Here is a 57,267-nt window from a genome sequence, read left to right as displayed (position 1 = left end):
CATTTTTTACTTTTGGAGGATTACCCAAGTCCGGCTGAAGGGAACGGTCTTGAAAACCGTCAGGCGGGTAAAACCGTGCAAGGGTTCGAATCCCTTATCCTCCTTAACTGTCTCTTTTGTTGCGAGCAAAAGAATCACAGTCCTTTAATTACTGTAAAGTAATTACTTATCGCGGGATGGAGCAGTCTGGTAGCTCGTCGGGCTCATAACCCGAAGGTCGTAGGTTCAAATCCTGCTCCCGCAATTGCTTTGTTTAACGGCAAAGCAGCAATACAAAGCTTCTGGTTTGGTAGTTCAGTTGGTTAGAATGCCTGCCTGTCACGCAGGAGGTCGCGGGTTCGAGTCCCGTCCAGACCGTTGTTTTTGGCTCGGTAGCTCAGTTGGTAGAGCAATGGATTGAAGCTCCATGTGTCGGCAGTTCGATTCTGTCCCGCGCCATAGGAATGCGGGTGTAGTTTAGTGGTAAAACTACAGCCTTCCAAGCTGTTGTCGCGAGTTCGATTCTCGTCACCCGCTTTGCATTTTTTATTTGGGGCCTATAGCTCAGCTGGTTAGAGCGCACGCCTGATAAGCGTGAGGTCGATGGTTCGAGTCCATTTAGGCCCATTACATTTTTAAACTGGTCCGTTGGTCAAGCGGTTAAGACACCGCCCTTTCACGGCGGTAACACGGGTTCGAATCCCGTACGGATCATGCAAACACTCTTGAGAGTGTTTTTTTATTGCCCAAAAATGATCTTTTTATCATTTTTTCAAGCATGAGCAGTCAAAATTTGTTATAATCAGTCCGTTGCAAGTTCCCGAAAGGATTCGCAGCTGCGAAGATGCCTTGTAACCGAAACATATATTAGGGGGAATACAAAAATGACAGAGAAACACTTATTTACATCAGAGTCCGTTTCAGAAGGACACCCAGACAAAGTAGCCGACCAAATCAGTGATGCCATCTTAGATGCGTTGCTTGCCGAAGACCCAATGGCACGGGTCGCTTGCGAAACGTCAGTTACTACGGGATTGGTTTTAGTCTTTGGAGAAATTTCTACTTCTGCTTATGTAGATATTCAAAAAGTCGTCCGAGAAACCATCAAAGAAATCGGCTATACACGAGCAAAATTCGGCTTTGACGGCGATACGGTTGCTGTTTTGGTAGCGATCGATGAGCAATCACCAGATATCGCTCAAGGCGTTGACGATGCTTTAGAAAGTCGTGGAGAAACGGATAAAGAAGATATCGGTGCCGGCGACCAAGGCTTGATGTTTGGTTTTGCCGTTGATGAAACACCTGAATTGATGCCTTTACCGATCGCGTTGAGCCATCGGCTGGTACGTCGCTTAGCAGAGTTGCGGAAAAACAACGAACTAAGCTACTTGCGTCCAGATGCAAAATCACAAGTAACCGTTGAATATGATGATAACGATCAACCACAAAGAGTGGACACCGTCGTTATTAGTACCCAGCATGATGATGCGGCTGATAATGAAATGATCCACCGTGATGTCATCGAAAAAGTGATCAAAGAAGTGATCCCTGCCGATCTTTTAGACGAGCAGACAAAATATTATATCAATCCTACTGGTCGTTTTGTGATCGGCGGTCCTCAAGGGGATGCCGGTTTGACTGGCAGAAAAATCATCGTTGATACTTATGGCGGCTATGCACGTCATGGCGGCGGTGCGTTTTCTGGAAAAGATGCAACCAAAGTTGACCGTTCAGCCAGCTATGCGGCTCGCTACATTGCCAAAAACATCGTAGCAGCAAAGCTAGCCAAAAAAGTGGAAGTACAATTAGCCTATGCGATCGGTGTGGCACAGCCCGTTTCGATCAGCATCAACACTTTTGGTACAGGAACCGTCAGCAACGAGCGCTTGATCCAAGCGGTACGGGAAAACTTTGATTTGCGACCAGCAGGAATTATTGAAATGTTAGATTTGCGCCGTCCGATTTATCGTCAGACTGCCGCTTACGGACATTTCGGTCGTACAGATATCGATTTGCCATGGGAACGCACCGACAAGGTGGCGGCACTTTTGGCAAGTGTGAAGGATTAAAAGAGGCGACCTCTATTGATGACTATCAATAGAGGTTCTTTTTTTTGGAGTAAAAGGAGGAGTTATATGCGAACCAATGTAAAATTAGTCACCATTGCGGTCTTTGTCGCAACGTTTATGACCGCAATCGAAGGAACGATCATTACGACAGCGATGCCTACCATCGTCAGTTCATTGAAAGGGATCGAGATCATGAACTGGGTCTTCTCGATCTATCTTTTGACCAGTGCGATGTTGACCCCGATCTACGGCAAGTTTGCCGATAATATCGGCCGCAAACCAGTCTTTTTATTTGGGACGTTGCTGTTTATTATCGGGTCGGCGTTTTGTGGGATGGCCAACACGATGTTGACGTTGATCATTGCCAGAGCGTTGCAAGGATTAGGCGCAGGTGCCATGATGCCCGTTGCCCTAACGATCATTGCGGACCTGTATCCCGTTGAAAAGCGGGCGAAAGTCTTAGGGCTCAATAGTACGGCTTGGGGGATCGCCAGTGTCGTTGGTCCCTTAGCCGGTGGCTTGATCGTAGATACGATCGGGTGGCATTGGATCTTTTTTATCAACGTACCCATTGGATTAGGGCTGATTGCCTTGATTTGGTTTTATTTTCATGAAGAAAAAAAGGCCTTTGCTGCAGTCAACATTGATTATGCAGGCAGTCTCTTGTTGATGTTGACGCTAGTAGGGCTCCTGCTAGGCTTCCAGTTGCTGGGAGATTATGGTGTGAGTCTGCCCGTCCTCAGTCTGTTCGTTTTTTCTGTCCTTATGTTCATCGGCTTCGTTCGGGTGGAGAAAAAAGCAGCAGATCCGATTATTGATCTGAAGCTGTTTCATTCAAAATTATTTGTGGTGGTCAATATCGTAGCAGCTTTGGCTAGCGGCTTCTTGATGGGGATCGATGTTTATATCCCAATGTGGATGCAAGGGGTCTTAGGCATGAGTGCGGGGATTGGCGGGCTTGTGTTGGCACCGTTATCGATTTTATGGATGATTGGTTCCTTCTTAGCCAGCCGTTGGTTGACACAGCACAGTGTCAGCTGGGTCTTGACGGTTAGCTTGTTGATCACGGCTACCGGTGCTTTGTGGCTGTTTTTGACACCGGCACAGACCTCATTCTGGTTGTTCTTGGTCATTTCTTCTATTACTGGCGTCGGGTTAGGGGCAACGATGGTGGTTTGTACGGTTACTGCCCAAACCAGTGTTGGCCCCACACAAGTCGGCGTGGCGACTTCTTTCAATACCCTGTTGCGAACGATCGGGCAAACCATCATGGTAGCGGTCTTCGGTATCGTTTTAAACACCAGTAATAGCGTAGGCTTAGCACAGGCACAAGTCAATGATAGCAGTGTCATGAATCAGCTAGTAGATCCAGCCGCTGCGCGCCAGCTGCCAACCGCATTACTAGGGCAATTACGGGCGATTCTTTATAGCGGTCTACACTGGGTTTTTGGGATCGGTGTTTTACTTATTGTGCTAGCGATTGGTTTGACCCGCACGATTTCGCGAGAATCTGGTACAATATAAAAAAAGGATCGCAGGTGATTGTATGGCTTTTTTACAAGCAAATATCTATTCAAATGTTCTTGAAATGGAGGTAATGATCGATGTGATCTTGCCTCAAAGTACCAAGAAAAAAATCGGCACGCAAAGCCAATCGACGGGCACAGATCTCCCGGTGCTTTATTTATTGCATGGGATGAACGGAAATCATAGTGTCTGGCAGCGACGGACGTCGATCGAGCGGTATGCCGCAGAGTATCAACTAGCGGTCATCATGCCGTCTACTGATCTGGGTTGGTATACCGATACGACCTATGAGATGAAGTATTGGACTTTTATCGCCGAAGAATTACCACAGATTTGTCATGAGCTGTTTCCTCAGCTGACGCAAAAACGAGAAAAAACTTTTGCGGCTGGGCTTTCGATGGGGGGCTATGGGGCAGTAAAACTCGGGCTGAGAAAGCCTGACCAGTTTGCGGCGGTAGCGTCTTTGTCTGGGGCATTAGCGCTGGCTGAAAGCATGGATTCCTTGCTGCAGCTGCGAAGCCAAGCTTATTGGGAAGGAATTTTTGGACCATTAGAGCAATTCAAAGGGTCAGAAAATGATTTGATCCATCTGATTGAGACCATCGATCCAAGCACAGCGCCGCGCTTTTTTATTAGCTGCGGAACCGAGGATCAGCTGTATCCGGCAAGTGAATATGCGGTGGATAAGCTGCAAAAACGCAAACTAGCCGTAACGTTTGAATCGGGAACTGGGGATCATGATTGGAATTTTTGGGATCAATGGATCCAACGAGTCCTGCAATGGCTTTTTAGTGAATAAAAAAACCATCAGTCGATCGACACCTTAACGTGCCGAGGACTGATGGTTTTTTCGTTCGATACAAAATAAGATCGGCGGTTGGTTGCGCTGATTGATAAATTGGTAGGAAAGGACATTGAATGCCTCTTGCGGCAGCTGCTGACAAAAGGAGTGTACTTCTTTCAGCTCTGCTTCGCCGCCAGCGTGTCCATAATAGCAGACGAGGATGATTCTACCTTTCGGGGCTAAACGTGTCAGTAAAGCTTCTAAAGCCGTTTTCGTTGTATCAGGCAGCGTGATGATCGCTTTGTCCCCTTTCGGCAAGTAGCCTAAATTGAAAATGGCGGCGTGAACCGGACCACTCACAACCTCTGCCAACGTCTCATGGCCTTGATGGATCAGCTGGACTTGCGCCAACAGCTCTTTTTCAGCCAACCGCTTTTTTGTAGCTTGCAGAGCTTGTTCTTGAATATCAAACGCAAACACCTGACCAGTCGGGCCAACTAAGGAAGCCAGTAATTCTGTGTCGAAGCCGTTGCCCATCGTGGCATCAACGGCGGTTTGTCCCGGCTGCAGAACTTCTTTTAAAAGGGTGTGGCTATAGCGCATGGCGGTCGGCAGCATTGACAGGCTCCTTTCGCACGTTGAATTTTCCTTGATAGGAGTTGCGGCGCAGCATTTCTTGATCGATCTCATTCAAGACTTCCCATTTTTTCAAACTCCACATTGGACCTACCAGAGAATCCCATGGTGCATCGCCTGTCAAGCGATGAATGATGATCTCTGGGGGGATCATTTCTAACTGATCGCAGATCAATGACACATAGGTATCGCGCCGCATCAATTGCAAACGTCCTTCATGATAATCCCGCAGCATCCGAGTATTGCGCATCAAATGCAGCAGGTGCAGTTTGATGCCTTGGATATCAGAATCTTGAATGGTGCGGCGGACATTTTCTTGCATCATCTCGATCGTCTCGCCTGGCAGGCCATTGATCAAATGGGTACAGACACGAATATTGTGTTTGCGCAGGCTGGCGACGCCGTCTAAGTAAGTTTGATAATCATGGGCGCGGTTGATGGCATTGCTCGTGGTTTCAAACGTCGTTTGCAGTCCTAATTCGACCCATAAATAAAAGCGTTGATTGAGCTCTGCTAGATAGTCAACGACATCTGCTGGTAAGCAGTCTGGTCGGGTCCCGATGGAGATTCCAACAACACCAGGTAGTGTCAACACTTGCTCGAAGCGCTCGCGGATCACTGCCACCGGTGCGTGGGTGTTCGTAAAGTTTTGAAAATAGACAATGTATTTGTCCACTTGCGGCCACTTTTTGTGCATCATGGCGATCTCTTTTTCAAACTGCTCTGGCAGTGGGGCTTCAGGAGCTACGATCATATCGCCAGAACCGGACACACTGCAAAATGTACAGCCGCCTTTGGCAACGGTGCCGTCACGATTGGGGCAGTCGAAGCCCGCATCGATGGGGACTTTAAAGATTTTTTCGCCAAATTCTTGCCGCAAAGCAAAGTTCCACGAATGGTATCGTTTGTTTTTATCTTCTGCATAAGGAAATGGATTCATTTTTTTACCTTCTTTTATAATTGTTTACGCGTGAAGCGCCAGACAAAGCGTTTTTGCAAGTAGTACGGATAGGTCAACAGCAGCCAAGACAGGCCGACACAAAAACCGCCTAACACATCACTGGGAAAATGCACACCAACATAAATACGGCTGATGCCGATGCAGCCAATCAAAAGGCCCAGCAAAAGGCGGATGCCCCATTGCCAAAAAGGCTGCTTGAAGAAAACTGGGACCAAGAAGAGCAAGGTTCCATAAAAAATCATACTGCCCGTCGAGTGTCCACTGGGGAAACTGAAACTTGATTCCGTGACTAAGTGTTCAAGAGTTGGGCGCTCCCGTAAAAAGACCAGTTTGATCAATGGATTAAAGAGCCCAGCAATCCCGATGGTACCAATACTGAGCCATAGAGCTTCAGCATAATACTTGTTGATCACTAAGACAGCTAAAACAGCGAGAAAGAGCAAGATGATCGTGGTAGGATTCGCAAATTTTGTGACCCATAGAAAAAACGGTGTCCAAAACGGGTAGCCGCTGCGGATGATGCGAGTCAAGGTTTCGTCAAAGGAGACCAACCAAGTAGGGTAAAATTTCACGACATAGCCGAGAAAAACGAACAGCAGTAAAAAGCAACTGCCCGCAAATTGAAAATAAAGTTTTTTATGCATGGATAAGCCTCGTTTCTAGAGAATTTCTGTCAATTATTGTCATTAAGTCAAAGAGACATCTAGAAGGTATTATAGCATTTATCACAAGTCGGAAAAAGCAGGGAACGAGCAAGGGGTTACTCGTCTGAGCAAGCGATACGTTTATCGGGAGCAGGCCAATTGCTTCATTGCAATAAATGTTCGTTTGATTACAAAGAGTTTACAGTTTCTGAAATCGGCTCAAATACCTTTTATAAATTCTTAAGAAATTGTATACTAAACCTACGTTCACTATAAGGAAAAAACGGAGGAATAACGGACATGAACACGAGTCAATCAAGAAAAGTACATCGTCAAGCAGACCAATCGGGCGATAAGTATCGAGTGATCAAAAAAAGTGCAGTTGTTTTAGGAACAACACTGACTGCTTGCTCTGTTGTAGCTCCATTGGTGTCATCGGTTCAAGCAGAAGCCGTAGAGACCTCGATCGCCCAAGTTTCTACTAGCAATTTTGCCGCGCCGAATACTTCCGCGTTTATTGCTGAAATCGCTACGTACGCCCAACCTGTGGCAAACGCCAACGATCTATATGCTTCTGTGATGATCGCGCAAGCCATTTTAGAAAGTGGTTGGGGCCGAAGCAGCTTATCAAAAGCACCGAATTACAATCTTTTCGGAATCAAAGGCAGCTATAACGGTCAAACCGTTTATATGAGTACCTTAGAATATTTGAACAACCAATGGTTGACTATGAATGAACCCTTTAAGCGTTACCCATCTTACACGCAATCATTTGAAGATAACGCACGTACTTTACGCTCAACTTCTTTACAAAGCGGTGTCGCGTATTATTCTGGCGCTTGGAAAAGCAATACGACTTCATATCTTGATGCAACCGCATGGCTAGCAGGCCGTTATGCGACTGCACCAAACTATGCCTCTTCACTGAATGCCGTGATCCAGCAATTTGGGTTAACGAAATATGACACGCCAGCTTCTGGCAATGCCGGTGGAGGCGCCACAGCCAGTGCTTCAACGAGTACGACGACCACGACATCAGCTGTCAGCACGAGCGGTAGTCAAACCTATACAGTCGCTTCGGGGGACTCAGTCTGGTCGATCGCCAACAAACATGGCATCTCCATGGATCAGCTGCGCAGTTTGAACAATATCAAAAACGATTTTGTTTATCCAGGACAAACCTTGAAAGTCAACGGCAGCGCCCAAAGTACTTCGGCAACTTCAACGGTATCGATCGTCAATCGCAATGCTTCAGCAACTACATCAGGCAATACCTACACCGTAGTTTCTGGCGATTCCGTTTGGTCGATCGCCAATAAGCATGGCATTTCGATGGATCAATTTCGCAGTTTGAACAACATCAAAAATGATTTTGTCTATCCAGGGCAAAAAGTTGTCGTTAGCGGTGGTTCGTCTACGAATACCAGCAGTACTACGACCGTCAGCACAGCATCAACGGCTAGCCAAAGCAGTGGCGGCACCTACACGGTGGCAGCTGGCGATTCAGTCTGGTCGATCGCTAACAAGCATGGCATCTCGATGGATCAGTTCCGCAGCTTGAACAATATTAAAAACGACTATGTTTATCCAGGTCAAAAGGTGGTTGTCAGCGGTAGTTCTACCCGTACAAGTACAACGACGAGCACGACCGTCAGCAGCCAAACCAGCAGCAGTGCTGCAGGCAACACCTATACGGTGGCTTCTGGTGATTCAGTCTGGTCAGTTGCCAATAAACACGGGATTTCGATGGACCAATTCCGCAGCTGGAACAACATCAAAAATGATTTTATCTATCCAGGACAAAAGGTGGTCGTCAAGCAAGGCGGCACGGCAGCTACTACCAGCACTTCAGCGACAAATGGTACGTACAAGGTCGCATCGGGGGATTCTGTTTGGGGGATCGCAGATAAGTTCGGCATCACGACGGATCAATTTATCCAATGGAACAATATTCAAAATAACTTTATTTATCCAGGACAAACAGTTAGGGTAAAATAGATTGCTATTCCTAATGATTTTTGTTAGGATAAGTGCAAAGAAACTTTCACGTTTGAGAAGGAATAGTAGAAGTACGGTGGGACTTTTAGAGAGTGCATGGTTGGTGGAAATGCACAGCACACCTTTCGAACTCGTCTTCGAGTGATATCTGACTGAACCTGATTTGGCTAGGCAGATACGGCGATGGCCGTTAAAACATCGAGGTCTGCTTTTTTGAGGAGCAGATAAACTTAGGTGGTACCACGTTGATAACGTCCTATAAAAATCATAGCGATTTTTATAGGACTTTTTTTAAGTTTTGCTGGTTGATTTGACGAGCAAAACACCAATTTTTTAGGAGGAGTCCATCGTGAATTACAATCACAAAGAAATCGAAAAAAAATGGCAAAAATATTGGGCAAAGAAAAATGAATTCAACACCCATGATGAGCCGGACAAACCAAAATTTTATGCGCTAGATATGTTCCCATATCCATCTGGACAAGGATTACATGTCGGACATCCAGAAGGCTATACAGCTACGGATATCTTGAGCCGCTTCAAACGCAGCCAAGGGTACAATGTACTGCACCCAATGGGCTGGGATGCCTTTGGTCTGCCTGCCGAACAATATGCACTAGACACTGGAAATGATCCAGCGGAATTCACGAAGAAAAATATTGAGACCTTCCGCCGTCAAATCAATGCGCTAGGATTCAGCTATGACTGGAATCGTGAAATCAATACGACAGATCCCGAGTACTACAAGTGGACGCAATGGATCTTTACCAAGCTTTATGAAAAAGGGTTAGCTTATGAAGCCGAAGTTCCAGTAAACTGGGTACCAGAGCTTGGGACCGTGATCGCCAATGAAGAAGTCATTGACGGAAAAAGCGAACGGGGCGGCTACGATGTGATCCGCAAACCGATGCGCCAATGGATGCTGAAAATCACAGCGTATGCTGATCGTTTGTTGGACGATTTAGAAGAAGTTGATTGGCCAGAAAGCATCAAAGAAATGCAACGCAATTGGATCGGACGTTCGGTCGGAGCCAACGTTACGTTTAAAGTGGCAGGGATGGAAAAAGACTTTACCGTCTTTACGACTCGCCCAGATACCTTGTTTGGTGCGACCTACGCCGTATTGGCACCAGAACATGAGCTAGTGGCCCAAATCACTACACCAGAACAAAAAGCAGCCATTGATGCCTATGTAGAAGAAGCGTCGAAAAAATCTGATTTGAACCGAACAGATTTGGCCAAAGAAAAAACTGGTGTCTTCACAGGTGCCTATGCCATCAATCCCGTGAATGGTAAAGAGATCCCGATTTGGATCGCCGATTATGTTTTGGCTTCTTATGGAACAGGTGCGATCATGGCGGTTCCTGCCCATGACGAACGTGACCACGAATTTGCCAAAACATTTGGCTTAGAGATCATTCCTGTATTGGCAGGGGGCAACGTAGAAGAATCTGCCTATACCGAAGATGGACTGCATATCAATTCAGACTTTTTGGATGGGCTAGACAAAGAGACAGCCATCGAAAAAATGGTCGCATGGTTGGAAGAAAACCACGTTGGGAAAAAAGAAGTCAGCTATCGTCTTCGCGATTGGTTGTTCTCTCGCCAACGGTATTGGGGAGAGCCAATCCCAATCATCCATTGGGAAGATGGGACGACTACGACGCTTCCTGAAGATCAGCTGCCGTTGCGTTTGCCAAAAACCGACAATATCAAACCAAGCGGTACTGGTGAATCGCCATTAGCCAATGTCACGGATTGGGTCAATGTCACCGACCCTGAAACTGGGAAAAAAGGACGTCGTGAAACCAATACGATGCCGCAATGGGCTGGAAGCTCATGGTATTTCTTGCGCTTTATTGATCCTCATAATAAGTCTGTTTTGGCAGACTACGACAAATTGAAACGCTGGATGCCAGTCGATATTTATATCGGTGGCGCAGAGCACGCTGTCTTGCACTTGCTTTATGCTCGCTTCTGGCATAAATTCTTGTATGATATCGGTGTCGTGCCAACGAAAGAACCATTTGAAAAATTGTTCAACCAAGGGATGATCCTTGGGGAAAACAATGAAAAAATGTCAAAATCCCGCGGCAACGTCGTCAATCCAGATGATGTCATCAATCAATACGGTGCGGATACTTTGCGTCTATATGAAATGTTTATGGGACCATTGGATGCATCGATCGCTTGGAATGAGAATGGCCTTGAAGGCAGTCGTAAATTCTTGGATCGCGTATGGCGCTTGATCGTCGATGAAAATGGCAAAATGCGTGACCGCATCACGACATTCAACGATGGCAAATTGTCGAAAGTTTACCATCAAACCGTTAAGAAAGTGACGGAAGATTTTGAGCAGCTGCACTTCAATACGGCGATTTCCCAATTGATGGTCTTTGTCAATGAAGCGTACAAAGCCGATGCCTTGCCTTACGAATATGTCGAAGGATTTGTGCAGCTATTGGCTCCGATCGCACCGCATATCGGGGAAGAGCTATGGTCGATCCTCGGGAATGACCATGGGATCTCTTATGTGCCATGGCCAACCTATGACGAAAGTGCCCTAGTGGAAGACGAGATCGAAGTCGTCTTTCAAGTCAACGGCAAAGTTCGCGCCAAAGCAATGGTGCCAGCGGATGCCGAAAAAGCAGTGCTTGAACAATTGGCGCAAGAAAACGAACTTGTCCAAGAACAGCTCCAAGGAAAAACGATCCGTAAAGTGATCGTCGTACCGAACAAATTGGTCAATATCGTTGCAAACTAAACGCTAAAAAATAGCTGCCTAGCAGATCGAGGGTCTGTTAGGCAGCTTTTTGGTGACGACAAAGAAAAAAAGTGTTACTGAGTGGTTCTCAGCAACACTTTTTTGTTATTTTTTGCGAATGATCCCATAGAACAAAGCGGCTGTTGCGACCAATGGAATCAAGATCACTAGTAGAAAGCCGTTTGGATATGTAGCGCGAGTGAAAATTTCTGATGAAGCATCACTTCCGCCAAATAGATGATTGGAAATCATGAACTGAGCCATCATAGCAACGATTGCGACAAAACCAATTGCAGTACCAGTACCGACGAAAATTTTTTTCTTTGCGTTGTTCATTACATTTGCCCCTTTTATAGTCTCTATGTATCATTATACAAAATTTGGATGCGTGTTCAATCTGATTTTGTCAAATAATTGATTCGTAATACACTTGAAATGTTTCTGACATATTTAAGCACCAGAAAAGTAAAAATTCCCCTGTAGACCGATCATATTATTCGCTGATCCTCACGGACTCTCGTATAATAAAGTAAGAGAAAAGAAAGAGGGGACTTACATGGAGTATCAATCATTTGAAGGCCAGTCGGCTTTTTTTGAAGATTATGCACGGATTGCCAAACCTGGCTATGAGGAAGAGGCAGTCACTGCCGATGTCTTGGAACAGTTGAATCAACAATTAACAGAAGAAGAGCTGTTTTACCGTTTAGCAGCCGAAGATGCCAAAGAAGGGCAAGTCTTTTTGTTTCCTTTCAGCAAACGAATGTTTACCGAAGACCTTGACGCCGCCATTTCAACAGAATTCCGTTATGATGGCGCACCCTATGTCTATGAGACTTACGAAGACGAACAACCTTAGTCACGCAGAAAAAAAACTTTCAGATGATCTGTTAAATCATCTGAAAGTTTTTTTGTTGAGGCAACTTGTTGCTATTGGTGTTTGGCTTGCTGCTGCGCTAAGGTCAAGTCACCGATGTAAGGGACTTTTTTTCCAGCGACTTTCAAGTATTGTTCGGCGCCTTTGCCCGCAATAATCACGATATCCTTACTGTCTGCTTCAGCAATCGCCGATTTGACGGCTTGAGCCCGATCCATCTCATGAATGATGGCAACTTCAGGATTGGTGATCGCAGCTGCAATTTCTTTTGCGATCGCATCTGCTTCTTCAAAATCAGGATCATCGCTGGTCAGGTAGACTTTGTCCGCATATTCTCCTAGCGCTCGTCCCATATCTGCTCGGCGAGATTGTGCTTTGCCGCCAGCACTGCCAGTGACAAAAAGCAGGCGGCCTTCTGGGCGCAATTGGCGGGCAAGTTCACTTAATGATTGGAAGCTAAGGTAATTGTGGGCATAGTCAACGATCATGACTGCGCCATTTTCTTTTTCTAAAACGATCATTCGTCCAGGGATGATCACTGTCGGCAGGACTTTCTGAGCGTCCTCACGAGAGGCACCCGCTAAGCAGGCAGCTAAAATCGCAGCTGCAGCGTTCTCATGGTTGAAAGAACCTAAGATCCCCAGTTGATATTCCCCAGAGACTTGCAAGACATCAGAAGCAGCTGACAGCGCAAAGCCTTTTAGATCTGTCCCTTCTTGGACGACATAATCGGCGTCTGAACGTCCGTAGGTGATATAAGGAACTTGATGGACTTCACAAGTTTCTCGCAGCAAGTGGTAGTGATCGCTTTGGCGATTCAAAATCATCTGTTTGCTGTTGCGGATCAGTTCCCGTTTGCAGTAAAGGTAATCGTCATAAGTTGGATGTTCCACTGGTCCAATGTGATCAGGCGAAATATTCAAGAACGCGCCAATATCAAAGGTAATACCGGCGACCCGTTTGGTTTTATAGGCTTGGGAAGAAACCTCCATCACAAGATGGGTCATGCCGTTTGCGACAGCCTCGGCCATCATCTTATAAAGATCCAGTGTTTCGGGGGTCGTCAACACTGCTTCATTAAAGGTTTTTCCATCGACTGAGTTTTCCTCAGATGAAAAGAATGCTACTTTTTGACCCGTCGATTCTGCTAAAATCGCCCGAGCAAAATAGGCGCAGCTGGTTTTGCCTTTTGTTCCCGTGATGCCGATGGTCACCAGCTGTTCTTGAGGATGGCCATAAAACGCTTGAGCGATCACTGCCATCGTTTCTCGAATGTCGGTGACGATGATTCCATAAGTTGCAAAGTTGTCATAGGGCGTTTCTGAAATGTAGCACTGAATCCCTTGGTCAATGGCGGCAGCCAGGTAGCTTTCTTTAAAAGAAGCCCCTTTACAGAAAAAAAGCGTCGCCGCATCGGCTGTTCGCGAGTCGTAGCTTAATGAGGTAAAGGCAAGATCAGTCATTTCTTGCGGCACGGTATAAACCCAATCAGTGGGGGTGATGATTTCTTTCAATAGGTTTTCCTGCAATAAGAGCTTGCGGATCTGTGGCACGGTAATGAGTTCCTTTTGCATCGTTGTTCTCCTTCATTCCTCTAAAGATTTCTCTTATTATAGCATAACTCCTAAAAACCGCCGTTTGGGAGGGAAAAGTTTTCTTTTTTTTCTCCTTATTTTGAAGAAACTTTAAGATGTTGCAAAAATAGATTGCGACCAACCCTTTTTCGAATTAAAATGGAAGGGATATGTTTGTAGAAAGTTGGAGATAATGGCGATGGATAAACACATGCGTTCAGTGTCAAAAGAATTAACTACACAAGAAAAAATGGCTCAAGGATCTGCTTGGATGACGATGGGAAATATCGGCTCACGTTTGCTTGGCGCTATTTACATTTTACCCTGGTATTATTGGATGGGCGCAAATGCGGATAAAGCAAATGCGTTGTTTGGAATGGGCTATAATGTTTACGCCTTATTTTTAATGATCTCCACTGCGGGGATCCCTTCAGCAATTGCCAAACAGATTTCTTTTTACAATTCTCGCCAAGAATACCGCACGAGTCAGAAGCTCTTTTTACGAGCGTTTCAATTGATGGCAGGCTTTGGCGTGGTGACCGCTGGAATCATGTATTTGGCAGCCCCGTGGTTGGCAACGGCTTCAGGCGGAGGCGCAGAATTGATTCCTGCGATGCGCTCATTGAGTATTGCTTTATTGGTTTTTCCTTGTATGAGTGTCATGCGAGGGTATTTCCAAGGAAACCAAGACATGAAACCTTTTGCGATCTCGCAAGTCGTTGAACAAATCGCTCGTGTCTGTTATATGCTTTTAGCGACCTTCATCATTATGCGGGTCATCGAAGGCGAATACACGGCAGCCGTGACGCAATCGACCTTTGCCGCCTTTATCGGTGTCTTAGCCAGCATTTTGGTATTAGGCTATTACTTCCAAAAGCAGCGGGTGCGGATGGATGTTTTAGTCGATATGAGCAAAGAAGAAACGGTGCTGCAAACCAAAGAATTGGTTTTAGCGACCATCAAAGAAGCGATCCCTTTTATTATCGTAGGCTCAGGGATCACGATTTTAAAATTGGTGGATCAGTACACCTTTGTTCGAATGATGAGCAGTTTTACCGAATTTTCAAATGATCAGCTCTTAGAACTAATGGCGATTTTCGGCAGCAACCCTGATAAGCTGACGATGGTGGTTATCGGATTAGCTACTTCCATGGCTTCAACGGGACTACCTTTGATCAGTGAAGCAGTCGCCAAAAAAGACAAAAAGAACTTAGCCAAATTGATCAGCAACAACTTGCAATTGTATTCCTTTGTAATGTTTCCAGCGACTTTTGGGATGATCGTACTGTCTTATCCTCTATACACCTTGTTTTATCGTCCAGATGCGTTAGGGGCGAGCGTCTTAGTCGCTGCCTGTCTTTCTGGTCTGGTCTTGGGCTTGTTTATGCTTAGTTCGAGTATGCTGCAAGGGATGTACCACAACAAAGAAGCGGTTGTTTTCTTCTTTGTAGGGTTACTGGTGAAAGTGATCTTGCAGTATCCAGCGATTCGTTTGTTCCAAGTCTACGGTCCATTGGTTTCTACCACGATTGCCTTAGGGATCGTCTGCTGGCTGAATATTCGCAAAATGATTCGCAAAGGCCATTTCAATGTAAACTTAACGTTGCGACGGACATTATTGATTGGCGCGATGACGATCATTATGGTGATCGCAGCGTTGATCGCTCGCCAACTCTTTGGGCTTGTCTTGAGCTCTGAAAGAAAAGTCCAAGCCTTTATCTTGAGCTTGCTAGTAGCAGGAGTCGGCGGCAGTGTATACATCTACATTGCGCTGAAATTGCGTTTAGCTGAAAAATTACTCGGCTCATCAATGGTTCGTTTACGCCAGAAATTACACATCAAATAAAACTAGAAGCAGCCGCTGAGCCTCCTTTGTGAGACCTTGGCGGCTGTTTTATATGAAAGGAAGCAACCGATGCGTTTAGACAAATTTTTAGCGGATATGGGCTATGGCTCCCGCAAAGAAGTGAAACAGTTGATCAAAAAAGGTCTCGTGACCGTCAATGGACAAGTCATCAAAAGTGACAAAGCACAAGTACAAGAAACACAAGATACCGTTTGTTTTGAGGGGGAACCCATCGCCTATCAAAGCCAGTTTTATTATTTGCTGAATAAACCCGCCGGCGTGATTTCGGCAACCGTCGATTCCTATGAAGAGACGGTCTTAGATTTGTTTTCTGAAGAAGCATTTCGCGAAGATCTGTTTCCAGTAGGACGGTTGGATAAAGACACCGAAGGCTTTTTGCTGATTACGAACGATGGCGGATTGGCGCATCAATTATTGTCGCCTAAAAAGCATGTGGAAAAAGAATATTATGCCCAAGTTGAGGGAATCATGACAGCGGAGGATCAAAAAATCTTTGCCAAAGGCATCAAATTAGACGGCGAGTGGACTTTGCCGGCTGAGCTGCAGATCCTCAACGTCGATGAAGACGAAATGCGCAGCGAGATCAAACTGATCCTCCATGAAGGCAAGTTTCATCAAGTCAAACGGATGGTCCATGCAGTAGGAAAAGAAGTCGTTTATTTGAAACGGATTCGCATGGGAGGCCTGTCCTTGCCAGATGATTTGGCATTAGGCGAGTATCGGGAATTAACGTCTGAGGAATTGGCGAAGCTGCAAGAGCGAGGATAAGGCGGTTGGCGAGCTAAAGAAATTCTTATAAAAGTTGTTATTCGGCTGCAATATTTGTAAAAAAAGCCCGTTTTATAGGTAATTTACATGAAAATTTGCAACAATAGACTTTAAACTGTTGGAAAAACCCTCTTTTTTTTCATGAATAAGCATGTTAAAGTAGCCAAGCTACTAAAAAAAGAAGGAGTTGCCTCATTGAAGAAAAAGATTTTTTTATTGCTCGCCCTTACGTTGCCGCTTTTCCAGCCAGCTGTCAGTTATGCTGCTGAAACGAAGAGCACCGAGGAACTGACAGTTTTGACTGCAGAACTTGCAACGTATGAAGAGGAAGTCACCACTAGCCAACAGAAAGTCACAGCGCTGGAAAGTCAATTAGCGGATTATCAGGAAGAATTAACCCAATTAGCACAAGAAAGCCAGGAAGTTCAAACGCAGATCGCTGCTCTGAATGACCAAAAAGCCCAGCATCAAGAAAGCCAAGCGCCAAGCAGCCTGGTAGTCGACGGACCACAAGCCACGATCCAACAACTACGCAAGTTTAGTGAACAACAAGCGGCTTTACGGGAAGTGAACCAACAATTGGCGGAAAAAGAAGCCCAACAGCAACGAATCACTTCGTACCAAACCTTGACGCAAGCCCAATTAGTACATAGTAAAGAACAACTAGCAACAGCAAAAGAAGAATTGCAGAGCCAACAAGAGCAGCTGCAGCAAACGCAAGCGCAAGTACAAGACTTGCAAGAAAAAGTGGACAAAGAAGCAAAAGCCGCTGAAGAAGCAAAACAAAAAGCCAAAGAAGCAGCAGAGAAAGCAGCAGCCAGTGAATTTTCACTGCCAATCACGGGCGCCGTGTCGATCTCCAGCGGGTTTGGCACTCGAGCTGACCCAACTGGTTTTTCTGGGACGCAGCATGACGGGATCGACTTCACAGGTCAAGCGGGGGAGAAGATCGTCGCCGCTCGGGATGGTCAGGTAGAAGATGCTGGTTATGGTCCAAGTACGGGGAATTACGTGATTTTGGCTCATGATAACGGCTTTTACTCGTATTATTTTCACTTAACAGCTGTCAGTGTCTCGAAGGGGGCAACCGTTGCAGTCGGCGACCAAGTAGGTACGATGGGGACGACTGGAAACTCGACAGGCGTCCATCTGCACTTTGGATTGAGTAAGACGTTGTGGTCGGATTTCGTTGATCCAGCAGCTTACTTACCGCTATAAGCCAAAGCACCGAGTAGAAACATTGAAAAAAACATCTGAAACCAAAAAGCATGACTGACAAGAGGGGTTCCTCAAGTCGTCATGCTTTTTTTGTTTACCACAAGCCCGGTTGAGCGATGATCACTAACTGTTCTTTGGTAAAGGGATGCTCCAGATGCAATTCATAGCCATGCAGTAGCAAACGCGGCGCTGGTTTGTTTTGATAAAGCGGGTCACCGACGACTGGATGACCGATACTGGCAAGGTGGACGCGAATTTGGTGGGTCCTCCCCGTATCTAACACACAATACACATCGGTCGTCTTTTGTTGGGTGTGGGCGATGGTTATATGGGTGACGGCTGACTGACCGTTGCGGGGGTCAATGATCCGCTTGCGACGATCGTGACGGTCACGACCGATTTTTTTGGCGATCGTTTGATCTTGCGTAAGTTTGCCCCAAACTGTGGCTTGATAGCGGCGGAAAATCTGTTTGTTTTCCAACATTCGACCCAAGATCGGCAACACCAAAGGATTTTTTGCGAATAAAACGACACCGCTGGTTTCTTTGTCTAGACGATGGACCACGTAAGGCTGCTGCTGTTTCGGCGCAAGGTAAGCAGCTGCATCATTCAATAGGGTATCTGCTTCTAATGGCTGATTGGGGTGCGTCTTGACCCCCGCAGGCTTGTTCAGCACCAATAAGTGCTCATCTTCAAAAAGTACGTCGACTTTGTCTGCTTGGCCTAACTGGATCGGCTGATAGCTGTAATCACTGTCTTCAATGATCAAAGTGATTTGATCGCCGCCACGAACTTCTTGATGAAACATCGCGGGCTGCTGATTGACGGTAACATTTTTCCGTGTGCGCAGAAAATGGCGCACTTTTCGTGGGACGAGCCACTCCCGTTCCAACAAATCGCGAAGCGGCATGGGCGGGTGATTTTCGGGTAAAGTCATGGTGTATTCCATAAAAACGTCCTTTCTTTGCTGTTCGCTATCGACTATTATAGCATCTTTAAGCTTTTCTTATAAAAAAAACAATAAAAAACAGAGCATTCAATGCTAGAATAATAAAGCATTCTTTTCGAATGAAATTACGTCTAGAGCCGTATAACAAAGAAAGTCATTTATGCTACACTTAACCAAAGGAGCGTGAAGTAATGGATTGGAAACACATCCTTCACAAAATAAAGACCGGTTGGCTGACCTTTTGGCGCTGGTTAAAACCGTATTTGCAGCAATTTCATCAATGGCGCAAGCGGGTTTGGAAAAAATACCACGTAAATAAAATTTTTATTTTACTTAGTTTAGTTGCTATCTTAATCATGAGCGGGTATTTGTTTTATATCGCCAAAAATACGAAAGTCAGTGAATTAGAGTCAGGTCTGAAAGAATCTACGGTGATTTTTGATGCCAATGGCGATGAAGCAGGGCAGTTGTACTCGCAAAAAGGCACGTACGTTTCTCTTGATGCCATTTCCAGTGATGTGGTCAACGCCTTGATCTCAACCGAAGACCGCAACTTCTATAATCACCACGGGTTTGATATCAAGGGGATCGCTCGGGCAGCCCTGCGCATGCTGGTCAACCGCAGTGCCGAAGGCGGTGGGGGAAGTACCATCACCCAGCAGCTTGCCAAAAATGCCTATCTGTCCTTGGATCAAACCTTTAGTCGAAAAGCCAAGGAGCTTTTCTTAGCGATCGAGATCGAGAAGAAATATTCCAAAGATGAGATTTTGGAAATGTATTTGAACAGTTCCTATTTCGGTAACGGGGTTTGGGGCATTCAAGATGCCTCGCTAAAATATTTCGGTGTCAATGCTTCTGAACTAAGCGTGGGAGAAGCTGCGACGTTGGTGGGGATGCTCAAAGGTCCTTCGATCTATAACCCGATCGACAATCTGGAAAACGCCACGAACCGTCGCGATACCGTCTTGAGTTTGATGGTGGATAACGGCAAGTTGGACCAGTCCGTTGCTGACCAAGAATCACAAGTTGCCTTAGCCAATTTACTGTATGATGGATTTGGCAATTCAGAATCTGGCTATAAGTATCCTTATTATTTCGATGCGGTCATCGATGAAGCCGAATCCTATGGGTTGGACGCCGATGATGTCATGAATCGCGGCTACAAGATCTATACAGCACTGGATCAAAACTACCAAGCGCAAATGGAAGCTGCCTATAAAAACGATGCCTTGTTCCCTGAAAATGCCGCTGATGGCACGATGGTGCAATCAGGCTCTGTCGCACTTGATCCGAATACCGGTGGGGTGCAAGCGGTGGTGGGTCGTCGTGGCGAGCACGTCTTTAGAGGCTTTAATTTTGCCACGCAAATGAAACGTTCACCAGGCTCCACGATCAAACCGATCAGCGTCTTCGCCCCTGCCCTAGAAGCTGGGTTTGAACCCGATAGTATCCTGAAAGACGAGCCCCTCGATTTTTATGATGCTCAAAACTTTGATGGGACCTATGCTGGCGAAGCAGTCATGTATCAAGCCCTCGCCCAAAGCCTGAATCTGCCAGCAGTTTGGCTGTTGCATGAGATCGGCTTAGATCGTGGGTACAGCAAAGCACAAGAGTTTGGACTTTCCTTGACCGAATCCGACAAATATTATGGCTTAGCATTAGGTGGTTTGGAAAAAGGGGAATCACCCATGACGATGGCAGCAGCGTATGGCGTTTTCGCAAATGGCGGGTATTACTACAAACCGCATTTGATCACCAAAATCGTTGATTCTACCGGTGCCGTGATCGTTGACAATACGTCTGTGCAAGGCAAACGGGTGATTTCTAAAGAGACCGCTGATAAAATGACGAGCATGATGCTAGGCACCTTTTCTAACGGGACGGGTGTTAGTGCCAGTCCGTACGGCTTTACGATCGCCGGCAAGACGGGTACGACAGAGACCAACTTTGATGCTTCTAAGGTCAATGACCAATGGATCGTCGGCTATACCCCTGATATGGTTCTTTCAACTTGGTTAGGATTTGAACATGTGAGTGAAGATCATTACTTAACGGGAACCAGTGGGCAAGTCGTTGGGAAAATATTCAAAGCAGAGGCCGAAAGCTTACTGCCTTATAGTCAAGGCACCCAATTCCAAGTTGCAGACGCTTATTGGACAGGTGGAAAATTGATGGCAGCCGATGAAGTACCAGATCCTGAGAGCAGTACGTCACAAAATGGCAATGATTGGCAGAAAACCATCGATGACTTTGCCGAAAGCGCCAAAGAAGGCATGAAGGAATTCGGCAGCAAGATCAAAGAAGGAACGAAAGAACTGTTTGGTGGCTTGTGGAATTCCATCAGCGGAAATTAAAGGAATTAGGCAACTGCTAGTCTAGAACCTGAGAAGAATGGTATACTAGAAAAAAAGAGGAGGCGTCAAAATGGCAAATATTTATGATACAGCAAACCAATTAGAACGTGAATTACGCGAGTCAGAACAGTTTCAAGATTTGAAAGGTTCTTTCGACCGCTTGAAAGCAAATGAAGAAGCGTATGCGTTATTCAAAGAGTTTCAAGAGTTGCAACAAAGCCTGCAACAAAAAATGATGGCTGGCGAAGAAATGACAGAAGAAGAAGCGCAAAAAGCCCAAGAATTATCGCAAAAAATTCAACAAGACGGCATTGTTTCTGACTTGATGCAAAAAGAGCAAGCCTTCAGCTTAGTAGCTAATGACTTGAACCGCATCATCATGGGTCCGGTAAGAGATCTATACGAAGCGTAATCGCCAACCAACAAAGACCAAAGAAGCAAGTGAATCTTCAGAGCAATCGGCTGCAACTGCAAGAGCCTTTTCCAAAGAAGTTTCAAAATCGCTTCTTTGGTTTTTTTTATGAAAAAGGCGAACAAATTTTCGTATTTTGCTGACGAAATGCCTGAGAAATGTTATGATAGAAGCATTAAGGAGGGAGAAAGAAATGCGATTTTTACATAGTGCAGACCTGCATATCGACCGGTCATTTGAAGGGGTTCATTTGTTATCTGAAAAAGTGAAGACCCAACTCCCTGCCATCAATCAAAAAATCATCCGTAATTTGGTGGATGTTGCCTTAGAAAAAGCGGTCGATTTTGTTTTGCTGGCTGGGGATACATTCCATCAAGCACGGCCGAGTCTAAAAGTGCAGCATGACTTTTTTGCCCAACTGCAACGACTAGGGGAAGCACAGATCCCTGTCTATATGATTTTCGGCAACCATGATTATTATGATCCGCAACGGTATTGGTTTGCTTTTCCAGAAAACGTCATTCTCTTTTCATCAGAAGAAGTTCAAACGGTTCAAGGAACAACGAAAAACGGTGAAACCTATGCAATCAGTGGATTTAGCTACCAACATGCTTGGATTACTGAAAATAAAGTAACAGAATTTCCCGCAAGAGCAGCGGTGGATTACCATATCGGGCTTTACCACGGGGATCAAGCCGGTGAACGGTATGCCCCCTTTTCAATCAGTGAAATGAAGCAAAAAGGCTATGATTATTGGGGCTTGGGGCACATCCATGTACCTAAGACGCTCTCAGAGCAGCCACCGATTCTCTATCCCGGTACACCTCAAGGAAAGACCAAGAAAGAACAGGCGACTGGGGTGATTTTGGCAGACTTATCACCGCAGGGACCAACGATCGAGCGCTTGGAGATCGCAGAGATCGCTTGGCAAAAGCAAGTGGTCTCCTTAGCGGATGTGACTGCCTCGAATGCCGTATTGCCAGCGATCATCGAGCGCTTAAAAAGTCCTCGTTCGCGCTTGCTGCATCTGGTGTTGACCGATGTGCAGCAGCTGCCGCCAGATTGGTTTCCAGCTGCGGAAAAAAATGAATGGCTGACCTACCTCAATGAACGGTTGGCACAAACAGAGCCGCTGCAAGTGATCTATGCCCTTGAAGTCGAGCAAGCCAATGAAGACAAGATCGCATTGGCGGTATCAGAAGATTATATGCTGCAGTTTTTAGCGATGTATGAGTCGCCAGAGATGTTTGCTGATCGATTGTCGGATCTATTGCAGCATCCACTGATCCAGCGGGGGATCACCCATGAATCATTTCAAGAAGAAGTCTTGCAGCAAGCCAAGCAATTGTTGAAAGACGACTTTCAATGGGAGGAGCAGTCATGAGAATTTTAAAAGCAGAGATTACCGGTTTTGGGAAATACCATGAACAAAGCTTTGCCTTTCATCCGCAAAATCAGCTGCTCTTTGGGCACAACGAGATCGGAAAATCGACGTTGTATCAATTTATTGCCGCCATCTTGTTTGGCTTTTCGAAAAAGACAGCCAAGAAAAAAGACTATACCCCCAAAAACGGTGCTGCTTACGGTGGCAAGTTATGGTTGGCGCTGGAACCCTTCGGCGAAGTGATCGTGGAACGCTATCGGCAAGTGGACCGTGGTCGTGCCAAAGTCCATGTCGCTGGCCAGACGGTCGATGAGCAATGGCTGGCACAACACCTGCAGCCCCTCAATCGAGCATTGTTCTTCGATGTCTTTACTTTTCAGCAAGAGCAATTGACCCAGATCGATAAGCTAGAAGAAAATGAGCTGCACCAAGCGTTGATTTCTCTAGGGATCAGCGGCAGTCAAAAAATGCTGCAGCAAGTGGCGCAATATGAAACCATCAATCAGCAGCAATACAAGCCACGAGGGCAAAAGCTGCCTTTGAATCAAGCGTTAAAACAATTAGAAAAACTGCAAAAAACGATTGCGGAAAAAGAAAGCGAAGAAAGCCGCATCCAACAGCAGTATCAGCAGATCGCCCAGCTGCAAGAACAGATCCAAGACTTGCGGCACCAGTATCAAGCATTGAATGACGCTTATCAGGAAAATCAGCAACAGCTGAGTCACTGGGGCCTTTATGAAGAGTGGCAGCAAATGGCACCAGCAGATACGCTAGCCGATCCTCAGCAAGTCCAAGCCATCAAACAGTTTTATCAGCAGTATCAGCAGCTGACGGAAGAAATTCGCAAAAAAGAAGCCGAATTAGATCAGTTGGAGCAAGGAAAAGAATCAGACAAGTATTTCTTTTACCTTGATCACGAGCATCAGATCAATCACTTGCTGCAGCAGCAAGTGACGATGGCGCGTTTGGCAGATCGTGAAGCAGCAGCCAATCAACAAGAAACTGTCGCCATCACAGAGTTGAATCGCTTGATTGAAAAGCGCCAGTGGAGCAGAGAATCGCCGCCGCTAGTAACGGCTTCGATCCATGAACAAACCACACGTTTACTGCAAGAACGTGTGCAGTTAGAAGAGCTCGAAAAGCGCATGAGGCATTTAGAAGAAAAAGCGCAACCTTTGCAAGCCACCGCGGCCCGCTTAGAACAGCAGCATCCTCAATTGATTGGCCGTAAGCCCGTTTCTCGCCCGCTATGGCCGCTAGGGATCGTCGGTGGGCTAGTCGCAGTGATCGGTACCTTTTTGCCGAGTCCGTGGCGCTGGCCTGCATTAGGTGCGGGGATCGCAGCGATCATCGGCAGTATTTTGCCGCTGATGAAAGCAGCACCAAACAAGCAGCAAGGCATCAAGCAAGAATGGCAGACAGTCCTCATGCAGTTGGATCTACTGGGCGAAGAGTTGGCACAGCTGGAAAATGAACAGCAGCAAAAGCACCAGCAGATCAGCCGTGCCCACCAAGCGTTGACACCCTTTTTTGGTGATTTGCCGGTGGAAAACTGGCAGTCGTATCTATTCGCCTATGATGAAGATGTTGCTAGCTATCAAGCCTACTCGCAGCAGCGCAAGCAAGCCTATCAAGAACGGCAAGCGGTCACGGAAGAATTGGCCCCCTTTGAGGAGCAATTCCGCCCGTATGCGGAGTGGCTGCCGCTGCAAAACAAAACCTTGTTAGAAAAAGCGGCGATGTTGCAGAAGTTTCATGAAGAGATGCAAACGATCAAGCTTTCGCGGTTGCAACAACCTAGCACGTTACTGGCCCAACAATTGACCCGTACCCGCAACGAACGCGACCAGTTGTTTGCCCAAGCCAGTGCGCTCTTGCAGCAGCAAGGGTTAGATCACCCTGCAGAAATCAGCCTCTGGTTGAAGCAATGGGAAGCAGCGCAGCGCACGCAGCAGCGAGCAGAAGAATTGGCGGGGATGTTAACACCGATCTATCCCAAACCAGTCACACAAGCAGAATTGCTGCAGCAAAAAGACCAGATCAAGCAGCAGCAAACACAGCTGCAGGCACAAATGCAGCAGTTGACGGAGCACAAACAACGCTTGGAACTAGAAGCAGCAGCCAGTCAAAAAAATGGCACCTTGAATCAGCTTTATCAAGAAGAAAGTGAGCTGAAGGCGGTCATTGAAGAACTCGCTGTGGCGTGGGGCAGTCGTCAGTTGGCGGCTTCAATTTTGACGGATGTCACGACTGAATTGTCAGAACAGCAATTGCCGCAGCTATTGTCAGCCGCTTCGACTTATTTTGAACAGCTTTCAAACGGACGTTATCAAAAGATTCTTCTGGAAAATGGTCTGTTAGTAGCGGCAAATGCCAGCGAGACCTTTTCGATCATTGACTTGTCCACAGGAACGAAGGATCAGTTGATCATGGCGTTACGTTTCGGTTATCTAGCGCTGCAAAAAAATCACCCGTTGTGCCCGATCATTATTGATGATGGTTGGTTGCATTATGACAGTGTTCGTAAGGAACGCTTCGCAGCACTATTAAAAGAGTTTGGACAAAGTTATCAAGTAATTTGTTTGTCTTCTGACCAAGAAATGGTAAGCTATTATCAGAAGTACCAGCAGCCTATCCAGGATCTGAGTAAAGGAAGTGAAAGATTTGGCTGATCGGCCAAATAAGCCCATGAAAAAAATTCGTGAATTAACTGTTGATGAAACGTTTCAACTTTTCTTACTGATCAAAAATGCCGATGTACGGATCGCGAAAAACGGCAAAAAGTTTATTGCCTTCACGTTTCAGGATACATCTGGCACGATCGATGGAAAGTTTTGGGATGCATCAGATGAAGAAATCGCCCGTTTTGAACCCGGGAAAGTGGTACTACTAGATGGGAAACGAGAAGTTTACCAAGGCAATCCGCAAGTCAAAATCATGCATTTGCGTTTAGCGAAGCCGGAAGAACCCCACGAACCAAGCCAATACATGGAAAAAGCGCCCTTGCGAAAAGAAGAGATGGAAGAAGAAATCAGTCAAACCTTGTTTGAGATCACAAATCCTCACTGGAATCGCATCGTCCGTTTCTTGTTGAACAAGTATAAAAAGGAATTCTTTGATTTTCCAGCTGCGAAGCGCAATCACCATGCCTTCGCCAGTGGATTGGCGTATCATACGACAACTATGCTGCGCTTAGGAAAAGCGATCGTCAAAGAATACCCTGAATTAAATGCGTCACTGCTGTATGCGGGCATTATTTTACATGATTTAGGAAAAGTGATCGAGTTGACAGGTCCCATGACGACAGAATATACCTTAGCGGGGAATCTAGTAGGGCATTTGGTCTTAGTGGATGAAGAAATCACGCAAGCCTGTATTGCTTTGAAATTTGATGACAAACAAGAAGACATCGTTGTTTTGCGGCATATGGTCTTAGCCCACCATGGCTTGTTAGAATATGGGTCACCTGTTCGGCCCCGCATAATGGAAGCGGAGATCCTCCATCAGATCGATAATTTGGATGCTTCCATGCAAATGATGCTGACCTCGATCCGCCTGACAGAACCTGGTCAATACACAGACCGAATTTTTGGCATGGACAATCGGAGTTTTTATGTACCGAAAGAAGTGTAGCAGTGATGTTGCAGCTTGATCGATCAAAGTGAATGATAGAAAGAACAAAAACCACGCTAGGCTTGCTTAGCGTGGTTTTTTTAGCTGCTGGAAAAAGCAGTTGAATCGTAGATAGAAATCTAATCGGCACAAAAAAAGAAGCACCGCTATGACGGCACTTCTTTGTTTGTTTATTCAGCAGAAGAATCTGTAGCACTTTCACTTGTTGCAGTAGAATCATCGGTTGCCTCAGTAGCAGAAGAATCTGCTGCTGAGCTGTCTGTTGCATCCGTTGCAGAAGAGTCAGCAGTTGAATCTTCTGTTTCGGCAGCTGTGATGTAATCAGAAAGCAAGTCTGCTAAGTCAGAGTCTTTCATCTTCACGTTGGCTGCTTGCAATTCTTGACCGATCGTTGCTGCCATAAAGGTTGAATCATTCAACAACGTGTTTTGAGCAATTTCAGTCAATTCATCTTTGTATTTATCCATATCGTTGCCTTTGTCTTGGTTTTTCACCATTTTCACGATATAGTATTCCGTCGTATAAGTCGACGTGTTGGTTGCAGAGATCACTTCAGAGATTTCACCATCTTTTAAATCAAAAGCGGCTGTTTTCACTTCGTTTGGCACAGCAGTTGACGTAGAATCGAATTTGATCGTTCCGCCATCTTCTTTTGTTGCTGCATCCGTTGATTTTTCTTTAGCGATTTCGCCAAAGTCAGCATCATCTTTTTTCGCTTCTTCTAAGACATCTTTGGCATCATCTTCACTTGCTACTTTGATGATTTGTGCTTCTACTTCTGGGTGGAAAGAATCCCAAGCAGTTTTCATTTCTTCATCAGTAATATCCATGTTGGCTTTTAAGCCTTCACGTAACGCAAGCTGTTCTTTCAATTCTGCACGGTAAGATTTTACCGTATAACCAGAAGCAGTCAAGGTTGATTCAAAGGAATCACTACCGCCGTATTGTTCAGCCACGTTGTTGAATTGTTCGTCGATCATTTCTTCAGTCACGTCATCGCCGTATTTTTCATTAAAGACTTTTAAGACGATCATTTGACGCAACGCTTGTTGGTTTTCTGAACTTGTTTTTGCTTTATCATAAAAATCTTGAACAGTGATTTTACCGCCCTTCATTGTTGCGATTTCCTCACTTGAGTTTCCACAAGCCGCTAATGCAAAAAGACTCATTGCACTGACTGCTACTAAAAGTAATTTTTTCTTCATTCGTTTAAGCACTCCTAATTCTAAAAAGATTCATAATAATCACTGCACCTACTATACCACTTCTAGAAATGGTTGGGAAGAAAACAGTGGATGTTTCAAACAAAATTCATAAAAACTACAAATTTTCGATTTGTTTGTCATCCGCTGCGCTTTGGGCTTGAATCGTCGTAATGTGTTGATTCAATTGCTCCATTTGGGTCTTGATCCGAGCAAGGCGCGGTTGGGCTTGGAATTTGAAGGCTTCCAAATCTTTCGTGAAAGACTCCGTAACAACAGGGATCGTTTCGTCGATCGTTTTGCGGGTCACCATTACGGCATCTTTTAGCTGTTTGACGCTGTCATTGAATTCTAAGGTCGCTTCTGTCGTGTCATCTAAATAGCGAATCAATTCTTCACGGGTTTCATTGCCGCTTTTCGGTGCAAAAAGCAAACCGCCTAAGCCGCCGGCGATGGACCCGAATAATAGTCCTTTAAGAAAATTGCCGATCATTTAGTCCACCTGCTTTCCAATTTTTTCGGCGATTGCCGCTAGTTCTTCCCCCGTGTAATTGTCTGCGTGATTGCCAAAATGGATCTTGAAATCATCGTCTTTGCTGTAACGAGGAATCAAATGGACATGGGAATGGAAGACCGATTGGTACGCCAATTCTTTATTGTTGTTGATGATATTTAAGCCTTCGATCTCAGGGAAGGCTTTTTCGATCGCCCGAGCAATCTTAGGGATGCGGGCAAAAACCGCTGCTGCCAACGTTTCATCGTACTCAAAAATATCCGTCACATGGGTTTTGGGAATCACCAATGTATGACCAGGGGTGACTTGGGAAATATCTAAAAAGGCATAAACTTGCTCATCCTCGTAGACTTTGTAGCTAGGGATCTCACGATTGTTGATTTTACAAAAAATACAATTTTCCATTGTAAAAAAACCTCCTTGATCTATTACCTCTACTTTACCATATTTTGCTTTTTTTCGTCTGGTTTCCTCTTTGAAAAAGTCGGAACAAGGCAACTGTTCCTTCAACAAAGGCGCTTTTTTAAAGAAATGCGAAAAGCGAGCGAGAAACGCTTGCATTTAGATTCCAACAACCCTAGACTTAATATCAGAAATCAATTGGAAAGAAGGAACCTATGAAACCGATCATCAAAGAAACCTTACAGAAAAAAACAACGACTTCAGCGAAGCTCCGCTACTTGGCTTATGCCTATAAAGAATGGTTGATTGCGATCACGCTTTTTGTGGTGTTCGCAGGTTCGATCACCTATTCGCTAACGCGCCCAAAAGAAGAAGTAGTCAATGCCGCCATCGTCACTGAAACAGCGATGGACCCTACGGTGCAGAGTGAATTGGAGACAGCCGTTGAGACCTGGGCGATCGACCAAGGGTATCAAAAAGAAGAGCTGAGGATCAGTCTGGTTTCCTATGCTGAACCTGCTGCTGTTCAAGCCTTTACCACCCGTCTTGCCGCCGGTGCGATCCAAATGGTCATTTTTCCAGCGAGTGATGCACAACTGTGGCAAGAACGCTTTGGCAGCCAAGAATTGCCGCAAGAAACCATTACAGTGGGAGAAAACGAATTTATCTTACAAGTCACGAATAAAGAAAAATAAGCAACGGTTTTGCTAGCGGATTGAAAAAAGAGCCTACGTTGACAGAAAGCCGTAATTAGGCGAATCGGAGGAAAAGAATGACTTTACAAGTAGCGAATGTGACAGGCGGTTATAACCAGCTGCCAGTCTTAAAAAATATTGATTTTACGATCGGCGATGGTGAGCTCGTTGGTCTGATTGGCTTGAATGGGGCAGGGAAGAGCACGACGATCAAAGAAATCATCGGGTTACTGCAACCTCACAGCGGGACGATCACGATCGACGGCTTGACCTTGAAGGAGAACCCAGAGCAATACCGCAAACAAATCGGGTATATTCCCGAAACCCCATCTTTATATGAAGAATTGACCTTAAGAGAGCACATTGAAGTGACAGCGATGGCCTATGATCTTCCGCAAGAAGAAGCCATGAAGCGAGCGGAGCGTTTATTAAAAACCTTTCGTTTAGAAAACAAACTCGATTGGTTCCCAGCAAACTTCTCAAAAGGGATGAAACAAAAAGTCATGGTGCTGTGTGCCTTTTTGATTGAGCCAAGCGTCTACATCATTGATGAACCTTTTCTAGGATTAGATCCTTTAGCGATCAATGCGTTATTGGAACTGATGAATGAGATGAAACAAACCGGGGCATCAATTTTGATGTCCACCCATATTTTAGCAACCGCAGAGAAGTATTGTGACAAATTCATCCTACTGCATAACGGTGAGATCCGCGCACAAGGGACATTGGCGCAGCTAAGAAGCCAATTTCAAGCACCAGAAGCCTCCCTTGATGATCTGTACCTCGCACTGACAAAGGAGAGTCAAGCATGAAGCAGTTTTTCTCGCAACGCTTACAGCGGCATCAAAAACAGATGACACGCTATTTGCGCTATGTCTTCAATGATCATTTTGCTTTGATCAGCACCTTCTTAGTGGGAGGTCTGGGGCTGTATTATTCAGAATTGCTAAAAACATTGCCGCGGCCGTTTCCATTAGGCGGCATCATCGTGGTCGCTGTTTGGCTCTTCGTTTTACCGCTGGGACGCTTAGCGACACTGACGAAACCGGCAGATTTGATTTTTCTGTTAGCCAAAGAAGGGCAAATGAGAAGTTACCTCAGTCAAGCCCTGCGTTATTCCCTCTGGCTGCCCTTTGGGGTCTTATTTTTAGCCGTAGGAGCAACGATGCCTTTAGTCGTTGTCACAGCAAACAGTACATTTGCTTCCTTTCCCTTCTTTTTAGGAATGATGTGGCTGTTAAAACTGGGGGATCTTTCACTGCAGCGGATTCGGTTGTATCAAGAAACACAGCAGCAAGTCAAACAGCAGCGAGGAATCTGGTTCGCCAGTGCGTTAGCTGCCACACTTGCCAGTATTTATGTAGCACCTTGGCTAGGGTTGGTGATCAGCATCCTCCAAGCAATCTGGTTCCTCTTTGGCGTGAAATCTAACCGTCAGCTCTTGGATTGGGACTATATGATCCAAGCCGAGCAATCGCGCTTATTACGGATCTATCGGTTTATCAACTTGTTTACAGATGTTCCCCAAATCACGACGGAAGCCAAACGGCGCAAATACCTCGACTGGTTGCTGGCAAAGATCAAACCAGCCCAAAGCAATACGTATCTTTATCTTTACTTGCGCCGAGTGATTCGTGGTGGGCAATACGGCGGTCTTTATGTCCGGTTATCCTTGATTGGTGGCTTCGTCTTATTCTTTGTCGATGAGCTTTGGATCAGTCTGCTGATCGGCTGCTTGTTTCTTTATCTGATCGGTTTCCAACTGATCCCTTTGATCAATGAATTTCAATACATGGTTTTGACCCATTTGTATCCCGGGCCAGAAAAACAAAAAGCCGCAGCAATCAAAAAAATTATCGGGTCACTTTTGCTTGTGACGACTGTTTTTTTCGGCGTGATCTGTTGCTTGCGCTTGCCCGTTGTTTGGCAAGGGGGCATCGCTTTTGTGGGCTTCTTCCTCTTTGCGGGTCTTTTTTTAGGCATCTACTTGCCAGGGCGATTAAAGAAAATGCACGCCTGATCCTCAGGAAACCTCTCTTACAAAAAGCGAACGCATATGCGCTTGACGGCGACCCTTTAGGAAGCTAGAATAAGAGGTACTGCGAAATAAGGAGAGAAGCTAGGATGGATATTCGCTTGGATCAAGATTGGCGTATGCGGCCGATCAAAGGCGACACCGGGAAAGCCTATATCGGGCTCAAGGACAACGACAAAGTCTTTATCAAACGAAATACGACCCCGATGCTTGCGGCACTCTCTAAAGAGGGCATTGCACCCAAACTCGTCTGGACGAAACGGACGGGAAATGGGGATACGCTCTCCGCACAAGAATGGCTGGATGGACGGGTCTTAGATCCCGATGAGATCGGCCAAAGAAATGACGTCATTGATGTGTTGTATCACTTGCATCATTCAAAAACGCTGGCACAGATGCTAAGCAAAATCGGCGGACAAGTCAGATCGCCTGAACAAATGCTGATGGATTATCAAGATCAGCTGCCTTCTGCGGTGGCTCAAAACCGTTTTATTCATTTGGTCACCGAGTATTTAAAAGCCAATATTCCAGCTTTTGACGAGCAAAAAGCCGCGGTCGTCCATGGCGATGTCAATTATCGAAATTGGCTGGTTTGTCAAAACTATTTGTATTTAGTCGATTGGGATTCCGTGATGTTTGCAGATCCAGCAATCGATATCGGGACTATTTTAGGTCACTATGTGCCGCTATCCAGCTGGTCCCATTGGCTGGTGCGCTACGGTATCCATAGCAGCAGCGAAGTGATCGAAAAAATTTATTGGTATGCATTGTTGAGTATGCTGCAAGAGGTCAAAAAATATTATCTGCGGGGCGATTACAAAGCCATGAATGCAGAGATTTTACAATTAAAACGAATTTATAGTGAATGAAGAGAAGATGGAGCGAGGCAATTTGGTTCCATCTTGTTTTTTCGGAAAGGAAGAAACATGAGAGTAAGAAAACGTGCAGGTGCAAAAGAGCTGATTGAAGCTCATCCACAATACGTCGTTGCAGAGCCTACCGAATGGAAAGGGCGTTGGCATGAACGCTTTGGCAATGATCATCCGCTACACATCGAGATCGGCATGGGAAAAGGTCAATTTATTACGGAAATGGCGAAAGCTCATCCCGAAATCAATTATATTGGGGTAGAGATGCAGATCAGTGTCGTTTCGATCGCATTGGATAAAATGATCGAGCAGGAGATCCCAAACTTGCAGCTGCTGCATGTGGATGGTTCGGCTTTGACCAACTATTTTGAAGACAATGAAGTAGACCAGATCTATTTGAATTTTTCTGATCCATGGCCTAAGAAGAAGCATGAGAAGCGCCGTTTGACTTCTAAAGCCTTTTTAGCGGTGGACGAGCAAATTTTACGACCTAATGGCGAAATCCATTTCAAAACGGACAACCAAGGATTGTTTGAGTATTCCTTAGCGAGCTTTTCTCAATATGGCATGATCATCAAACAAGTTTGGTTGGACCTGCATAACAGTACCTTTGAGAACAATATCATGACGGAATATGAAGAAAAATTCTCAAGCCGCGGGCAGCGAATCTATCGGGTGGAAGCCCAATTTGTGGCAAAAGACCCGCAGGAATAAAGAAGTGACGAAAGACGAAGCAAATTTGCTTCGTCTTTTTTTTCTATTCTCAAAAGGCTTGCGTATTTCTTTTTAGGAGGGATAAGTCGTGGATATTCAAGCATTCTCAGATGAGTTGATTCACTATGGCAGACAAGAACGCATGCAGGATCTGGCCATTTTGCCGAGCGGTACACAGATGGAGGTGATTTTCAGTAAAAGCTATCTCAGAAAGACCTATCAAGTACTGACCAGCGAAGAAGCCCAGCAGCTGATCACTCGCTTCAAATTTTTAGGAGGAATGGAGGTGGGAGAACGACGCAAAGCTCAGTTAGGAGCAGTCAGTTATCCGTTAGGCGATCAGCTGCAGCGGCTGCGCATCTCCACAGTCGGTGATTATCAAGGGCGTGAAAGTCTCGTGATGCGGTTTATTTACCCTTTGACTCAGGAGCATCTGCGCTATTTTTTTGCAGAAGACGTCCAACAGATCCAACAGGCAACCAAACAAAGAGGGCTGTATTTGTTTTCTGGCCCCACTGGCTCAGGGAAATCGACCCTCATGTATCAATTAGCTCGGGCAACCAAGGGGCAAATCATTACCATCGAAGATCCTGTGGAGATCGAGGAGCCGCGCTTTTTACAGCTGCAAACCAATTTGAAGATCGAACAAGACTATGATGAATTGATTCGCTTGTCCTTGCGGCATCGTCCAGACCTGCTTTTGATCGGCGAGATTCGTAACAAAGAAACGGCGCAAGCCGCTGTACGAGCCGCTCTGACAGGTCACCGAGTATTTGCCACGATCCATGCCCGAGGTGTAGCAGAAACCAAGACGCGGCTGCTGGAATTGCTCGGGACAGACGATCGTCTGGCACATGCGCTGCAAGGGATCATTTATCAGCGATTGCTGCCAGATGAAGCGAATGAACCTCATGGATTGCTGGCATATCACTTTTATGAGGGGCAAGTGGAAAAACAGTGGCAGCAGGTATTAAAACAAGTGAAAGAAAGTGGGTGGATCAGCGATGAAGTTTATGAAAAAGAAGCCCCAGCTACCACGCCGTGCAACTGAAGCCCTCTTAGTCACCTTCACGGTGTTATTGGAGAGTGGCTTTTCCCTACAAGAAAGCCTCCAAGTGCTGCTGCGCAGCCGCCAGTTTTCTGAACCTGTGATCGAACAGCTAATTGTCCATCTTGCCCACGGGCAAAGCTTTGCAGCAGCGGTAGCGCCGTTGTCGTTATCAGCTACTGAAAAAAGTCAGCTTCATTTAGCAGAAAGTCATGGGGATCTCACGGCGACCTTGCGGCGGATGGTCGACTACCACAAATTGGTCAACAAGCAAAAACAGCTGCTGTACAAAGTAGCTGCCTATCCGCTTTTGTTACTGGTCTTTTTAATAGCTGCACTTTTTGGGATGCACCGCTTTTTATTGCCCCAATTGCTAGCCTCTGGCATGATCGACGAAGGTCATTGGGGCATTCGCGCCATCACTTGGGCACCAGCAGTACTTATCCTCTTCTTGTTGTTAAGTGTGCTGCTTTTTGTGATCAGCCGCTGGGTGTTTGCCCGCCGCACTGCCTTGCAAAAAGCTGTGTTTTTCAGCCGCCTGCCATTGTTCGGAGCATTGTACACGAGTTATCACACGAGTTTTTTCGCATTGGAATGGGGCAAGTTGTTTCAGCAAGGGTTAGATATCCAACAGATCATCGAGTGTATGGAGCACACCAATAAAGCTACCTTGATCCAAGAATTAGCACGAGAACTGCGAGTGACCTTGACACTTGGGGGCGAACTCCCAGAAAAACTTCGTCATTTCTCGTTTCTCACACCCGAATTTTCTTTGATCGTCTTTCAAGGAGAAGTACGAGGAAAGTTAGGAGAAGAGCTTTTTTTATACAGTCAATTATTGATGGAACGCTTGTTTCAACGAATCGAAAAAGCCATTCACTGGGTTCAGCCTCTGATTTTTTTGTTGGTTGCTTTAATGATCGTTGGGATCTATGCCGCTATGTTTTTACCAATCTATGGAAATATCCAAGGAGTGATCGAATGATAGAAAAGAAAGTAGCATCTCCTCGCAAGCAGGGGATTTGGCGTGTCAAAAAAGGCTTTACATTGGTTGAAATGCTAGTCGTTTTATTAGTGATCAGTATTTTGGTTTTGTTGTTTGTCCCAAATCTTGCCAATCAAAGAGGAATCATTGATGAGAAAGGAAATGCGGCGATCGTGAAAGTAGTGGAAACCCAGATCGAACTCTTTCGTCTAAATGAAGATCGGGTGCCTTCGAAAGAAGAATTGATTGCAGAAGGGTATGTATCTGAGGAACAATATGCGATTTATGAGCAGAGAAAGTGAGAACAATGGCACTAGGGGATTTTCTGGGTTTACCTTGATGGAAAGTCTCTTGGTACTCTTGGTCAGTAGTCTCTTTCTCTTTTTCCCCGTCGTGGCTATCGAGTACTATCAACGATCTGCGGAAGTTTTCGGCTTTTGTGCTCGCTTAGAAAAAGGACTCTATACCTTGCAGCAATCGGCCATCATCGATAACACACAAACCCGAGCAATCTATCAAGCAGAGCCAACACCAACTGTTTCATTTTACGGCGCTGCAACTGAGCCAGTCACCAAGATCGACGTTCCTCCTCAACTAGCGATGCAGGCGTTTCCCGATATTCTTTTTAGTAGTCAATCCGGCAACAACAGCAGTCTGCGAAGGATCATTTTCTATTGGCAGGAGAAAAAGCAAACCATCAGCTATAAGTTTTTATTTGGGAGTGGCCGTTATGAAAAAATCGTTGAATAGTGGGTTCATCTTAGCAGAAAGCCTGATTGGCTTTGGGGTCTTGGCAACTTGTGTGTTACTGTTTTTAGCAATGCAGACCGCTTCACTGACGCAAAGTGCGGCATTGCAAGAAAAAGCCCAAATGCTGCGGGTGCTGTATGAAGAAGTCCAGAACCACTCCTTTGATGCGTCAACCATTACCTACACGACGCAGCGTCAGGCAGTCTATCAAGTTCGCTTTTGGCAAGCAGCGCAGCATCAACAAGCACGCATCCAAAGCTGCGAGCAGCTCTGGGAGATCGTGTATGAAGAGTAAAGGCTTTACTTTGTTGGAGTGTCTGTTGTCTTTATGGGTATTGGCGATCTGCTTATTGCTGATCAGCGGGATCGTCAAGCACCTCGCACCCGTCAATCAGCAGATCATGGCTCGCAAAGATCAAGAATGGCATGTGTTTTTGTTTCAGCTGGAACGGGAATTAAGTACCTGTACCTATCTATCGGTCAGTGAGACCACACTGTATTTGCGAAGCAGTCAAAACAATTCGGTCACCATCGATCGCATCAATCGCGTGCTGCGAAAGCGGGACAACAATGGGTATCAACCACTATTGACAGAAGTAACGGATGTGTCTTTTGAGAAAATTGGCGCAGCGATCCGCTTTACCGTTTCCTTTGAGAATGGAGAGCAGAAAATTGGACAATGGAAAATTCACACACAAGAGGCGGCATAAAGGCGGTATTTTACTCACAGCATTGTTGTTTGTGCAGCTGTTGAGCTTGATGTTATTGCTAGTGTTAGAAAACAGCCGCACAACAGCCCTTTTTTATACAAAAACCATTGAAACCTATGAAGCCCGCATCATGAGTGAACTGTTTCATGCGGAATTCTTGCAAAACGAATTGGCAGATCAAGGGTCACGACTTTATAATGTAGGAAAGTTGACCTATGCACGGCAAGGACAACTCTTACAGATCGAGTGCCATGTCAAAAGCCGCCGCTTTACATTTACCTTTTTGTTACCCGAAGAAGAGCCTGAAATAGACACAGATGACCAAGAAGAATAGTACAGGAAAAGGATGGTTGTTTCGACCATCCTTTTTCATACAGAAATAGAAAAAGAATGTTTACAGCTTCACAAATTATTCTAAACGAAAGCGATTGATTATTTTGGATGAATCGGCTAAAATTAAACAGGTATATATGTTGTTATAGTTTTGAAAAGAGGTGCAAGATGTCCGCAGAAAAAATGGAAACGTCTTTTCATTTGACCGTTGAAGCGATCCAACTGCTTCAAAACGCATTGGAAACGTCTTTTTTTGATGCTTACGTAGAGACGATCGAAAATTTTGTTGATCAATACCAAGTTCGCGTGATCGATGGGGTACCAGATGAAGCAACTGTTGCTCGTTTAGAAACCATCTATCAAGAAATTCGAGCAATGGAACTATCGGCAGAAGAAAAACGCAAGCTTGCGCAGTTGGTTTTGTTGAAAGGCAGCCAAACGGAGCGCCTGCAGGCCAATCACCAACTGACACCAGATAGTCTTGGGTTTTTATTCGTCTATTTGATCGAGCAGTTGAGTAGTGCCGACCAACCAGTGAAACTTCTTGATTTATCGGTAGGCATGGGGAATCTCTTATTGACAGTCTTGCTGAATCTACAATTAGCGAAGCGTCCAGTAGAAGGAACCGGTGTGGATATTGACGAAACCTTGTTGGCGATCGCAGCTGCAACTGGCGAATGGACCAAAGCGCCCTTGCATTTGTTCCATCAAGATGGCTTGCAAGAGCTTTTGATCGAACCGATGGATCTGGCGATCAGCGATCTACCGGTGGGCTATTACCCACAAGATGACAAAGCCCGCAGCTTCATTACGGCGGCTCCAGAAGGGCACAGTTACGCCCATCATTTGTTGATGGAACAAGCGATGAACTATGTCAAAGCTGGCGGTTACGGTTTGTTCTTAGTACCAAGCAACTTCTTGGAAACGGAACAGAGTGAATTTTTGAAAAAATGGCTGAAAGAAAAGGTTTATTTGCAAGGAATGATTCAGCTTCCTGAAGAACTCTTTAAAAATGAACATTCACGTAAAAGTATTTTGCTTTTACAAAACCATGGAGGGACAAGCAAACAAGCAGACGAAGTCTTGCTGGTCAAGCTAGCCTCACTGAAAGAACCAAAGAACATCACAAAACTTTTTGAACAATTTGCGGCTTGGAAAGCAGCAAATCTGTAATATAATTCGGATAAGGAGATCATCATGTCAAAAACAATCGCAATCAATGCTGGAAGTTCAAGTTTAAAATGGCAATTATATCAAATGCCAGAGGAAACAGTTGTCGCTAAAGGAATCGTTGAACGAATCGGTTTGAAAGATTCTATCTTTACCATCAAATATGGGGAAGATCAAAAATTCGAACAAATCATCGACATCAACGATCACGAAGTAGCTGTAAAAATGTTATTGGATCAACTGATCGAATTAAACATTTTAGGTGCCTATGATGAAATCACTGGCGTCGGTCACCGCGTCGTTCACGGCGGAGAAGATTTCCCTGATTCAGTTGTGATCACAGACGAAGTGATGGAACGCATCCAAGCATTGGCTGAATTTGCGCCATTACACAACCCAGCAAACTTGATGGGGATCACTGCTTTCAAAAAAATCTTGCCAGAAATCATCAGTGTCGCTGTTTTTGATACTTCTTTCCATGCAACGATGCCAAAACACAATTACCTATACAGCTTGCCATTAGAGTACTATAACGAGTTCAAAGTACGTAAATACGGCTTCCACGGTACAAGCCACCGTTATGTTTCTGAGCGTGCAGCAGAAATGTTAGGTAAACCAATCGAAGAATTAAAAATCATCACTTGCCATCTAGGGAACGGTGCGTCGATCACTGCGGTTGACGGCGGAAAATCAGTAGATACATCAATGGGCTTCACGCCATTAGCTGGTGTAACGATGGGCACACGTTCAGGTGACATCGATCCTGCTGTTTTGCCTTACTTAATGGAAAAATTAGATTTGAATATCGATGAAATGGTGGATGTTTTAAACAAAAAATCTGGTTTATTAGGCTTAACTGGTATTTCCAGCGACATGCGCGATCTAGAAGCAAACTACGACAAAGAAGAAGTCAAAGTTGCTTATGACGTCTTTACTGACCGCATCCGTAAATACATTGGTGGCTATGTCACAACCATGAACGGTGTTGATGCGATCGTCTTTACTGCCGGTATCGGTGAAAATGATGCCCACGTCCGCAGCGAAGTTATCAAAGGCATGACTTGGTTTGGTTGCGAATTAGATGCCGATCAAAATGCAAAACGCGGCGAAGAATTAGTGATCTCAACTGAAGAGTCAAAAGTCAAAGTACTTTTGATCCCAACAGATGAAGAATTAATGATCGCTCGCGATGTGGAACGTTTACGCGGCTAAGCGAAAACATTCTTTAGAAATAGAAGCTGAAACACATGCAAGAGAAATGCTTGCATGTGTTTTTTTTGTAGGAAAGTCCGCAAAATGGGGCTAGAGAGAAAAATTGGTGAAGACCATTTTCTAATTTTTTAAACAGATAATTTAATAATTATACATATGAGAATTGGCTCATACTGCACCTAGGTGGAGGGCTTCTCATTTTGCTTTCATTTGAATTTAAATTTCCCTCCTTTTTTACAAGATGTTCTCAGGGAAATACCCTTGTAAAAGTTGCCAAATGGGAATAAACTGGCATTTGTGAATTTTCAGAAAAATTCCGCTATTTTATTTTCATTAATTTTTATAAGGGGCCATTACATATGGAAAAAGAAAAAACATTCTTAGGTCAGCCGCGAGGGCTGTCAACTTTATTCTTCACGGAAATGTGGGAACGATTCAGTTATTATGGTATGCGGGCGATTTTGGTGTACTTCATGTACGATGCAGTTGCCAACGGCGGCTTAGGGTTGCCAAAAGGAACGGCTGTGGCGATCATGTCGATTTACGGTTCCTTAGTGTATATGTCAAGTATTGTTGGCGGTTGGATCTCGGACCGTCTGTTAGGATCAAATAAATCCGTCTTTTATGGTGGGATCTTGATCATGTTAGGACACATCGTTTTGGCAACACCTTTAGGGATTCCAGCGTTGTTTGTGTCCATGATGCTGATCGTCATCGGAACCGGACTCTTGAAATCCAACGTGTCGGGTATGGTGGGGCATTTATACAGCAAAGACGATATCCGTCGGGATGCTGGTTTCTCGATTTTCTACATGGGGATCAATATTGGCGGCTTGTTAGCACCGATCATCGTCGGGATCTTAGGACAAGAGGTCAACTACCACTTAGGCTTTTCGATTGCTGCTATCGGGATGTTCATCGGTTTGGTGCAGTATTATGTGCAAGGAAAAACCACGTTGAAAAGTGTAGCGATCGCGCCAACGAATCCCTTATCGGCAGCCGAAAAGAAAACCTTCTTCCGAGCAGTCGTTCTGGTTCTTCTCGCATTGGCAGTGTTGTTTGGCGCAGCAGCTGCAACTGGCCATCTGACGGTGGATTTCTTCATCAACTTTATCAGTGTTCTAGGTATTTTCTTACCGATCTACTACTTTACCAAAATGCTCCGTTCGAAAGATGTCACACCAGATGAAAAGAAAAAAGTGTTGGCCTACATTCCGCTGTTTTTGTCAGCGATCGTCTTTTGGTCATTGGAAGAACAAGGCTCATCGATCTTGGCATTGTTTGCCGCTGACCGTACGCAATCAACGTTATTCGGCATCAATATTCCAGCAAGTTTGTATCAAACCTTAAATCCACTTTTTGTCGTCTTATTGACACCTGTCTTTGTCTGGTTGTGGACCAAACTAGGCTCTCGTCAGCCACGGACAGAAGTGAAGTTTGCCATCGGTTTAATCTTAGCCGGTTTGTCCTTTCTATTGCTAATGCTGCCAAGCCTCTTGTTTGGAGTAGAAGAACGGGTCAGCCCATTATGGTTGGTATTGAGCTTCTTCATCATGATTGCAGGGGAAATGTGTCTTTCACCGGTGGGCTTGTCGGTGACGACTAAACTTGCGCCGAAAGCCTTCGAAGCACAAACCTTGGCGATTTGGTTGTTAGCAGACGCTTCTTCACAAGCCATCAATGCGCAAATCGCTCGGTTCTACACACCGCAAACAGAAGGGATGTACTATGGCATCGTCGGCGGAGTAGCCGTTGTTGTCGGCATCATCTTGTATTTAGCTAGAAAACCGATCCGCAACTTGATCGGCAACATTCATTGATCAAAAAATAAAAACTTGATTTTCCGCGTATGCATGGATTGAACAACCCATGCATATGGTAGGAAAATCAAGTTTTTTTGTTGCGAATCAATCTCTTAGTCAATCAAGGGGCTCAGGGACTGGCGCGTGATCTGCTGCTGTGCAATGACCAGGGCTTCTTGGAAGTGCTGCTGTAAAAAGTAGCGGTCATGGCTGACCGCCAACAGGGTCCCTTGATAATCTTGCAGCATTTCTTCAATTTCTTCTCGGGCATAGCTGTCGAGGTGATTGGTTGGTTCATCCAAAATCAGGACGTTGATTTTTTCTAAGAAGAGTTTCAGTAACGCCACACGGATTTTTTCACCACCAGATAAATCTTTGATTCGTTTGGCCACATCACTTTGATAAAACCCACTTTTGGCCAATTGCCGACGAGCAGCCTCTTCGTTTCCTGTCAACGTCTGTACGTAGGCCAACAAGCGACTCTCAGGATCGGCAAACTGCAGCTGTTGGGGCAAATAGCCGATTTGTAAGCTGCTGCCGCGCTTGATAGTGCCGCCGCTAGGAAGCTCCTCACCGAGAAGTAATTTGAGTAAGGTTGATTTTCCGGTACCATTGTCGCCGATGATGGCTAGATGCTCCCCACGGTAGATTGCAAAACTACTGTCTTTGAATAGGAGCTGATCGGCATATTGCTGGTGCAAGTCGCGAACGATGAACACCTCTTTGCCTGATTTTCCGCCATTTGCCAAGCCTTGCAGCCGATTTTTCGGGGGCGCTGGCGGTTTGACCAGCGTAAGTTTCGCTAGGCGGCGTTCCAATTCTTTGGCTTTTTTGAAGAAGGATTCATTGTCTCCTTCATGGCCCCACTGACGAAACCGACGAATCATGACTTTTAGCCGCTGGACTTCTTTTTGCTGCAGTTCGTAATTTTTGGTCAGCTCCGCCAAGCGAGCTTCTTTCAAGACACGAAATCGGCTGTAATTTCCGGGACACTCAATCAAGGCGCCTTCTTCCAGTTCCCAGGTCTTGGTGGTGACTTGATCAAGAAAGTGCCGATCGTGCGAAACGACTAGGACCGCTTTTTTCGTATTCTGTAAATAATTTTCCAACCAGCGAATACTGGAAAGATCCAAGTGATTGGTTGGTTCATCCAGTAACAGCAGGTCAGCATCGGCAACTAACACTTTGGCTAAAGCGACTTTGACCCGTTCACCGCCGCTAAGCTCTGTTAAGCGTGCGTTCTGTCGATGGGGAATTCCTAAGCCTTGTAAGATCGCGGAAATTCGGTCTTCCAATCCATAGCCGCCCAGCTCTTCAAAGCGCTGCTGCAGCTCGCCATAACGGATCAGACACTTCTCTAAATCAGTATCGGGTTCTGCCATCAAGTCTTCGTAATGGCTCATTTGCTGTTTGAGTTCTTGAATGGTAGCAGCAGAATGGAGCAGGTAGTGGGTAACGGTTGCTTCAGAAACTGTCAACTCTTGCTCGACCGTCCCGATCCTCAAGCCTTTTTGGCGGCTGATAACGCCGCTATCGACGCCTTCACTGCCAGTCAAGATTTGTAAAAAGGTTGATTTGCCCGTTCCGTTAATGCCGACTAAGGCAATTTTTTCTCCAGCTTCGATTTGGCAGGCTAACTCCTCAAATAACGGATTCCCGCCGATGGTTTTTTTAATAGCAATTGCTTGTATGATCATGATCTCTCTCCTTGAGACCACTCAAAAAGGCCATGGATACCCATGGCCATTGTTATTTAAACTCAGATTTTCTTGAGAAAAATACCTTGAGATGGCCATTGATTTTACGTAAATGTAACTGTTTTGTACAGACTCGTCCCGTCAACAGCAACTGTAAAACCAATTGCATGGCTAAATGCGATATGGTATCGTTGGTAATTTTCATTACTTGTTATTTTAGTCATGCGCATCATGGTAGTTTTCCCTCCTTTGTGTCTTTGTCTTTTCAGTGTACCTGAAAGTATCAGAAAGTTCAACCAGTACTGGCGGTTTCTTAGCGTTCCTCGATGCGTAATTCTGTCAGGGAGCTTTCTTTCATCTGACCGATGACTAATGGAACGGTCTCATGAACCACATCACTGTATTCTAAGCCGAACCAGCGTTCAGGTGAAATGGTATGGCGTTTGATAAAAAGCTTCGTCTGCATGACTTGCTTCTGCCATTTGCTTAATGCAGTTGCATTCGACAGCTCTTCTTCGATCATCACGAATTGGAAATCGCCCACATTGCGTCCAGGCGTTAAAGAGTAGCGTTGCGGCTGTAGCGGCAAGCGACCATCTTTCATTAATTCTTGAATGATTTGGCGAATGTAGAGATTGACTTCTTGCGGCACCCGAAAGCCGAGATAAAGCTTTAGTTTAACGATAAAATCGGTATCTGCCATCGAAACTTCATATTTTTTCGTATAGGGTTCATCGGTGACTTCCACATTGACGAACCAATACACTTTGGCACGTTTTGGCCGTTTGTCTAAAATGGAATAGATGAACTGCTGACCGATCTGATCGTCTTGCAGCTTAGGAACCATGAAGACGACGTTCGTCTGAGATAACGGCAAAGAATCATCTTCCCGCAACTGTTTCAATTGAGGGATGTAGGTAGAAAGTGCAACTTCTTCGGCAGCATTTTCTTGAATACGATTGCCCCATTCCCAAATCAGCATCACGCCGATGATCACGCTGGCTAATAAGATGGCAACGTAACCGCCATGGAAAAATTTGGTCGCACTGGAGATAAAGAAAATCCCCTCGATCGCTGCAAAAAAGAGCGTGATGAACGGTGCCAAGAAACGGGTCTTCTTGTTTTGGTGCAAGTAGAAATACAGCAAAATAGTGGTCATCAACATCGTTACTGTAATGGCCAATCCATAAGCAGCTTCCATCCGAGTAGAGGTCTGGAAGAACAAGACTACGCCAGAACAGGCGATCCACAGCAAGGTGTTCAAGGCAGGAATGTACATTTGCCCGATAGACGCCCCCGGATAGATGATTTGCATCCGCGGCAATAGTTTCAACTTGATGGCTTCAGAAACCAAGGTAAAGGAGCCAGACAGCAGGGCTTGCGAAGCAATGATGGCAGCGAGGGTGGCAAAGCTGACGCCAAAGACTGTCCACCCTTGCGGCAATGCTTGGAAGAATGGATTCAAGTTTTCGATTTCTTGATAAGTCGGGTTTTGATAGACTTGCAGCAACCACGCCGCTTGACCAAAGTAATTCAGCATCAAGCAGATTTTGATATAGGGCCAGCTAGCATAAATGTTTTTCTTGCCCACGTGACCTAAGTCTGAGTAGAGGGCTTCCGCACCAGTCGTTGCCAAAAAGATATTGCCGAGAATAAAGAGACCGGCACTGTTATCGGGACTAAAGAGCAGATTGATTGCATAACGGGGATCAAGGGCGCGAATCACCGAAAGGTCACCAGCAAAGTTCATTACACCGACGATGCCTAAGAAGGTGAACCAGCCTAGCATGATCGGTCCGAAGGCTTTGCCGACAAACTCAGTCCCAAAGCGCTGCAGGGCAAAGAGGACCAATAAGATTGCTAAGGTGATGCCGACGATGATCGATTGGTCATTGCCGAAGCGATCAAAAAAGACTGGAATCCCCCGTAATCCTTCGATGGCAGTGGTCACCGTCACGGCTGGCGTCAACACGCCATCTGCTAGCAAGGCTGCGCCCCCGATGATTGCTGGAATAATCAAATAGCGGCTGTTTTTACGAACTAGGGTATAAAGGGAGAAAATCCCGCCTTCTCCATGATTATCCGCGTTTAATGCGATCAAGACGTACTTGATCGTCGTTAACAGCGTTAGCGTCCAAAAGACGAGCGAGACGCTGCCTAAGATAAAATCGGGTGTTAAGGTGCGTAGTCCGCCATTGTCCTCCACCAAGGCTTTCATTACGTAAAGCGGGCTCGTACCGATATCACCGTAGACCACCCCCATGGCGACTAAAAGTCCGCCGGCGGTCACTTTTTTCATTTTACTTGAACTCATTGACTGTTTTCCCTCCATTTTAAACTGCAAAAAGACCTAAGCGGCCCCTTGCCACTTAGGTCTTGCAAGAAACATCTTAAACCAGCGGATTCCCGCTTGCTGTTGATCTAAGATCATGGAACGGATCCATGTGCTACTCCCCTAAAGTGCTCTTATTATCTTTGTTTTTGCAGCTACTGTCAATTGATTTGTTAAAAATGGCAATAAACATTTTTCATTTCCTGCTTTTCAGCGTAAGATAACAATAGGTATGGAATAAGGAGGCAGGAAAATGATTGAGATCAAGAATCTGACGAAACAGTATGGACCAAAAAAAGCATTGTCTGATCTTTCCCTGACGATCCGTCAAGGGGAGATCTTTGGCTTTCTGGGACACAACGGAGCAGGGAAGTCGACCACGATCAAAAGCTTAGTGAGTATTTTGCAACCGACGAGTGGGGAAATCTATTTTGATGGCCAATCCCTCGTGGAACATCGCGAAGCGATAAAAAAACAAATTGCTTATGTGCCGGACACGCCAGATTTGTTTTTACAGCTAACGGCAGGGGAGTATTGGGACTTGATTGCCGCCGCGTATGAGGTGCCAGCAGCGGAAAAGGCCGAGCGTTTGCAAAAATTAGGGCGCTTGTTTGATATGCTGTCTCATGAAGAAGAGACCATCGCCAGCTTTTCCCATGGAATGCGGCAAAAAACGCTGCTGATTGGGGCATTGATCCCCGATCCTGACATTTGGATCTTGGATGAACCGTTACAAGGCTTAGATCCCCAAGCGGCGTATGATTTAAAAGAAATGATGAAACAGCATGCTGCCAAGGGCAAGACCGTGATTTTTTCCACCCACGTCTTGGACACCGCCCAGCAGTTGTGTGATCAATTGGCGATTTTGAAAAAAGGCGAGCTGCTGTACAATGGCTCAGTGGCAGATTTGCTGGCACAGCATCCGTCGCTTTCTTTGGAAACGATCTATCTGCAAATGACTGGGAGAAGTCAAGAAGAAGCGATTCTTGCAGAAGCGGAGGAAGCGTAGATGCGAAAACAACAATTTCTGACTCTGACCTCCGTTAATTTGCGGTATGCCAATCCCCAATTGACAGACAAAGCCCGCAAAAAAGGCAAGGCTGGTTCGACCTTGACCAGTTATTTGTTGTTTCAATATGCGCTTTCTGGGGTAGTGTTTCTGCTAGTCTATGGGTTGACGATGATCACATTGGATTTTAGTCAGATGCCAGGCTTTTTTACCGCTTATGTCGCTTTGTTCGGGATCTTAGGCTTTTCCCAAGGGATTTCGTCCATTTACAATGTCTTTTTCGAGAGTCAAGATCTGCCAGCGTATTTGCCGCTGCCCTTTCGACAGAGTGAAATTTTTCTGGCAAAGATCGTGGTGGTATTTCTCACCGTTGCGCCGTTTATTTTTCCTCTGTTGGTCTTATTTCTCCTGACAGGGATTCGGGCAAATGTCTTTTTCTTGCTGACGATCTTATGGGCGTTCTTGCTGTTCGGCTTGTTTTTAGTCTTGATCTTCAGCGTTTGCAGCTTGATCGTCTTCAGCCTGACCCGCACCAAGTTTTTCTTGAAGCATAAAAAATTGGTCACTAGTTTATTGCTAGGCGTGACGATGCTGGTTGTTGTGATCGGGGTCTTAATGATGAATCAGGTGAATACTTATGAGACAGACGTGGTAGATCGGGGAGCGATCAGCTTTTTATTACCCTTTTATTATGTGATGGTGGCACCGTTTCAAACGACTGGTTTGCTTAGCTTGCTAGGGATCATCGCCACAGCAGGCGTGTTGCTTTTTGCCCTCTATCGATTGATCTTGCCGAAGTTTTATGAGCAAGTGGCAGCCGCGGCGCCCAACCAAGGGAGTGTTCGTCGGAAGCATAAACCCAATCAAGGCTTGGGCCAGCTGTTGTTTAATTACAATTCGCAGTTGATCCGAGATCCGAATTTGATCATGCAAGTCTTTTCTTCTTCGTTGCTGATGCCCATCATTTTCTTAGTGTCCTTTGTGTTTACAGGAGCGATTCAGTTAAGTGAATTGGATGAGCGGTTTATCGGTGTCGTTTTTGTGGCGGGGATCGCCTTGGCAGCATTGATGGTCAACCCGACTTCTTTTATCAGTAATTTGATCTCACTGGATCAGGAGAATTTCTTGTTTGTCCGCTCCTTGCCGCTATCGATGAAGCGCTACTTGCGGGAAAAATTCCGCTTTGGGGTCGTTTTGCAGCTGAGCTTAACGGCAGTCATCGTGCTGGCAGCAGTCCTTCTATTCAGAATGCCGCTGATTTTGGCTGTCTCTTTTCTAATCGGGGCACTTTGGAGCAGTTTTCTTTTGTGCTTGAAATATTTTGCTCGTGATTATCGGCTGCTGCTTTTGGATTGGACCAACATCAGTCAATTGTTTACGAGAGGGGCGGGGAGTCTTGGGTTAGCCATTGGAACGATCGCAACGCTGTTTCTTTCCATCATTGTTATCATCCTTTACGGCTTTGCTGCGACTTCGGTTGATTTTTGGTTATTGAATGGTCCGGTTTTCTTTGTGATCCTCTTGACCAGCGTCCTTTGGATAGCCCATTATCACCATAGATTTTGGCGTCGTTTTTCCTAAGGGAAGCGACGCTTTGCTTTTTTTATTTAAGGATGGGTAAATTAACTATTTATTCAGAAAATTCAGAAAAACTATTTACAATCAAGCGGAAACATGGTTAGATAGGAGTACCTATTACTTTGCTTTCATTTTTTGCTGTACAAGTTTGGATAACCGACTTGTCAAAGAGCTGTGACCAAAGTCAAAAAGACCAATGAGACCTGAGCGCTCGTTGCCTCTTTTGCTTTTGTCACGGTTTTTTTTGTACAAAAAAAACCTGCCAAGCAGCGGCAGGTCGTCTCACTATTAAGCTTTCGTGTGGTCTTTTGCTGGGACTTTGTTTTCTAGGTCTGTCCGTACAACTAACACATCACAGCCGGCATGGCGAATGACATACTCAGAAACGGAACCGATAAAGATTCGTTCCACGGCATTTAAACCAGTGGCACCGATCATAATCAAATCGATGTCGTGATCTTCGGGCAATTGTTTGGCAATGATCGGTTTTGGCGAGCCGTATTCGATCATCGTTTTGACCGCAGTTACTTGATGCTTGCGGGCATAATCCTCATAGTCTTTCAAGGTTTGTTTGGCCATTTCGGTTGCTTGTTCAGCAAGCATGCCGTCAAAAGAAGAAACGGTTTGAAAGGCACGAGTGTCGATCACATGTGCTAAAACCAATTCAGAATCATTCCGCTGTGCCACGTTCACGGCTTTTTTGAAGGCTAATTCTGACTCGCTAGACCCATCGACGGCTACCATGATTCGTTGATATTGTTGTAACATAAGAAACACTCCCATCTGTTATCTTCTACTTTTATTGTAATGCTTTTTTCTGGAAAAAGAAAACCTAATCTTTCTTTTTTTTCATTTTTTGTGCCAGCAAGATGCTGAAAGATGCGGAAGAGAGCAGCAATAAAGCCAAATAAAACAAGGCAATCAGCTCCTTATCGACAAAGCCCACAACCAATGCCACCACGCCTAAAAGGAAATGAATGAGGCTATAGGTTTTTAAGAAGACCTTATTCGCCTCGGTGGTAGGGATCAAAGTGAAAAAAATCGCTTGTTTGGCATAAAGCAAATAACTGGTGCCGAATAATACGAGTGCCACGATCGTAAATAATAGAAGAATCATAAACATACGCCATCCTGTCCTAAGTTGATAAGTTTAGTATAGCGAACCCTACAAAGAATAGCAAAAGCCACCCTTACTTTGATGTCAGGCAAGGACGTTTCACTGTTGCTATCGGTTAGAAAACGCAAAAAAGCCATCTGTTAAAAACAGATGGCACATTCTAAAAAGAATGGGTAATATCCGTTGATGCCGTTCTTTTTCCCATAGTATTGATCCCGCAAATTCTAGCAGGTGGGTTCCACGGTCTAAGCTTCGAACTACCAAAGGAAAAGGCATGTTACCAGCATTGACACAAGACGGATCCCAAGATATCAATAAAAATGTTCGGTCAACACACAAAAGGGACAACTCGTACATCACAGAATTCCCACCCTTATAGTAGCATAGGAATGACGAAGGTGCAATAAAGTTGTTTGAAAACGATACCAAAAAGTCGCTATTTTTTTTAAGTACCTAGTTTTTTTTCTTTCGCAGCTGCAATTGTTGGTACCGTTGACCTAAGGCTTGCTCATATTTACCAGTGGCTTTTGGTTGGTAATAATGAGTATTTTTCAGCTTATCAGGTAAGTATTGCTGATCGACCCAGGCATCATCAAAATTATGCGGGTATTGATAGCCGACACCCCGATTCAAGCTTTGGGCACCCTTGTAATGACTGTCTCGTAAATGATCCGGGACATCGCCAGCTTTACCGCTGCGAATATCTGCGATCGCTGCATCCAATGCCATGTAGGCAGAATTGGATTTTGGTGACAGACATAGATCGACCACTGTATCGGCTAACGGAATCCGAGCTTCTGGCAAGCCCAAACGTTCAGCGGCTAACACAGCATTGACGGTTCGAGCAGCGGCTGCTGGGTTAGCTAAACCAATGTCTTCATAGCCGATGACCATCAAGCGCCGACAAATGATCGCCAGATCGCCTGCCTCTACTAAACGACCTAAGTAATGCAGCGCACCATCCACATCGCTGCCGCGAATCGATTTTTGAAAAGCAGAGATCACATCATAGTGCGCATCCCCATCTTTATCGTGGGTCAATGCTTTACGCTGGACGCACTCTTCAATGATCGCTAAGGTCAAATGAATAATGCCGTCTGGTCCTTTTGGGGTGGAACGAGCAGCGAGCTCTAAGCCGTTTAGCGCACTTCGTAAATCGCCGTTGGTCGCTCGCGAGAGATGCAAGCGGGCATCATCGGTCAATACGATGGTTTCTGATCCAAGTCCGCGAGCTTCATCTGCTAAGGCTTGATCAATGGCGGTCAAAATATCTTCTTCTTGGAGCGGTTTGACTTCAAAAATCTGTGTCCGACTGCGAATCGCTGGATTGATCGTAATGTAGGGATTTTCCGTCGTGGCACCGATCATAATGATCTTGCCGCTTTCTAAATGGGGCAGTAAAAAGTCTTGTTTTGTCTTGTCTAGTCGATGGACTTCATCAAGCAATAAAATGACAGTACCGCTCATTTTGGCTTCCTCTGCCACGATCTGCAGGTCTTTTTTTGTATCTGTGGCGGCGTTCAGCATGCGAAACGCATAGCGTGTCGAGCCGGCGATCGCACTGGCAATGCTGGTTTTTCCGGTTCCCGGCGGTCCGTATAGGATCATCGAAGAAAGCATTTTGGCTTCGACCATTCGGCGAATGATTTTCCCCGGGCCAACCAAATGCTGCTGTCCGACGACTTCATCTAAGTTCCGTGGCCGCATTCGATAAGCAAGTGGCTGCTGCATAAAACGATCCTCTCCTTTTCCTGTAAGTATAACATAAGAACGTATATTCTCATAAACAAGCTGATTTGCGTCTTTACAGAAACAAAAGGGCGCTTATTTTCCACTCAGTCAGCAAAAATCAGGTTCGTTGAAAAGAAATCGTTGAGATCGTCGTAACTCTGTAGTCAAAGATAGTAAGTTCGCCGAGAATTGTGTAGAATAAAGAGGGTGATGAGAATGGATGAATTAATGGCACTTTTTGCGACACAGCCGACAACGACCATCGCACGTGCCTTATTAGGAATGTATTTGGAACATGAGACCCCAGAAGGAACAGTAGGTGGGTATATCGTGGATTGTGAAGCGTATCTAGGTCCCGATGATCTGGCGGCTCATAGTGTGGGCATGCGAAACACACCAAGGGTTCGGGCGATGTATCAGGAACCAGGTACGATTTATTTATATACGATGCATACGCATCGAATCGTCAACTTTATTACGCAGCCAAAAGGCATCCCGCAAGGAATCATGATTCGCGGGCTAGAACCGGTGGATGGGATCGCCTTGATGGAACAACAACGACAAAAAACAGGACCGGATGTAGCCAACGGCCCCGGGAAACTGGTACAGGCACTGCAGATCCCCGCTGAGCTTTATGGAGAATCGATTTTTACAAGCCCACTGCATTTGGTTCCTGAGCGCCGACGTACCCCAAAAGAAATTTTGGCATTGCCTCGGATCGGTATCCCAAATAAAGGGGAATGGACCCAGATGCCGCTTCGTTTTGCGGTGGCTGGCAATCCGTATTTGACAAATATACGAAAAACCGCTGTTCAGCAAGACCATGGATGGTGTTAAGAAAGAAGGAATAGTGATGGCGAAAGAAACGATATTGACTTACTTAGATCAGCGATTAACGAAAAAAATCACCGACTATGATGTGGCGATCGATTGGGATGCCAAAAATCATACGATCGAATTGGTGCTGCGCTTGTTTGCTGAAAATCCTCACCACGTGCAGATCGACGATGCGCAAGGTGTGGCATCAGAAGAAGCGATCATTGAATTTGAAGATGGGATTTTGCTGTATGATCCACAAAAATCAACGTTTGATGAAGAAGATTATTTAGCGACGATCCCTTATGCAGGGAAAAAAGGGATCCAAAAAGCCTTGTTAGACGGATTGGTTGATTACATTCAAGAAATTTTAGAAGAAGGCCAAAGCGATCTGCTTGATTTCTTGAACGATGACAGTGAAGAAGCGATCTTTGAATTGCGATTCAACGAAGAAGAATTTGTGGAGAAAATGACGAACTATCAAGCGGGAGCTGGGGAAACCATGATCCCGTACCCTAGTTACTAAGGAGAACGAACATGAAATGGAATGAAGTAACCGTAGCGACAGCTAGCGAAGCAGTGGAAGCAGTCGCCAATATTTTAATGGAACACGGAGCAAGTGGGGTAGCGATCGAGGACGTTTTAGATATCGAAAATTTTAAAAGCGATGCGTATGGCGAAATTTTGGATAAAGAAACCTATACGACCTTAGAAGAAGGCGCTCAAGTCAGTGCCTATTTCCCAGAGACGATCTTTTTACCAGAAGTGCTGCCGACGATCAAAGCAGCCATCGACCGTCTGCCAGAATATGGTTTGGCGATCGGCAAAAACACCATCACAACGAGCGAGGTCGTGGAAGAAGCATGGGCGACGGCCTGGAAAAAATATTACCATCCAGTCCGTATCTCCCGCTATCTGACGATCGTGCCGAGCTGGGAAAACTATCAACCGCTGCAAGAAGAGGAAAAGATCATCACCCTTGATCCGGGGATGGCTTTTGGGACCGGCACACATCCTACGACACGTTTGACATTACAAGCCCTAGAAGTCTACTTGCGAGGCGGTGAAACCGTCTTAGATGTCGGGACGGGCTCAGGCGTGTTGAGTATCGCCAGTAAATATCTAGGTGCCAAAGACGTGTTCGCTTATGATCTAGATGAAGTCGCTGTGAGGTCCGCCCAAGAAAATATGGCGATGAACCCCATTGCTCACGATGTGACCGTGCAGGCCAATGATCTCTTGCAAGGAGTGACGGTCCCTGCTGATCTTATCGTTGCCAATATTTTAGCGGACATCATTTTATTGATGATCCCTGATGCGTGGCGTCTATTGAAGCAAGAAGGGACCTTGATCGTTTCTGGGATCATTGAGACGAAAAAACAATTAGTGATCGATGCCATGATCGCACAAGGCTTTGAGATCGATCAATTGTTCAATCAAAAAGACTGGTATGCGATCGCCTTTAAAAAACCAGAGGTAGAGTAAGATGCAGCGATATTTTTTACAGGAGCCTTATGAAGCAAAAGCGGTGTTTGCCGTTTCGGGAGAACCCTTCCACCATATGATCCGAGTGATGCGCATGACTCCCGGGGCAAAAGTCGGTTTAGTGTTTGAGGATCATTTGGCGATCATTGCCAAGATCAAAGAAGCCGATGAAGAAACGGTGTACTTAGAGGAAGTCGAAAAAGAACAGCAGGACAAGGAATTGCCGCTGCAGGTCACGATCGCTAGCGGCTACCCGAAAGGCGACAAGCTGGACTTGATCGTTCAAAAAGGAACGGAGCTGGGGGCGGCAGCCTTTATCGGTTTTCCTGCGCAAACTTCGGTCGTGAAATGGGATCAAAAGAAATTACAGAAAAAGCAGCAACGGCTGCAAAAAATCGCCCAAGAAGCGGCGGAGCAATCCCAACGGCAGATCGCACCAGCCATCACGCTGCTGGATAACGCCAAAGCATTTTGGCAAAGCCTCAGTCAGTATGATGCGGTCCTAGTGGCTTATGAAGAATCAGCGAAGCAAGGAGAAGCGGCGATGCTGCTGCAAGTGATCACCACATTGCCTGTTGGCAGCAAAGTTTTAGCGATCTTTGGTCCAGAAGGCGGTCTGACCCCCTCCGAAATCGAAGAAGCCCAGCAAAACAACGCCAAATTATGCGGGTTAGGCCCTCGAATTTTACGAACAGAAACAGCACCGTTTTATTTTTTAAGTGCTGTCAGTGTGCTAACGGAATTAAAGAGGATGTGAGTTGATGAATAAGAACCAAGAAGCAATCAGTGTCCGTTTGTTGACGGCCGATCTGACCGACTGGGTCTTGAAGGATTTTATCAATCAATATAAGACGACCTTAAAGGAAGTCGTCGTTTTGCCTAGTGCCATTCGACGGGCGAAAATCTTGGCACAAGGCTCTTCCCTACAAATCGGCGCAGTGATCGATTACCCCCTTGCCCAAGGAACATTGGCAAAGGTGGCGTTTGAAATCGGTCGGGCGTTTATGGAAGGCGCCGATTTTTTGGAAGTCTGGCTGCCAGCTTCTTCCTTCATGGAAAATGATCGTGGCTTTGCGGAGCTGACTGAAACGATCCGCTCCTTGACCTTGACAGGAGGAGAGATCCGCTTAGCTGTGCAAACCGAGATCATGAATGAATTGACGAAGATCCAAGTAGCACAACGCTTGAAAGAAGAAGCTTGGCCAAAGATCGTGTTAGGGCAAAAACAACCACTAGCAGAAGCATTGCATGACGTGAGCTTGTTTTCCTTAGATGGCGGCAGTCAACTGTCGATCCAGATCAATCCTGACACAGTAGATGAACAAGCGCTGCAATCACTACAGGCTGCTGGCGCTGAGAAAATCGGGCTCTCGTATCATGTTTTTGAAGAATTGCTTAAGGACCAGCCGTCGCCCGATGTGCTTTGAACAACAGCGATTGAAAAATAGCTGAAAAATTTGTATAATAATACTACTAAATAAGAACTGCAGGTTAGACAGGAGTCCCATGCTTAGAACGTTTGTCCGCAAGGCTTTGGGTGCGTGACGAAACGTTAACAGCGACTTCTGTCTGCCTTTTTGATAGCACAAAAAAGAAAAGCAGGAGGCGGAATGAATGGCAAAAGAAGTTATATTGACCGGGCCCAATGTCATCAAATTGGTCGCTCATTATATGAGTGAAGAGCATGTTGCCTTTGTCCAAAAAGCATTAGATTACGCGACAGAAGCCCATAAAGAACAATTCCGTAAATCCGGCGAGCCTTACATTATTCATCCAATCCAAGTTGCGGGGATCTTGGCAGAATTGCAGATGGATCCTCATACCGTTGCAACTGGTTTTTTGCATGATGTCGTCGAAGATACCGATGTGACGTTAGCCGATCTGAAAGAAGAATTCGGTGCCGATGTAGCGATGCTAGTGGATGGCGTGACCAAGCTGGGTAAGATCAAGTACAAATCTCATGAAGAACAATTAGCAGAAAATCATCGGAAAATGTTGATCGCCATGGCGCAAGATTTACGGGTCATCATGGTCAAACTGGCTGACCGTTTACATAATATGCGTACGTTGAAACATCTGCGGGAAGACAAACAACGCCGCATCGCCCAAGAAACGATGGAAATCTATGCCCCATTGGCTCATCGTTTAGGGATCAGCCGCATCAAATGGGAATTAGAAGATATTTCTTTGCGTTATTTGAATCCACAGCAATATTACCGAATCGTGCATTTGATGCAGACAAAGCGAGAAGAACGGGAATCCTACGTTTCTGAAACCGTAGAAGAGATTCGGATCGCCACCGAGGAACTAGATATTTATGCTGAGATCTATGGCCGACCAAAGCATATTTATTCGATCTATCGCAAGATGAAAGACCAAAAGAAACAGTTCAATGAAATCTATGATTTGTTGGCGATCCGAGTGATCGTTGACTCCATCAAAGATTGTTATGCGGTTTTGGGAACGATCCATACAAAATGGAAACCAATGCCTGGGCGGTTCAAGGATTATATCGCGATGCCAAAAGCCAACATGTACCAATCGCTGCATACGACGGTCATTGGTCCCAAAGGCAATCCTGTCGAGATCCAAATTCGGACCCATGAAATGCATGAAATCGCTGAATTTGGGGTTGCTGCACACTGGGCCTATAAAGAAGGCAAGACCGAAAAAGTCAGAGCCGACAAGATGACCCAACAAGTTGGCTGGTTCCGAGAAATCTTGGAACTACAAGATGAAAGCTATGATGCTTCTGAATTTATGGAAGGTGTCAAAGGCGATATTTTCAGCGACAAAGTCTATGTATTTACGCCAAAAGGTGATGTGACGGAGTTGCCTCAAGGCTCCAGTCCCCTGGATTTTGCCTATAGTATCCATACCGACATCGGTAACAAAACCACCGGCGCCAAGGTCAACGGCAAGATGGTCCAATTGGACTACAAGCTAAAAAATGGGGACATTATCGAGATCTTGACCTCACCAAATTCCTTTGGTCCAAGCCGCGACTGGGTCAAACTAGTGGCTACCAGCAAAGCGAAGAACAAAATCAAACGATTTTTTAAAGCCCAAGATCGTGATGAAAACATCATCAAAGGGCATGAGGCAGTGGTTCGTACCTTACAAGATATGGGCTTTGTGCCGAAAGAATTTTTGACGAAAAGCAAAATGGCGGAAGCTTGCGAACGGTTCAACTACCAAACAGAAGATGATCTATTTGCCTCTGTCGGCTATGGGGAAGTTAGTCCCACGACTTTAGCCAACCGTTTGACCGAAGAAGAACGGCGCGAGAAACAAATCGAGAAGCAAAAGCAGCAAGTCCAAGAGATGATCAATCAACCGACAAAAAAAGAACCAGAAAAAATGAAGGTTCGTCACGAAGGCGGCATTGTCATTGAAGGGGTCGATAACTTGTTGATCCGTATCTCCCGCTGCTGCAATCCGGTCCCTGGAGATTCGATCGTCGGCTACATTACCAAAGGCCGAGGAATCTCGATCCACCGCAGCGATTGTCCCAATGTTCAAAACAAAGACGCCGCGAACCGTTTGATCGATGTTGAGTGGGAAGATGCCACCGACATCAACAAAGAATACGATGCCGATCTTGAGATCTACGGCTATGATCGTTCTGGGTTGCTCAATGATGTCTTACAGACAGTCAACACTGTCACGAAGCGCTTAGTGAGTGTCGAAGCCAAAACCAACAAAGACAAAATGGCAACGATCCGCATCACGGTGGCGATTCAGAATTTGACTCATTTGAAATCGATCGTTGATAAGATCAAACAGATTCCAGATGTTTACAGCGTCAGACGTACGAAGGGATGAGAAAGAATGCGGGCAGTGATCCAGCGAGTCAGTCAAGCAAGTGTGTCGATTGAGGAGAATATCGTCGGTGCGATCCAACAAGGGTTTATGGTTTTATTGGGGATCACCCATGAGGATACAGGCGACGATGTGGCTTATCTCGTAAGAAAAATCAAAAATCTGCGGGTTTTTGAAGACGAAGAAGGTAAAATGAATCGGTCACTGGAAAGTATAAATGGCGCCGTCTTGAATATTTCACAGTTCACCCTCTATGGGGAGACCAAGAAAGGCAATCGTCCCAGCTTCATTCAAGCGGCACCGCCAAGTATTGCGATCCCGCTTTACGAAGCTTTTAATGAAGGCTTAAAAGCAGAAGGGATCACTGTTGCTACTGGAAAATTTGGTGCAGATATGCAAGTCGCCTTGGTCAATGATGGCCCGGTGACGATTGTGATCGATACGAAAGAAAAATAAGTGATACAAAACGAAGGATTTTCTCGCTGGGAAAGAGTGAGAGAATTCCTTCGTTTTTTTATACTCTCGAAAGCGCCAAGCATTTTTGATGGAATCCAAGTAAAATTTAAGTTGAAATCGGGAAATCTTACAAAACTGTTAGCAAAAATCCCATTCTTTTATTTGTTATTTAACATCTTTTTCTTGTTCTTTTATAAGGGTTTTTAAATGGAAATATCGTTTGTACTCGTTTTTTTATATTTAAAATTCGAAAAACGCCCCTTTATTGCGATTGTTCTTGAGGGAGAAGTATGGAATAATTGTTAAAAAATAATGTCACTGGAGGAAAAAACAATGAACTTTTGGCAGCGTGCATTAAAAAGTATCACCAGAAGAAAAGGGAAATCAT

The 57,267-nt window shown here is 45.4% G+C and carries 54 protein-coding genes, 8 tRNA genes, 1 other RNA gene, 1 riboswitch and 1 other annotated feature (2 of these 65 cut by a window edge); of the genes, 47 read left to right on the top strand and 16 right to left on the bottom strand.

Translation table 11 applies throughout. The features are described from left to right. The 11 genes from QN079_RS15215 to QN079_RS15165 form a co-directional block, all read left to right on the top strand. Nucleotides 1-2, top strand: a tRNA-Glu gene (locus QN079_RS15215); it begins 70 nt to the left of the window's first position. Nucleotides 3-14: 12 nt separating this feature from the next. Then, a tRNA-Ser gene (locus QN079_RS15210) sits at nucleotides 15-104 on the top strand. Nucleotides 105-170: 66 nt separating this feature from the next. Further along, a tRNA-Met gene (locus QN079_RS15205) sits at nucleotides 171-244 on the top strand. A 39-nt stretch (nucleotides 245-283) separates the two neighbouring features. Beyond that, nucleotides 284-357: transfer RNA gene (locus QN079_RS15200), tRNA-Asp, on the top strand. An 8-nt stretch (nucleotides 358-365) separates the two neighbouring features. Continuing rightward, nucleotides 366-438: transfer RNA gene (locus tag QN079_RS15195), tRNA-Phe, on the top strand. Between the two features lie 7 nt (nucleotides 439-445). Continuing rightward, nucleotides 446-516 (top strand) — tRNA-Gly (locus QN079_RS15190). 16 nt (nucleotides 517-532) lie between these two features. Next, nucleotides 533-606 (top strand) — tRNA-Ile (locus QN079_RS15185). A 15-nt stretch (nucleotides 607-621) separates the two neighbouring features. Beyond that, nucleotides 622-693 (top strand) — tRNA-Glu (locus tag QN079_RS15180). 91 nt (nucleotides 694-784) lie between these two features. Next, nucleotides 785-866, top strand: a riboswitch (SMK box riboswitch). Continuing rightward, entirely contained in the window at nucleotides 864-2,048 is a 1,185-nt protein-coding gene (gene metK / locus QN079_RS15175) for a methionine adenosyltransferase (protein ID WP_060792588.1), read from the top strand. Its footprint overlaps the riboswitch before it by 3 nt. A 66-nt stretch (nucleotides 2,049-2,114) precedes the next feature. Continuing rightward, nucleotides 2,115-3,572 (top strand): MDR family MFS transporter, encoded by a 1,458-nt coding sequence (locus QN079_RS15170; RefSeq protein WP_289230057.1) that lies wholly within the window; start codon nucleotides 2,115-2,117, stop codon nucleotides 3,570-3,572. A 22-nt stretch (nucleotides 3,573-3,594) separates the two neighbouring features. Continuing rightward, on the top strand, nucleotides 3,595-4,374 hold the full coding sequence (locus QN079_RS15165; RefSeq protein WP_005227672.1) for an alpha/beta hydrolase: 780 nt from the start codon (nucleotides 3,595-3,597) through the stop codon (nucleotides 4,372-4,374). Between the two features lie 24 nt (nucleotides 4,375-4,398). Here QN079_RS15165 and mnmM read toward each other — a convergent pair whose 3' ends face one another. Genes mnmM through QN079_RS15150 form a run of 3 tightly spaced genes read right to left on the bottom strand, consistent with a single transcriptional unit; the run spans nucleotide 4,399 to nucleotide 6,600 of the window. Continuing rightward, nucleotides 4,399-4,977 carry a tRNA 5-(aminomethyl)-2-thiouridylate-methyltransferase MnmM gene (gene mnmM, locus QN079_RS15160; protein WP_015510496.1) on the bottom strand — a complete coding sequence of 193 codons (579 nt, stop codon included), beginning with the start codon at nucleotides 4,975-4,977 and terminating at the stop codon, nucleotides 4,399-4,401. Next, entirely contained in the window at nucleotides 4,952-5,935 is a 984-nt protein-coding gene (gene mnmL / locus QN079_RS15155; RefSeq protein ID WP_081116954.1) for a tRNA modification radical SAM protein MnmL/YtqA, read from the bottom strand. The genes mnmM and mnmL overlap by 26 nt, the downstream gene beginning before the upstream one ends. 14 nt (nucleotides 5,936-5,949) lie before the next feature. Continuing rightward, a complete protein-coding gene (locus tag QN079_RS15150) occupies nucleotides 5,950-6,600 on the bottom strand; it encodes a phosphatase PAP2 family protein (RefSeq protein WP_015510495.1) in 651 nt (216 codons plus the stop codon). A 300-nt stretch (nucleotides 6,601-6,900) separates the two neighbouring features. On the opposite strand from QN079_RS15150, the gene QN079_RS15145 reads away from it, so the two are divergent. After that, nucleotides 6,901-8,598, top strand: coding sequence for a LysM peptidoglycan-binding domain-containing protein (locus QN079_RS15145; protein ID WP_081116953.1), 1,698 nt, complete (start codon nucleotides 6,901-6,903; stop codon nucleotides 8,596-8,598). A 42-nt stretch (nucleotides 8,599-8,640) separates the two neighbouring features. Then, nucleotides 8,641-8,860, top strand: a binding site (T-box leader). A gap of 87 nt (nucleotides 8,861-8,947) precedes the next feature. Further along, a complete protein-coding gene (gene leuS / locus QN079_RS15140; RefSeq protein ID WP_010749009.1) occupies nucleotides 8,948-11,362 on the top strand; it encodes a leucine--tRNA ligase in 2,415 nt (804 codons plus the stop codon). Nucleotides 11,363-11,467: 105 nt separating this feature from the next. Here leuS and QN079_RS15135 read toward each other — a convergent pair whose 3' ends face one another. Further along, a complete protein-coding gene (locus QN079_RS15135; protein WP_289230056.1) occupies nucleotides 11,468-11,698 on the bottom strand; it encodes a hypothetical protein in 231 nt (76 codons plus the stop codon). A 220-nt stretch (nucleotides 11,699-11,918) separates the two neighbouring features. Between QN079_RS15135 and QN079_RS15130 the strand changes: the two genes are divergently transcribed. After that, nucleotides 11,919-12,218 (top strand): DUF5960 family protein, encoded by a 300-nt coding sequence (locus QN079_RS15130; RefSeq protein ID WP_005227682.1) that lies wholly within the window; start codon nucleotides 11,919-11,921, stop codon nucleotides 12,216-12,218. Between the two features lie 71 nt (nucleotides 12,219-12,289). Here QN079_RS15130 and murE read toward each other — a convergent pair whose 3' ends face one another. Then, nucleotides 12,290-13,810, bottom strand: coding sequence for a UDP-N-acetylmuramyl-tripeptide synthetase (gene murE, locus QN079_RS15125; RefSeq protein WP_015510493.1), 1,521 nt, complete (start codon nucleotides 13,808-13,810; stop codon nucleotides 12,290-12,292). Between the two features lie 199 nt (nucleotides 13,811-14,009). On the opposite strand from murE, the gene QN079_RS15120 reads away from it, so the two are divergent. From QN079_RS15120 to QN079_RS15110, 3 genes are all read left to right on the top strand, one after another. Beyond that, nucleotides 14,010-15,656 carry a putative polysaccharide biosynthesis protein gene (locus QN079_RS15120; RefSeq protein ID WP_015510492.1) on the top strand — a complete coding sequence of 549 codons (1,647 nt, stop codon included), beginning with the start codon at nucleotides 14,010-14,012 and terminating at the stop codon, nucleotides 15,654-15,656. 69 nt (nucleotides 15,657-15,725) lie between these two features. Further along, on the top strand, nucleotides 15,726-16,445 hold the full coding sequence (locus tag QN079_RS15115; RefSeq protein ID WP_118215432.1) for a pseudouridine synthase: 720 nt from the start codon (nucleotides 15,726-15,728) through the stop codon (nucleotides 16,443-16,445). 141 nt (nucleotides 16,446-16,586) lie between these two features. Then, entirely contained in the window at nucleotides 16,587-17,663 is a 1,077-nt protein-coding gene (locus QN079_RS15110; RefSeq protein ID WP_353957174.1) for a M23 family metallopeptidase, read from the top strand. Between the two features lie 94 nt (nucleotides 17,664-17,757). On the opposite strand, the gene QN079_RS15105 is transcribed toward QN079_RS15110, so the two are convergent. After that, nucleotides 17,758-18,612 carry an RluA family pseudouridine synthase gene (locus QN079_RS15105; protein WP_213354780.1) on the bottom strand — a complete coding sequence of 285 codons (855 nt, stop codon included), beginning with the start codon at nucleotides 18,610-18,612 and terminating at the stop codon, nucleotides 17,758-17,760. Between the two features lie 191 nt (nucleotides 18,613-18,803). Here QN079_RS15105 and QN079_RS15100 point away from each other — a divergent pair, with 191 nt between their 5' ends. The 5 genes from QN079_RS15100 (at nucleotide 18,804) to QN079_RS15080 (ending at nucleotide 26,395) form a co-directional block, all read left to right on the top strand. Next, nucleotides 18,804-20,966, top strand: a complete 2,163-nt coding sequence (locus QN079_RS15100) for a PBP1A family penicillin-binding protein (protein ID WP_005227705.1) — start codon at nucleotides 18,804-18,806, stop codon at nucleotides 20,964-20,966. A 70-nt stretch (nucleotides 20,967-21,036) separates the two neighbouring features. Then, on the top strand, nucleotides 21,037-21,378 hold the full coding sequence (locus QN079_RS15095) for a YlbF/YmcA family competence regulator (protein ID WP_005227708.1): 342 nt from the start codon (nucleotides 21,037-21,039) through the stop codon (nucleotides 21,376-21,378). Between the two features lie 193 nt (nucleotides 21,379-21,571). Beyond that, entirely contained in the window at nucleotides 21,572-22,762 is a 1,191-nt protein-coding gene (locus QN079_RS15090; protein ID WP_289230055.1) for a metallophosphoesterase family protein, read from the top strand. Next, nucleotides 22,759-25,434 (top strand): AAA family ATPase, encoded by a 2,676-nt coding sequence (locus QN079_RS15085; RefSeq protein ID WP_289230054.1) that lies wholly within the window; start codon nucleotides 22,759-22,761, stop codon nucleotides 25,432-25,434. Before QN079_RS15090 ends, QN079_RS15085 begins: the two co-directional genes overlap by 4 nt. Nucleotides 25,435-25,450: 16 nt before the next feature. Further along, nucleotides 25,451-26,395 (top strand): 3'-5' exoribonuclease YhaM family protein, encoded by a 945-nt coding sequence (locus QN079_RS15080; RefSeq protein ID WP_026008117.1) that lies wholly within the window; start codon nucleotides 25,451-25,453, stop codon nucleotides 26,393-26,395. A 170-nt stretch (nucleotides 26,396-26,565) separates the two neighbouring features. On the opposite strand, the gene QN079_RS15075 is transcribed toward QN079_RS15080, so the two are convergent. From QN079_RS15075 to QN079_RS15065, 3 genes are all read right to left on the bottom strand, one after another. After that, nucleotides 26,566-27,600: a peptidylprolyl isomerase gene (locus QN079_RS15075; protein ID WP_005227715.1), complete on the bottom strand. Its 1,035-nt coding sequence runs from the start codon at nucleotides 27,598-27,600 to the stop codon at nucleotides 26,566-26,568. 115 nt (nucleotides 27,601-27,715) lie between these two features. Next, nucleotides 27,716-28,090: a YtxH domain-containing protein gene (locus QN079_RS15070; RefSeq protein ID WP_060792575.1), complete on the bottom strand. Its 375-nt coding sequence runs from the start codon at nucleotides 28,088-28,090 to the stop codon at nucleotides 27,716-27,718. Continuing rightward, nucleotides 28,091-28,516, bottom strand: a complete 426-nt coding sequence (locus tag QN079_RS15065) for an HIT family protein (protein WP_005227719.1) — start codon at nucleotides 28,514-28,516, stop codon at nucleotides 28,091-28,093. 212 nt (nucleotides 28,517-28,728) lie between these two features. Here QN079_RS15065 and QN079_RS15060 point away from each other — a divergent pair, with 212 nt between their 5' ends. The 15 genes from QN079_RS15060 (at nucleotide 28,729) to QN079_RS14990 (ending at nucleotide 40,854) form a co-directional block, all read left to right on the top strand. Next, nucleotides 28,729-29,208, top strand: a complete 480-nt coding sequence (locus QN079_RS15060) for a hypothetical protein (protein ID WP_005227727.1) — start codon at nucleotides 28,729-28,731, stop codon at nucleotides 29,206-29,208. Nucleotides 29,209-29,285: 77 nt separating this feature from the next. Then, on the top strand, nucleotides 29,286-30,020 hold the full coding sequence (locus tag QN079_RS15055) for an ABC transporter ATP-binding protein (RefSeq protein ID WP_005227728.1): 735 nt from the start codon (nucleotides 29,286-29,288) through the stop codon (nucleotides 30,018-30,020). Further along, the gene (locus QN079_RS15050) at nucleotides 30,017-31,228 is read left to right on the top strand and encodes an ABC transporter permease (protein WP_289230053.1); all 1,212 of its coding nucleotides are present in this window, start codon (nucleotides 30,017-30,019) and stop codon (nucleotides 31,226-31,228) included. The genes QN079_RS15055 and QN079_RS15050 overlap by 4 nt, the downstream gene beginning before the upstream one ends. 104 nt (nucleotides 31,229-31,332) lie before the next feature. Then, entirely contained in the window at nucleotides 31,333-32,112 is a 780-nt protein-coding gene (locus QN079_RS15045; protein ID WP_005227730.1) for a phosphotransferase family protein, read from the top strand. A 57-nt stretch (nucleotides 32,113-32,169) separates the two neighbouring features. Beyond that, a complete protein-coding gene (gene trmB / locus QN079_RS15040) occupies nucleotides 32,170-32,826 on the top strand; it encodes a tRNA (guanosine(46)-N7)-methyltransferase TrmB (RefSeq protein WP_015510485.1) in 657 nt (218 codons plus the stop codon). 88 nt (nucleotides 32,827-32,914) lie between these two features. After that, a complete protein-coding gene (gene comGA / locus QN079_RS15035; RefSeq protein ID WP_289230052.1) occupies nucleotides 32,915-33,877 on the top strand; it encodes a competence type IV pilus ATPase ComGA in 963 nt (320 codons plus the stop codon). After that, on the top strand, nucleotides 33,831-34,859 hold the full coding sequence (comGB, locus tag QN079_RS15030; RefSeq protein ID WP_289230051.1) for a competence type IV pilus assembly protein ComGB: 1,029 nt from the start codon (nucleotides 33,831-33,833) through the stop codon (nucleotides 34,857-34,859). The genes comGA and comGB overlap by 47 nt, the downstream gene beginning before the upstream one ends. Further along, a complete protein-coding gene (gene comGC, locus QN079_RS15025; RefSeq protein ID WP_015510483.1) occupies nucleotides 34,856-35,161 on the top strand; it encodes a competence type IV pilus major pilin ComGC in 306 nt (101 codons plus the stop codon). The genes comGB and comGC overlap by 4 nt, the downstream gene beginning before the upstream one ends. Continuing rightward, nucleotides 35,136-35,609, top strand: a complete 474-nt coding sequence (comGD, locus tag QN079_RS15020) for a competence type IV pilus minor pilin ComGD (protein WP_034857584.1) — start codon at nucleotides 35,136-35,138, stop codon at nucleotides 35,607-35,609. Before comGC ends, comGD begins: the two co-directional genes overlap by 26 nt. After that, nucleotides 35,590-35,904 (top strand): PilV family protein, encoded by a 315-nt coding sequence (locus QN079_RS15015; RefSeq protein ID WP_015510481.1) that lies wholly within the window; start codon nucleotides 35,590-35,592, stop codon nucleotides 35,902-35,904. The genes comGD and QN079_RS15015 overlap by 20 nt, the downstream gene beginning before the upstream one ends. Next, on the top strand, nucleotides 35,894-36,319 hold the full coding sequence (gene comGF, locus QN079_RS15010) for a competence type IV pilus minor pilin ComGF (protein WP_005227741.1): 426 nt from the start codon (nucleotides 35,894-35,896) through the stop codon (nucleotides 36,317-36,319). Before QN079_RS15015 ends, comGF begins: the two co-directional genes overlap by 11 nt. Beyond that, a complete protein-coding gene (gene comGG, locus QN079_RS15005; protein ID WP_289230050.1) occupies nucleotides 36,282-36,653 on the top strand; it encodes a competence type IV pilus minor pilin ComGG in 372 nt (123 codons plus the stop codon). The genes comGF and comGG overlap by 38 nt, the downstream gene beginning before the upstream one ends. 167 nt (nucleotides 36,654-36,820) lie before the next feature. Further along, a complete protein-coding gene (locus QN079_RS15000; protein WP_289230049.1) occupies nucleotides 36,821-37,825 on the top strand; it encodes a class I SAM-dependent methyltransferase in 1,005 nt (334 codons plus the stop codon). Nucleotides 37,826-37,849: 24 nt separating this feature from the next. Then, a complete protein-coding gene (locus QN079_RS14995; protein WP_005233419.1) occupies nucleotides 37,850-39,034 on the top strand; it encodes an acetate/propionate family kinase in 1,185 nt (394 codons plus the stop codon). Nucleotides 39,035-39,393: 359 nt separating this feature from the next. Beyond that, a complete protein-coding gene (locus tag QN079_RS14990) occupies nucleotides 39,394-40,854 on the top strand; it encodes a peptide MFS transporter (protein ID WP_289230048.1) in 1,461 nt (486 codons plus the stop codon). A 95-nt stretch (nucleotides 40,855-40,949) separates the two neighbouring features. On the opposite strand, the gene abc-f is transcribed toward QN079_RS14990, so the two are convergent. The 3 genes from abc-f to QN079_RS14975 all read right to left on the bottom strand — a co-directional run bounded on the left by abc-f (nucleotide 40,950) and on the right by QN079_RS14975 (nucleotide 44,847). After that, nucleotides 40,950-42,533, bottom strand: a complete 1,584-nt coding sequence (abc-f, locus tag QN079_RS14985; RefSeq protein WP_289230047.1) for a ribosomal protection-like ABC-F family protein — start codon at nucleotides 42,531-42,533, stop codon at nucleotides 40,950-40,952. Between the two features lie 104 nt (nucleotides 42,534-42,637). Beyond that, on the bottom strand, nucleotides 42,638-42,766 hold the full coding sequence (locus QN079_RS14980) for a hypothetical protein (protein WP_289230046.1): 129 nt from the start codon (nucleotides 42,764-42,766) through the stop codon (nucleotides 42,638-42,640). An 80-nt stretch (nucleotides 42,767-42,846) separates the two neighbouring features. Further along, the gene (locus QN079_RS14975) at nucleotides 42,847-44,847 is read right to left on the bottom strand and encodes a KUP/HAK/KT family potassium transporter (RefSeq protein WP_005227748.1); all 2,001 of its coding nucleotides are present in this window, start codon (nucleotides 44,845-44,847) and stop codon (nucleotides 42,847-42,849) included. 271 nt (nucleotides 44,848-45,118) lie between these two features. On the opposite strand from QN079_RS14975, the gene QN079_RS14970 reads away from it, so the two are divergent. Beyond that, complete coding sequence (locus QN079_RS14970; protein WP_005227750.1) at nucleotides 45,119-45,874, top strand: ABC transporter ATP-binding protein; 756 nt, start codon at nucleotides 45,119-45,121, stop codon at nucleotides 45,872-45,874. Then, nucleotides 45,875-47,455, top strand: a complete 1,581-nt coding sequence (locus QN079_RS14965) for an ABC transporter (RefSeq protein ID WP_289230045.1) — start codon at nucleotides 45,875-45,877, stop codon at nucleotides 47,453-47,455. 285 nt (nucleotides 47,456-47,740) lie between these two features. On the opposite strand, the gene QN079_RS14960 is transcribed toward QN079_RS14965, so the two are convergent. The 4 genes from QN079_RS14960 to QN079_RS14945 form a co-directional block, all read right to left on the bottom strand. After that, the gene (locus tag QN079_RS14960; RefSeq protein WP_289230044.1) at nucleotides 47,741-48,220 is read right to left on the bottom strand and encodes a universal stress protein; all 480 of its coding nucleotides are present in this window, start codon (nucleotides 48,218-48,220) and stop codon (nucleotides 47,741-47,743) included. A gap of 64 nt (nucleotides 48,221-48,284) precedes the next feature. Then, complete coding sequence (locus QN079_RS14955; RefSeq protein ID WP_010749034.1) at nucleotides 48,285-48,575, bottom strand: hypothetical protein; 291 nt, start codon at nucleotides 48,573-48,575, stop codon at nucleotides 48,285-48,287. A gap of 167 nt (nucleotides 48,576-48,742) precedes the next feature. Next, nucleotides 48,743-48,937, bottom strand: a non-coding RNA gene (gene ssrS / locus QN079_RS14950) — 6S RNA. 85 nt (nucleotides 48,938-49,022) lie between these two features. Further along, nucleotides 49,023-50,300, bottom strand: coding sequence for a replication-associated recombination protein A (locus QN079_RS14945; RefSeq protein WP_289230043.1), 1,278 nt, complete (start codon nucleotides 50,298-50,300; stop codon nucleotides 49,023-49,025). Nucleotides 50,301-50,516: 216 nt separating this feature from the next. On the opposite strand from QN079_RS14945, the gene QN079_RS14940 reads away from it, so the two are divergent. The 8 genes from QN079_RS14940 to QN079_RS14905 all read left to right on the top strand — a co-directional run. Beyond that, a complete protein-coding gene (locus QN079_RS14940) occupies nucleotides 50,517-51,137 on the top strand; it encodes a DNA-3-methyladenine glycosylase (protein WP_010749036.1) in 621 nt (206 codons plus the stop codon). A 16-nt stretch (nucleotides 51,138-51,153) separates the two neighbouring features. Beyond that, nucleotides 51,154-51,642 (top strand): DUF3013 family protein, encoded by a 489-nt coding sequence (locus QN079_RS14935; protein WP_005227763.1) that lies wholly within the window; start codon nucleotides 51,154-51,156, stop codon nucleotides 51,640-51,642. A gap of 11 nt (nucleotides 51,643-51,653) precedes the next feature. Next, a complete protein-coding gene (gene prmA, locus QN079_RS14930) occupies nucleotides 51,654-52,601 on the top strand; it encodes a 50S ribosomal protein L11 methyltransferase (RefSeq protein ID WP_081116938.1) in 948 nt (315 codons plus the stop codon). A 1-nt stretch (nucleotide 52,602) separates the two neighbouring features. Continuing rightward, entirely contained in the window at nucleotides 52,603-53,358 is a 756-nt protein-coding gene (locus QN079_RS14925) for a 16S rRNA (uracil(1498)-N(3))-methyltransferase (protein ID WP_289230042.1), read from the top strand. Between the two features lie 4 nt (nucleotides 53,359-53,362). Further along, the gene (locus QN079_RS14920) at nucleotides 53,363-54,028 is read left to right on the top strand and encodes a beta/alpha barrel domain-containing protein (protein WP_005227769.1); all 666 of its coding nucleotides are present in this window, start codon (nucleotides 53,363-53,365) and stop codon (nucleotides 54,026-54,028) included. Nucleotides 54,029-54,215: 187 nt separating this feature from the next. Then, nucleotides 54,216-56,426, top strand: coding sequence for a RelA/SpoT family protein (locus QN079_RS14915; RefSeq protein ID WP_005227770.1), 2,211 nt, complete (start codon nucleotides 54,216-54,218; stop codon nucleotides 56,424-56,426). Nucleotides 56,427-56,432: 6 nt separating this feature from the next. Beyond that, complete coding sequence (gene dtd / locus QN079_RS14910; protein WP_289230041.1) at nucleotides 56,433-56,879, top strand: D-aminoacyl-tRNA deacylase; 447 nt, start codon at nucleotides 56,433-56,435, stop codon at nucleotides 56,877-56,879. Between the two features lie 312 nt (nucleotides 56,880-57,191). After that, nucleotides 57,192-57,267: the 5' portion of an FtsX-like permease family protein gene (locus QN079_RS14905; protein ID WP_123834773.1), read on the top strand. 1,466 nt of this gene lie beyond the right edge of the window; 76 of the gene's 1,542 nt are visible here — the first part of the coding sequence; the start codon lies at nucleotides 57,192-57,194; its stop codon lies beyond the right edge, outside the window.

Origin of the sequence: Enterococcus sp. FZMF (assembly GCF_030263915.1) — a bacterium.
GTDB classification, from domain to species: domain Bacteria; phylum Bacillota; class Bacilli; order Lactobacillales; family Enterococcaceae; genus Enterococcus_D; species Enterococcus_D casseliflavus.
Note: the sequence above shows the minus strand (reverse complement) of the source record. Positions and strands in the feature narration are given on the sequence as shown.

Coding starts and splice junctions, on each gene's coding strand:
- metK (WP_060792588.1), top strand. CDS start 864: ATGACAGAGAAACACTTATTTACATCAGAGTCCGTTTCAGAAGGACAC.
- QN079_RS15170 (WP_289230057.1), top strand. CDS start 2,115: ATGCGAACCAATGTAAAATTAGTCACCATTGCGGTCTTTGTCGCAACG.
- QN079_RS15165 (WP_005227672.1), top strand. CDS start 3,595: ATGGCTTTTTTACAAGCAAATATCTATTCAAATGTTCTTGAAATGGAG.
- mnmM (WP_015510496.1), bottom strand. CDS start 4,977: ATGCTGCCGACCGCCATGCGCTATAGCCACACCCTTTTAAAAGAAGTT.
- mnmL (WP_081116954.1), bottom strand. CDS start 5,935: ATGAATCCATTTCCTTATGCAGAAGATAAAAACAAACGATACCATTCG.
- QN079_RS15150 (WP_015510495.1), bottom strand. CDS start 6,600: ATGCATAAAAAACTTTATTTTCAATTTGCGGGCAGTTGCTTTTTACTG.
- QN079_RS15145 (WP_081116953.1), top strand. CDS start 6,901: ATGAACACGAGTCAATCAAGAAAAGTACATCGTCAAGCAGACCAATCG.
- QN079_RS15135 (WP_289230056.1), bottom strand. CDS start 11,698: ATGAACAACGCAAAGAAAAAAATTTTCGTCGGTACTGGTACTGCAATT.
- QN079_RS15130 (WP_005227682.1), top strand. CDS start 11,919: ATGGAGTATCAATCATTTGAAGGCCAGTCGGCTTTTTTTGAAGATTAT.
- murE (WP_015510493.1), bottom strand. CDS start 13,810: ATGCAAAAGGAACTCATTACCGTGCCACAGATCCGCAAGCTCTTATTG.
- QN079_RS15120 (WP_015510492.1), top strand. CDS start 14,010: ATGGATAAACACATGCGTTCAGTGTCAAAAGAATTAACTACACAAGAA.
- QN079_RS15115 (WP_118215432.1), top strand. CDS start 15,726: ATGCGTTTAGACAAATTTTTAGCGGATATGGGCTATGGCTCCCGCAAA.
- QN079_RS15110 (WP_353957174.1), top strand. CDS start 16,587: ATGAATAAGCATGTTAAAGTAGCCAAGCTACTAAAAAAAGAAGGAGTT.
- QN079_RS15105 (WP_213354780.1), bottom strand. CDS start 18,612: ATGGAATACACCATGACTTTACCCGAAAATCACCCGCCCATGCCGCTT.
- QN079_RS15100 (WP_005227705.1), top strand. CDS start 18,804: ATGGATTGGAAACACATCCTTCACAAAATAAAGACCGGTTGGCTGACC.
- QN079_RS15095 (WP_005227708.1), top strand. CDS start 21,037: ATGGCAAATATTTATGATACAGCAAACCAATTAGAACGTGAATTACGC.
- QN079_RS15090 (WP_289230055.1), top strand. CDS start 21,572: ATGCGATTTTTACATAGTGCAGACCTGCATATCGACCGGTCATTTGAA.
- QN079_RS15085 (WP_289230054.1), top strand. CDS start 22,759: ATGAGAATTTTAAAAGCAGAGATTACCGGTTTTGGGAAATACCATGAA.
- QN079_RS15080 (WP_026008117.1), top strand. CDS start 25,451: ATGAAAAAAATTCGTGAATTAACTGTTGATGAAACGTTTCAACTTTTC.
- QN079_RS15075 (WP_005227715.1), bottom strand. CDS start 27,600: ATGAAGAAAAAATTACTTTTAGTAGCAGTCAGTGCAATGAGTCTTTTT.
- QN079_RS15070 (WP_060792575.1), bottom strand. CDS start 28,090: ATGATCGGCAATTTTCTTAAAGGACTATTATTCGGGTCCATCGCCGGC.
- QN079_RS15065 (WP_005227719.1), bottom strand. CDS start 28,516: ATGGAAAATTGTATTTTTTGTAAAATCAACAATCGTGAGATCCCTAGC.
- QN079_RS15060 (WP_005227727.1), top strand. CDS start 28,729: ATGAAACCGATCATCAAAGAAACCTTACAGAAAAAAACAACGACTTCA.
- QN079_RS15055 (WP_005227728.1), top strand. CDS start 29,286: ATGACTTTACAAGTAGCGAATGTGACAGGCGGTTATAACCAGCTGCCA.
- QN079_RS15050 (WP_289230053.1), top strand. CDS start 30,017: ATGAAGCAGTTTTTCTCGCAACGCTTACAGCGGCATCAAAAACAGATG.
- QN079_RS15045 (WP_005227730.1), top strand. CDS start 31,333: ATGGATATTCGCTTGGATCAAGATTGGCGTATGCGGCCGATCAAAGGC.
- trmB (WP_015510485.1), top strand. CDS start 32,170: ATGAGAGTAAGAAAACGTGCAGGTGCAAAAGAGCTGATTGAAGCTCAT.
- comGB (WP_289230051.1), top strand. CDS start 33,831: ATGAAGTTTATGAAAAAGAAGCCCCAGCTACCACGCCGTGCAACTGAA.
- comGC (WP_015510483.1), top strand. CDS start 34,856: ATGATAGAAAAGAAAGTAGCATCTCCTCGCAAGCAGGGGATTTGGCGT.
- comGD (WP_034857584.1), top strand. CDS start 35,136: ATGCGATTTATGAGCAGAGAAAGTGAGAACAATGGCACTAGGGGATTT.
- QN079_RS15015 (WP_015510481.1), top strand. CDS start 35,590: ATGAAAAAATCGTTGAATAGTGGGTTCATCTTAGCAGAAAGCCTGATT.
- comGF (WP_005227741.1), top strand. CDS start 35,894: ATGAAGAGTAAAGGCTTTACTTTGTTGGAGTGTCTGTTGTCTTTATGG.
- QN079_RS15000 (WP_289230049.1), top strand. CDS start 36,821: ATGTCCGCAGAAAAAATGGAAACGTCTTTTCATTTGACCGTTGAAGCG.
- QN079_RS14995 (WP_005233419.1), top strand. CDS start 37,850: ATGTCAAAAACAATCGCAATCAATGCTGGAAGTTCAAGTTTAAAATGG.
- QN079_RS14990 (WP_289230048.1), top strand. CDS start 39,394: ATGGAAAAAGAAAAAACATTCTTAGGTCAGCCGCGAGGGCTGTCAACT.
- abc-f (WP_289230047.1), bottom strand. CDS start 42,533: ATGATCATACAAGCAATTGCTATTAAAAAAACCATCGGCGGGAATCCG.
- QN079_RS14980 (WP_289230046.1), bottom strand. CDS start 42,766: ATGATGCGCATGACTAAAATAACAAGTAATGAAAATTACCAACGATAC.
- QN079_RS14975 (WP_005227748.1), bottom strand. CDS start 44,847: ATGAGTTCAAGTAAAATGAAAAAAGTGACCGCCGGCGGACTTTTAGTC.
- QN079_RS14970 (WP_005227750.1), top strand. CDS start 45,119: ATGATTGAGATCAAGAATCTGACGAAACAGTATGGACCAAAAAAAGCA.
- QN079_RS14965 (WP_289230045.1), top strand. CDS start 45,875: ATGCGAAAACAACAATTTCTGACTCTGACCTCCGTTAATTTGCGGTAT.
- QN079_RS14960 (WP_289230044.1), bottom strand. CDS start 48,220: ATGTTACAACAATATCAACGAATCATGGTAGCCGTCGATGGGTCTAGC.
- QN079_RS14955 (WP_010749034.1), bottom strand. CDS start 48,575: ATGTTTATGATTCTTCTATTATTTACGATCGTGGCACTCGTATTATTC.
- QN079_RS14945 (WP_289230043.1), bottom strand. CDS start 50,300: ATGCAGCAGCCACTTGCTTATCGAATGCGGCCACGGAACTTAGATGAA.
- QN079_RS14940 (WP_010749036.1), top strand. CDS start 50,517: ATGGATGAATTAATGGCACTTTTTGCGACACAGCCGACAACGACCATC.
- QN079_RS14935 (WP_005227763.1), top strand. CDS start 51,154: ATGGCGAAAGAAACGATATTGACTTACTTAGATCAGCGATTAACGAAA.
- prmA (WP_081116938.1), top strand. CDS start 51,654: ATGAAATGGAATGAAGTAACCGTAGCGACAGCTAGCGAAGCAGTGGAA.
- QN079_RS14925 (WP_289230042.1), top strand. CDS start 52,603: ATGCAGCGATATTTTTTACAGGAGCCTTATGAAGCAAAAGCGGTGTTT.
- QN079_RS14920 (WP_005227769.1), top strand. CDS start 53,363: ATGAATAAGAACCAAGAAGCAATCAGTGTCCGTTTGTTGACGGCCGAT.
- QN079_RS14915 (WP_005227770.1), top strand. CDS start 54,216: ATGGCAAAAGAAGTTATATTGACCGGGCCCAATGTCATCAAATTGGTC.
- dtd (WP_289230041.1), top strand. CDS start 56,433: ATGCGGGCAGTGATCCAGCGAGTCAGTCAAGCAAGTGTGTCGATTGAG.